General features: G+C 65.7%; 34 protein-coding genes and 1 pseudogene (2 of these 35 running past the window's edge). 13 read left to right on the top strand and 22 right to left on the bottom strand.

Annotation, left to right across the window (positions count from 1 at the left end; all coding sequences use genetic code 11):
- From G6N44_RS29975 to G6N44_RS21150, 3 genes and pseudogenes are all read right to left on the bottom strand, one after another.
- Window positions 1-1689 (bottom strand): annotated as a pseudogene (locus G6N44_RS29975) (non-ribosomal peptide synthetase) (its annotated part extends 96 nt beyond the left edge of the window); the annotation flags it as partial.
- A 29-nt stretch (window positions 1690-1718) separates the two neighbouring features.
- Window positions 1719-24506 (bottom strand): non-ribosomal peptide synthase/polyketide synthase, encoded by a 22788-nt coding sequence (locus G6N44_RS29785; RefSeq protein WP_163667210.1) that lies wholly within the window; start codon window positions 24504-24506, stop codon window positions 1719-1721.
- A gap of 47 nt (window positions 24507-24553) precedes the next feature.
- On the bottom strand, window positions 24554-24784 hold the full coding sequence (locus tag G6N44_RS21150) for an MbtH family protein (protein WP_163667206.1): 231 nt from the start codon (window positions 24782-24784) through the stop codon (window positions 24554-24556).
- A gap of 204 nt (window positions 24785-24988) precedes the next feature.
- Between G6N44_RS21150 and G6N44_RS21145 the strand changes: the two genes are divergently transcribed.
- Entirely contained in the window at window positions 24989-25492 is a 504-nt protein-coding gene (locus tag G6N44_RS21145) for a DUF2505 domain-containing protein (RefSeq protein WP_163667204.1), read from the top strand.
- Window positions 25493-25928: 436 nt separating this feature from the next.
- Here the strand turns inward: G6N44_RS21145 and G6N44_RS21140 are convergent, their stop codons facing one another.
- The 4 genes from G6N44_RS21140 to G6N44_RS21125 form a co-directional block, all read right to left on the bottom strand.
- Entirely contained in the window at window positions 25929-28004 is a 2076-nt protein-coding gene (locus G6N44_RS21140) for a RecQ family ATP-dependent DNA helicase (protein WP_163667202.1), read from the bottom strand.
- Window positions 28005-28128: 124 nt separating this feature from the next.
- Window positions 28129-29181 (bottom strand): 4-hydroxy-2-oxovalerate aldolase, encoded by a 1053-nt coding sequence (gene dmpG, locus G6N44_RS21135; RefSeq protein ID WP_163667199.1) that lies wholly within the window; start codon window positions 29179-29181, stop codon window positions 28129-28131.
- Complete coding sequence (locus G6N44_RS21130; RefSeq protein ID WP_163667196.1) at window positions 29178-30095, bottom strand: acetaldehyde dehydrogenase (acetylating); 918 nt, start codon at window positions 30093-30095, stop codon at window positions 29178-29180. Before G6N44_RS21130 ends, dmpG begins: the two co-directional genes overlap by 4 nt.
- 11 nt (window positions 30096-30106) lie before the next feature.
- Window positions 30107-30892 (bottom strand): 2-keto-4-pentenoate hydratase, encoded by a 786-nt coding sequence (locus G6N44_RS21125; protein ID WP_163667193.1) that lies wholly within the window; start codon window positions 30890-30892, stop codon window positions 30107-30109.
- A gap of 73 nt (window positions 30893-30965) precedes the next feature.
- Between G6N44_RS21125 and kstD the strand changes: the two genes are divergently transcribed.
- From kstD to G6N44_RS21110, 3 genes are all read left to right on the top strand, one after another.
- A complete protein-coding gene (gene kstD, locus G6N44_RS21120) occupies window positions 30966-32651 on the top strand; it encodes a 3-oxosteroid 1-dehydrogenase (RefSeq protein WP_163667191.1) in 1686 nt (561 codons plus the stop codon).
- 1 nt (window position 32652) lies between these two features.
- Window positions 32653-33513 (top strand): enoyl-CoA hydratase ChsH3, encoded by an 861-nt coding sequence (locus G6N44_RS21115; protein ID WP_163667188.1) that lies wholly within the window; start codon window positions 32653-32655, stop codon window positions 33511-33513.
- A gap of 337 nt (window positions 33514-33850) precedes the next feature.
- The gene (locus tag G6N44_RS21110) at window positions 33851-34693 is read left to right on the top strand and encodes a hypothetical protein (RefSeq protein ID WP_163667186.1); all 843 of its coding nucleotides are present in this window, start codon (window positions 33851-33853) and stop codon (window positions 34691-34693) included.
- Between the two features lie 221 nt (window positions 34694-34914).
- On the opposite strand, the gene G6N44_RS21105 is transcribed toward G6N44_RS21110, so the two are convergent.
- The 8 genes from G6N44_RS21105 to G6N44_RS21070 form a co-directional block, all read right to left on the bottom strand.
- Window positions 34915-35712, bottom strand: coding sequence for a hypothetical protein (locus G6N44_RS21105; protein WP_163667183.1), 798 nt, complete (start codon window positions 35710-35712; stop codon window positions 34915-34917).
- A gap of 27 nt (window positions 35713-35739) precedes the next feature.
- Window positions 35740-36849: a hypothetical protein gene (locus tag G6N44_RS21100; RefSeq protein ID WP_163667180.1), complete on the bottom strand. Its 1110-nt coding sequence runs from the start codon at window positions 36847-36849 to the stop codon at window positions 35740-35742.
- A gap of 76 nt (window positions 36850-36925) precedes the next feature.
- Window positions 36926-38080 (bottom strand): 17-hydroxy-3-oxo-4-pregnene-20-carboxyl-CoA lyase, encoded by a 1155-nt coding sequence (locus tag G6N44_RS21095; RefSeq protein ID WP_179964596.1) that lies wholly within the window; start codon window positions 38078-38080, stop codon window positions 36926-36928.
- A gap of 2 nt (window positions 38081-38082) precedes the next feature.
- Window positions 38083-38493, bottom strand: a complete 411-nt coding sequence (locus G6N44_RS21090) for a MaoC family dehydratase (RefSeq protein ID WP_235682830.1) — start codon at window positions 38491-38493, stop codon at window positions 38083-38085.
- Window positions 38490-39458, bottom strand: a complete 969-nt coding sequence (locus tag G6N44_RS21085; RefSeq protein WP_179964425.1) for a bifunctional MaoC family dehydratase N-terminal/OB-fold nucleic acid binding domain-containing protein — start codon at window positions 39456-39458, stop codon at window positions 38490-38492. The genes G6N44_RS21090 and G6N44_RS21085 overlap by 4 nt, the downstream gene beginning before the upstream one ends.
- 85 nt (window positions 39459-39543) lie before the next feature.
- Window positions 39544-40707: an acyl-CoA dehydrogenase FadE29 gene (fadE29, locus tag G6N44_RS21080; protein ID WP_163667168.1), complete on the bottom strand. Its 1164-nt coding sequence runs from the start codon at window positions 40705-40707 to the stop codon at window positions 39544-39546.
- Window positions 40707-41711, bottom strand: coding sequence for an acyl-CoA dehydrogenase family protein (locus G6N44_RS21075; protein ID WP_163667165.1), 1005 nt, complete (start codon window positions 41709-41711; stop codon window positions 40707-40709). The genes fadE29 and G6N44_RS21075 overlap by 1 nt, the downstream gene beginning before the upstream one ends.
- A 36-nt stretch (window positions 41712-41747) precedes the next feature.
- Window positions 41748-43022: a cytochrome P450 gene (locus G6N44_RS21070; protein WP_163667162.1), complete on the bottom strand. Its 1275-nt coding sequence runs from the start codon at window positions 43020-43022 to the stop codon at window positions 41748-41750.
- A 166-nt stretch (window positions 43023-43188) separates the two neighbouring features.
- Between G6N44_RS21070 and G6N44_RS21065 the strand changes: the two genes are divergently transcribed.
- The 5 genes from G6N44_RS21065 to G6N44_RS21045 all read left to right on the top strand — a co-directional run bounded on the left by G6N44_RS21065 (window position 43189) and on the right by G6N44_RS21045 (window position 48539).
- A complete protein-coding gene (locus tag G6N44_RS21065; RefSeq protein WP_163667158.1) occupies window positions 43189-44340 on the top strand; it encodes a steroid 3-ketoacyl-CoA thiolase in 1152 nt (383 codons plus the stop codon).
- Window positions 44340-44714, top strand: a complete 375-nt coding sequence (locus tag G6N44_RS21060; protein ID WP_163667155.1) for a DUF8021 domain-containing protein — start codon at window positions 44340-44342, stop codon at window positions 44712-44714. The genes G6N44_RS21065 and G6N44_RS21060 overlap by 1 nt, the downstream gene beginning before the upstream one ends.
- Window positions 44715-44724: 10 nt before the next feature.
- Window positions 44725-45204, top strand: coding sequence for a nitroreductase family deazaflavin-dependent oxidoreductase (locus G6N44_RS21055; protein WP_163667152.1), 480 nt, complete (start codon window positions 44725-44727; stop codon window positions 45202-45204).
- Window positions 45205-45405: 201 nt separating this feature from the next.
- Window positions 45406-46812, top strand: a complete 1407-nt coding sequence (locus G6N44_RS21050) for a histidine phosphatase family protein (RefSeq protein WP_163667149.1) — start codon at window positions 45406-45408, stop codon at window positions 46810-46812.
- Window positions 46813-47144: 332 nt separating this feature from the next.
- Window positions 47145-48539: a histidine phosphatase family protein gene (locus tag G6N44_RS21045; protein ID WP_235682829.1), complete on the top strand. Its 1395-nt coding sequence runs from the start codon at window positions 47145-47147 to the stop codon at window positions 48537-48539.
- Window positions 48540-48612: 73 nt separating this feature from the next.
- Here the strand turns inward: G6N44_RS21045 and G6N44_RS21040 are convergent, their stop codons facing one another.
- The gene (locus G6N44_RS21040) at window positions 48613-49518 is read right to left on the bottom strand and encodes an SDR family oxidoreductase (RefSeq protein WP_163667143.1); all 906 of its coding nucleotides are present in this window, start codon (window positions 49516-49518) and stop codon (window positions 48613-48615) included.
- An 11-nt stretch (window positions 49519-49529) separates the two neighbouring features.
- A complete protein-coding gene (locus G6N44_RS21035) occupies window positions 49530-50309 on the bottom strand; it encodes an SDR family oxidoreductase (protein WP_163667140.1) in 780 nt (259 codons plus the stop codon).
- Between the two features lie 59 nt (window positions 50310-50368).
- On the opposite strand from G6N44_RS21035, the gene echA20 reads away from it, so the two are divergent.
- Genes echA20 through ipdC form a run of 4 tightly spaced genes read left to right on the top strand, consistent with a single transcriptional unit; the run spans window position 50369 to window position 53831 of the window.
- Window positions 50369-51127: a (7aS)-7a-methyl-1,5-dioxo-2,3,5,6,7,7a-hexahydro-1H-indene-carboxyl-CoA hydrolase gene (gene echA20, locus G6N44_RS21030; RefSeq protein ID WP_163667137.1), complete on the top strand. Its 759-nt coding sequence runs from the start codon at window positions 50369-50371 to the stop codon at window positions 51125-51127.
- The gene (gene ipdA, locus G6N44_RS21025) at window positions 51124-52011 is read left to right on the top strand and encodes a cholesterol ring-cleaving hydrolase subunit IpdA (RefSeq protein ID WP_163667134.1); all 888 of its coding nucleotides are present in this window, start codon (window positions 51124-51126) and stop codon (window positions 52009-52011) included. The genes echA20 and ipdA overlap by 4 nt, the downstream gene beginning before the upstream one ends.
- Window positions 52008-52757 carry a cholesterol ring-cleaving hydrolase subunit IpdB gene (gene ipdB, locus G6N44_RS21020; protein ID WP_163667131.1) on the top strand — a complete coding sequence of 250 codons (750 nt, stop codon included), beginning with the start codon at window positions 52008-52010 and terminating at the stop codon, window positions 52755-52757. Before ipdA ends, ipdB begins: the two co-directional genes overlap by 4 nt.
- A 3-nt stretch (window positions 52758-52760) precedes the next feature.
- Window positions 52761-53831: a (3aS,4S,5R,7aS)-5-hydroxy-7a-methyl-1-oxo-octahydro-1H-indene-4-carboxyl-CoA dehydrogenase gene (gene ipdC / locus G6N44_RS21015; RefSeq protein ID WP_163667129.1), complete on the top strand. Its 1071-nt coding sequence runs from the start codon at window positions 52761-52763 to the stop codon at window positions 53829-53831.
- A 79-nt stretch (window positions 53832-53910) separates the two neighbouring features.
- Here ipdC and fadA6 read toward each other — a convergent pair whose 3' ends face one another.
- The 5 genes from fadA6 to G6N44_RS20990 form a co-directional block, all read right to left on the bottom strand.
- Window positions 53911-55059 carry a steroid 3-ketoacyl-CoA thiolase FadA6 gene (gene fadA6, locus G6N44_RS21010; RefSeq protein ID WP_163667126.1) on the bottom strand — a complete coding sequence of 383 codons (1149 nt, stop codon included), beginning with the start codon at window positions 55057-55059 and terminating at the stop codon, window positions 53911-53913.
- Window positions 55059-55682, bottom strand: coding sequence for a TetR family transcriptional regulator KstR2 (kstR2, locus tag G6N44_RS21005; RefSeq protein ID WP_163667123.1), 624 nt, complete (start codon window positions 55680-55682; stop codon window positions 55059-55061). Before kstR2 ends, fadA6 begins: the two co-directional genes overlap by 1 nt.
- A gap of 52 nt (window positions 55683-55734) precedes the next feature.
- Window positions 55735-56406 (bottom strand): AmiS/UreI family transporter, encoded by a 672-nt coding sequence (locus G6N44_RS21000; protein WP_163667120.1) that lies wholly within the window; start codon window positions 56404-56406, stop codon window positions 55735-55737.
- The gene (locus G6N44_RS20995; protein WP_163667117.1) at window positions 56406-57164 is read right to left on the bottom strand and encodes a cysteine hydrolase family protein; all 759 of its coding nucleotides are present in this window, start codon (window positions 57162-57164) and stop codon (window positions 56406-56408) included. The genes G6N44_RS21000 and G6N44_RS20995 overlap by 1 nt, the downstream gene beginning before the upstream one ends.
- A 65-nt stretch (window positions 57165-57229) precedes the next feature.
- A protein-coding gene (locus tag G6N44_RS20990) for a DUF4153 domain-containing protein (protein WP_163667114.1) crosses the window boundary here: on the bottom strand, window positions 57230-57671 show its 3' end. It continues 1088 nt past the right edge of the window; only the last 442 of its 1530 coding nucleotides appear in the window; its start codon lies off the right edge, out of view; its stop codon occupies window positions 57230-57232.

Genomic DNA, 57671 nt, shown 5'->3' with positions numbered 1-57671 from the left:
GCCCAATACCTGGGCGTAGATCCCGGCCAGGATCTCCTCGGTAGGGCTGGACGGGGCCCGGTACCGGTCACCATCGGTGTATTCCGGTGCCGGCAGCGCCCGCTTGTCGAGCTTGCCATTCACCGTGAGCGGCAACGCCTCGAGCACTACCACGGCCGCGGGGATCATGTAGCCCGGCAGCCGATCGGCCAGCGCGGTCCGGGCTGCGGCCGGATCGACTGCCCCAGTGGATAATTCGGTGACATAACCGACCAGACGTTTGTCACCGGGCCGGTCCTCACGGGCGATCACCACCGCCTGCTCCACCCCGGCCACCTCGGACAGCGCCACCCGCACCTCACCGAGTTCGATGCGGTATCCGCGGATCTTGACCTGCTCGTCGGCGCGTCCGGCGTATCGCAGCTCGCCGTCGGTACCCCAGGACGCCAGGTCTCCGGTGCGGTACATCCGTTGCCCTGACGAACCGTTGTCGACGAACGGGCAGGCCACGAACCGCGATGCGCTCAGGCCGGGCCGACGCCAGTACCCGATGCCCTGGCCGGTGCCTGCCACATACAACTCCCCCACCACCCCGACCGGCGGCGGGCGCAGCCACTTGTCCAGCACAAAGAAACTGAGGTGGGTCAGCGGCACCCCGACCGGACTGAGCGTGCTGGCTGTGTCAGCCTCGACGATCTCCCGGAACGAGGCGTGCACCGTCGTCTCGGTGGTTCCGTACAGGTTCAGCAGGCGCGGCGACCCCGCAGGGTGGTTTATCACCCATGACTCCAGGCGCTGAGGTTCGAGCGCCTCACCGGCGAACACCACGGTCTTGAGCGTGAGCTTCCGGCCCAGATCGGGCTGCTGGGCCTCGGCTGCCTGCAGCGCATAGAACGCCGAGGGGGTCTGGCTGAGCACGGTGACCTGCTCGGTCACCAACAGCGCAAGCAGGTCCGGCGCCGAACGGGTCACCTCCTCGGGAACCACCACCAGCCGGCCACCGGCCAGCAGCGGACCCCAGATCTCGAACACCGAAACGTCGAAAGCGTAGGAATGCCACTGCGACCACACGCCCGCGCGCTCGACGTCGGCATCCAGCGACTCGAGCAGTTCGGTCACATTGTGATGCGTGATCGCCACGCCCTTCGGCACCCCGGTCGTACCCGAGGTGTAGATCAGATAGGCGATGTCATCGGAGGACGGCGTCGGCACCGGCGTCGCGGGGTAGGTCTCGATGCGGGCATCGTCAACACCGATAACAGGCACACCCCGCCCGTGCAGACGCTCCGCCAGACCGGCCGAGGCGATCGCCACGATCGGCGCGGCATCGGTGAGCATGAACTCGACCCGCGCATCCGGATGCATCGGATCGATCGGCAGATACGCCGCACCAGACTTGAGCACCGCCAGAATCGACACAATCGCCTCAACCGACCGGTTCACCAACAACGCCACACACCGACCCGGACCAGCACCAGAAGAAACCAACAAGTGCGCCAACCGATTCGACGCCTCATCCAACTCCCGATACGACACCGAACGACCCGCAAACGACACCGCCACCGCATCCGGAACCCGCTCCACCTGTACCGCAAACAACACCGGAATCGACACAGAACCCGACACCGACCGGGCGGCCGGCCGGTTCAGTGCCGCACGGTTGCTCCAGTCATCGAGCTGAGAGTGCTCGCCCTCGTCGAGCAGGTCCATCGACGACAAGCGCCGGGTGAGATCTGCGGTCATGACTGTCCCCCTGGTTCAGCGGTCAGCACCATGAGCACTCTCCTTAACCGCTCGACGAGCTTGTCGATGCTGGCAGCGTCGAAGACATCGGTTCTGAACTCCACCCCGCCACCGATACCGGCGGGCTCACCGTCGGGCGTCCACCGCTCGGACAGGGAGAACACCAAATCCATCCGCGCCGCGTGGGTTTCGGCGGACAGCGGCGTGATCTGCACATCCCCCAGCACGGCATCAACCGCGGGGTCGCCGGCGAAGTTCTGCCAGGCAAGGAGCACCTGCACCAGCGGATGGCGTGCCAGTGACCGGGCCGGGTTGAGGCGCTCCACCAGCGCGTCGAACGGCACATCCTGGTGATCGAACGCCGCCAGACTGCGCTGACGTACCTGACCCAACAGTTCGTCGATGGTCGGATCTCCCGCCAGGTCCACCCGCAGCACCAACGTGTTGACGAAGAAACCCACCAACTCATCGAGCTGGGGCTCGCCGCGGCCGGCTATCGCGATCCCCACCGCCACATCGGAACTGGCGCTCAGCTGCGACAGCAGCACCGCAAGTGCGGCCTGCACCACCATGAAGCTGGTCGCGTTGTGCTCCCGGGCGGTCCGGATTACCTGCTGGTGCAACTCCGCCGGCCAGTCGACGGTCACACTTGACCCGCGGTAGTCCGCCACCGGCGGATAAGGCCGATCCGTCGGCAACTCCAAGCACTCGGGCATACCGGCCAGTGCCTCCTGCCAGTACGCCAGCTGTCCGGAGATCACGCTGTCGGGATCCTCGTCGGATCCAAGCCAATCCTGCTGCCAGAGCGTGTAATCGATGTACTGCACCGGTAGCGGTGCCCAGTCCGGGGTCTGACCGGCGGATCGGCTGGCATACGCCACCCCGAGGTCGGACACCAGCGGGGTGACCGACCAGCCATCAGCGGCAATATGGTGTGCGACCGCCACCAGCACGTGATCATCCGGTCCCATGCGGAAAAGTGTTGCCCGCAGCGGGATCTCAACGGCCAGATCGAAGGTGTGACACACCGCCGCGTGGACGGCCTCCGACAGCTGCTCCGCCGTCCAACCGGCCGCGTCGACAACCTGCCAACCGAAGTCGGCCTGCTCGGCCGGCACGACCACCTGCCGGGGGATTCCCTCGACCGCCGGGAACAAGGTGCGCAGGCCTTCCTGGCGGCCCACCACATCGACCAGCGCCGTCCCCAGCGCCTCCACGTCCAGGGCCCCGCTGATCCGCAACGCGGTCGGCATGTTGTAGACCGGGGACGGCCCCTGCAACTGGTTGAAGAACCACAACCGTTGCTGCGCGTAGGACAGCGGCACCACCTCGGGCCGTTGCTGCGCGGCCAACGGGGTGCGGTGCCCCGACCCCGCACCGACCCGAGGCGCCAGTTCGGATATCGACGGGGCGTCGAACACCGCGCGCACCGCGAGGTCGGCATCCAGACTCGTGTTGACCGCGGAGATCAGCCGCATGGCCGACAGCGAGTCGCCACCCAGATCGAAGAACGAATCATCGATTCCGACCCGCTCCAGCCCCAGCACCTGTGCATAGATCACGGCGAGGATCTCCTCGACCGCATTGGACGGGGCGCGGTATCCGTCGCTGGTGTCGGCGTAGTCCGGTGCCGGCAGGGCGCGCTTGTCGAGTTTGCCGTTCACTGTCAGCGGTAGCTGCTCGAGTGCGACGATCGCCGCGGGCACCATGTAGCCGGGCAGCCGCTGCGCCAGCGCCGCGCGCACCTGCACCGCATCCGCGGCACCCGTGATGTAACCCACCAGACGCTTGTCACCGGGACGGTCCTCGCGGGCGATCACCACCGCCTGCTCCACCCCGTCCAGATCCGCCAAAGCGGTTTGGATCTCACCCAACTCGATGCGGTATCCGCGGATCTTGACCTGCTCGTCGGCGCGTCCGGCGTATCGCAGCTCGCCGTCGGTACCCCAGGACGCCAGGTCTCCGGTGCGGTACATCCGTTGCCCTGACGAACCGTTGCCGGCGAACGGGCAGGCCACGAACCGCGATGCGCTCAAACCACCGCGGCGTACATAGCCGACGGCCAAACCTGTTCCTGCCACATACAATTCACCCACCACACCGGTAGGTACCGGACGCAGCCACTTGTCCAGCACGAAGAACCCGAGATGCGTCAGCGGCACCCCGATGGGACTGACGGCGCTGCCGGTGTCACCGTCGTGGATCTCCCGGAACGAGGCGTGCACGGTCGTCTCGGTGATCCCGTACATGTTGATCATCCGCGGCGTCCCGGCGGGATGGTGGGACAGCCACGGCTCGAGCCGCTGAGGTTCGAGCGCCTCACCACCGAACACCACGGTCTTGAGCGTGAGCTTCCGGCCCAGATCGGGCTGCTGGGCCTCGGCTGCCTGCAGCGCATAGAACGCCGAGGGGGTCTGGCTGAGCACGGTGACCTGCTCGGTCACCAACAGCGCAAGCAGGTCCGGCGCCGAACGGGTCACCTCCTCGGGAACCACCACCAGCCGGCCACCGGCCAGCAGCGGACCCCAGAGCTCCCACACCGAGTAGTCGAAGGCATAGGAGTGGCACTGGGTCCACACGCCCGCGCGCTCGACGTCGGCATCCAGCGACTCGAGCAGTTCGGTCACATTGTGATGCGTGATCGCCACGCCCTTCGGCACCCCGGTCGTACCCGAGGTGTAGATCAGATAGGCGATGTCATCGGAGGACGGCGTCGGCACCGGCGTCGCGGGGTAGGTCTCGATGCGGGCATCGTCAACACCGATAACAGGCACACCCCGCCCGTGCAGACGCTCCGCCAGACCGGCCGAGGCGATCGCCACGATCGGCGCGGCATCGGTGAGCATGAACTCGACCCGCGCATCCGGATGCATCGGATCGATCGGCAGATACGCCGCACCAGACTTGAGCACCGCCAGAATCGACACAATCGCCTCAACCGACCGGTTCACCAACAACGCCACACACCGACCCGGACCAGCACCAGAAGAAACCAACAAGTGCGCCAACCGATTCGACGCCTCATCCAACTCCCGATACGACACCGAACGACCCGCAAACGACACCGCCACCGCATCCGGAACCCGCTCCACCTGTACCGCAAACAACACCGGAATCGACACAGAACCCGACACCGACCGGGCCAACACTGCACGGTTGCCCAACTCCTCGAGTCGCGACCGTTCTCCCTCGGCGAGCAGGTCCACCGAGGACACCGTGCGGTCCGGATCGGCGGTCACCGCGGCCACCACCCGCTGCAATCGATCGACCAGGATATGGATGCCGGCGGTGTCGAACACATCGGTGCGGAACTCCACCATCCCGGAGATCCCCGCATGCTCACCGTCGGACGTCCAGCGTTCGGAGAGCGACAACGCCAAATCCATCCTGGCCGTGTGTGTCTCCGCGGCGATCGGGCTGACCTGCACATCGCCCAATGTCAGGCCTGCGGCCGGATCGCTGTGCTGCCACGGCAGGTTCTGCCAGGCCAGCATGACCTGTACCAGGGGGTGATGGGTGAGGCTGCGAGTCGGATTGACCCGGTCGACCAACACCTCGAAGGGCACATCCTGATGCTCATAGGCCCCCAGTGCGCGCCGGCGCACCTGCGTCAACAGGTCGGCCACCGTGGGATCCCCGGCCAGGTCGACGCGTAGCACCAGCGTATTGACGAAGAAGCCGACCAGTTCATCGAGTTCGGGTTCGCCGCGGCCGGCGGTGGTAATCCCCACGGCCACATCGGAACTGGCGCTCAGTTGGGACAGCAGGATGGCCAACGCGGTCTGGACCACCATGAAGCTGGTGACGTTGTGTTCGCGGGCAACCCGGGCGATCTGCTGCTGTAGCTGCGCCGGCCAGTCCACCAGCACGCTGGCCCCGCGGTAGTCCGCCACCGGTGGGTAGGGCCGGTCGGTCGGCAGCTCAAGGCGCTCGGGCATACCGGCGAGCTCCTGCTCCCAGTACGCGAGCTGCTCGGTGATCCGACTGTCGGTGTCCTCCAGATCGCCCAGCTGTGCCCGCTGCCACAGCGTGTAGTCGACGTACTGCACGGGCAGCGGCAGCCAGTCGGGGGCCCGTCCCGAACTTCGACTGGCGTAGGCAGCCCCCAGATCTGCCACCAACGGCGCCACCGACCAGCCGTCGGCAGCGATGTGATGCACCACTGCCACCAGCACATGCTCGTCCGCACGGGTGCGGAACAGTGTGGCCCGCAACGGAATTTCATGCCCGAGGTCGAAACTGCGACCGGCCGCCGCGCCGATGGCGTCATCCAACTCATCCGGGGACCATCCACTGGCGTCGACGATCTGCCAACCGAAATCAGCCTGCTCGGCAGGCACCACGACCTGCCGGGAAATTCCATCGACCGACTGGAACACCGTGCGCAGGCCCTCCTGACGGCCCACCACATCGGCCAGCGCCGCTCCGAGTGCATCGGCATCCAGGTGCCCGTTCAGTCGCAACCCCACCGCCATGTTGTAGATCGGTGACGGACCCTGCAGTTGTTCCAGGAACCACAGGCGTTGTTGGGCGTAGGACAGCGGAATGTGTGGCGGGCGGGTCAGCACCTGAATCGGTGGGCGAGCCGCCCTCCCCTGGTTGCGGTCGAGGTAGTCGGCCAGGCGTCCGACGGCGGGGGCATCGAAGAGGTACCGCACCGGAACATCCCGGCCGAGTGCCGATTGCAACCGTGCGCACACCCGGGTCGCGATCAACGAGTCACCGCCGAGGGCGAAGAAGTCGTCATCGAGGCCGACCCGATCCAGGCCGAGCACTTCGGTGAACACTTCGGCGACGGTTTTCTCGGTCGGACTCTGCGGAGCCCGGAATGCCGTGGCGGCAAACACCGGCTCCGGCAGGCCTTTACGGTCGATCTTGCCCGACGTGGTCAGCGGGAACTCCTCGAGAACCACGATCTGGGTCGGCACCATGTACTCGGGCAACCGCGCACCCAACCACTGCCGCACCGCGCTGACTTTGCTGTTGGTGTCGGGGTCGTTGGCGTGCGTGCTGCGCTGCCTGGACTCGACGGCAGGCAGGTAGAGATCGGTCAGCACCGCGCGGTGTCCCCGTCCGGTGGTGTCGATGAAGACCGCGTCGACGGTGCCGGGTTCTGCACCCCACGTCACCGCGACCCGATAACCGTTGTCCTCACCGAGCCGATACAACTGTTCCGGGGTTACCGTGCCGTCGGGGGTGGGGAGAGCGTCACCCACCGACCGGCCTGCGGCCAGGGCCTGTTCGATCGCCACATCGGCGATCACCCCGCCGCGCGGAATCGCGGCAACCCGCACGACCGCCGGGCGTTGCGTCGTCAGCTCGGTGTGCAACCCGCTCAGGCCCGCACAGTGCTCCCACATCCACACCGGTGCACCGGCGAGCGAGCACACGACGGTCGGTGTCTTGTGGATGACGACGTCGTAGCGGTAACGGCTCAGCTCGTTGTCGGCCGTGCCGCGCTTGACCTCGATGCATACTCCGGCCGTCGCACCGTTGCCGGCCGCCCAGCTCGTGAAGAACTCTGGGGCCAAGAGCAATTCGGGCTCACCCAGCACAGCGCGCTGCACCTTCTGGCGGATCTCGTCGGTGTCGGCATCCGGGGCGCTGCGGGCCAGTGCGATTCCGGTCTGGAATGCACCCTGCAGACTGTGGTTTCGCACGTCGCCGATGAACAGGGCGCCGCCTGGCGCCAACAGTTCGACGGCCTTGTCGATGACCTCGGTCAGATATCCGGCGTTGGGGAAGTACTGGATGACGGAGTTGATGATGATCGTGTCGAAGTGCCCCAGCGGCAACCCATCGATCACGTCGGCCGGCTGTGCCTGCAACCGCACTCGATCGCCCCACGGCTGCCCGGCTACCGCGGCTTGTAGCTTCGCGATGGTCGGTGCGGAAAAGTCTGTGCCCCAGTACTCGACAGATTCGGGGGCCACCTTCGCCAGCATCAGGCCCGAGCCGACGCCGATCTCGAGCACCCGCCGCGGATTCAGACCGAGGATGCGATCCACGGCCGTCGACCGCCACTCGCCCATTTCCGGCAGCGGGATAGGCTGCCCGGTGTAGCTGCTGTTCCATCCCCGGAAGTCACTGCCGAACTCCACCACCTCGAGATCGGCGTCATACAGCTCGTCATAGATCTGCTGCCACTGATCGACGACTTCGGCCTCGTGATCGGCAGTGCTCGTGTGCTCGAGGCTGACGTAGGCAACAAGATGATCCGCCGACTCGCTGTGGAAGACGGTGGCCGCCGCCCGGGCCACCTGCGGGCAGGCGAGCAGGGTGTTCTCGATCTCCCCCAGCTCCAGTCGCTGGCCGCGCAGTTTGATCTGCGCATCGGCGCGGCCGAGGTACTCGAGGCTTCCCGCCGGGGTCCAGCGCACCAGATCCCCGGTGCGATACATGCGTGTTCCCGGGGCCCCAAACGGGTTGGCCACGAACCGGTCTGCGGTCAGATCGGGCCGACCCACATACCCCCGAGCCACCCCCGGACCGGCCAGATACAACTCACCGACCACTCCGACCGGCGCGGGGTGCATCCGCGCATCGAGTACCTGCGCGCACACGCCCGGAATCGGGGCGCCGATCCGCACCGGTTCGCCGGATGTGAGCGCACTCCAGATCGACCAGATGGTGACCTCGGTCGGTCCGTAGGCGTTGAACATCGCCCGACCGGGTGCCCACGCCGCCACCAGCTCCGCCGGGCACGCCTCACCACCGGTGACCAGGGTGGTCAATCCGTCCAGCCGGGTCCGGTCCAGCGTCGCCACCACCGTCGGGGTGATCAACGCAGCATCAACGCGCTGATCCTCGATCACGGCGGTCAATGCCTCACCGGCATAGGAATCCGGCGCTGCCACCACCAACGCGGCGCCGGAGGACACTGCCCACAACCACTCGAACACCGAGGCATCGAACGTCGGTGCAGCCACCATGAGAATCCGGGCGCCGCACGGTACGCCCCACAATTCGCGATGTGCCGCGGCTTCTCCCAGCAGACCCGCATGACTGATCGCCACACCCTTGGGTGTCCCGGTGGAACCGGACGTGAAGATCACGTAGGCGGCATCGTCGATATCCAACGGCGCCAACCGATCCACGTCGGTGATCGGCTCGGACGACCAGCCCGACAGATCGATATCATCGGTCCGCAGCACGGGTCGCGTCCCGGCACCGGACAGCGTGTCGGTGTCGCGAGTCAGCACACACACGGCGTCGACGGTGTCGAACACCGCGGCGATCCGCTCGGCCGGATGCGACCGATCCACCGGCACATACACCCCACCCGCCTTGAGCACCGCCCACCACGCCACCACCAACTCAGCACAGCGGCCCATCGCCACGCCCACCGCACGCTCGGGACCCACCCCCGCATCGATCAACACCCGAGCCAGCCGATTCGACACCTCATCCAGCTCCCGATACGACAACACCCGCTGCCCATCGACAACCGCCACACCATCCGGATCCGCAGCCACCGCCGCAACCAACAACTCCGAACCCAACCCCACCGGAGCACCAACCCCGACACCAGACCAGTTCTGCAGCAACAGATCCCGCTCATCAGCGCCCAGCAGACCCACCTCGCCCACCACCACCGACGAGTCCGCCACCACAACCTCAAGCACCCGACCGAACCAACCCACCAACCGCTCGATACTGGACCGGTCATACAGATCCGTCGCATAGGTGACCATCCCGGCAGCCCCTTCGCCGGGCACATCCCGCAGATCGATATCCAGATCCCATTTGGCGGTGTGGGTTTCGGCCACCAGTGCCTCGACCTCGGCGCCGGCCAGGGCGACTTCGGGGCGCACGTTGTTCTGGAACACCATCGCGACCTGGAACAACGGATGGTGCGACGTGGAACGCGTCGGGTTGAGCCGCTCCACGAGCCGCTCGAAAGGCACGTCCTGGTTGCTGTAGGCGTCCAACGCCTTCTGGCGCACCTGCTCCACCACATCGCTGAAGCGCAGCCCCGAACCAACCCTCACCCGCAGCACCCAGGTGTTGACGAAGAAACCGACCAACTCATCGAGCGCGGCGTCGGTCCGTCCGGCGATCGGGGTGCCCAGCGCCACGTCCTCGCCGACACCGGCCCGCTGCAGCACTACCGCCATCGCGGCCTGCAGCACCATCGACACCGTCGCGTTGTGCGCCGCGGCGACCGCCTTGACCCCGGCCCACAGTTCCTCGTCGATCTGGATCGGCACCCGGTCGCCGTGATAGCTGGGCACCGGCGGACGTGGCCGGTCGGCCGGCAACGACACCACCTCGGGCAGGTCGGCCAGCTCCCGGCGCCAGTACCCCAGCTGTGCAGCGATCACACTGTCGGGATCGGACTCCGAACCCAGCCAATCCTGCTGCCACAAGGTGTAATCGGCATACTGCACCGGCAACGGCGTCCACTCGGGAGCATGTCCGGCGCACCGGCTGGCGTAGGCCACCCCGACATCCCGCACCATCGGGGCCATCGACCAACCGTCAAACACGATGTGATGCAGGACGATCGCCAAGAGGTACTGCTCGTGACCCACCTGATAGATCTGGGCCCGGATCGGAATCTCGGCCGACAGATCAAAGCGGTACCCCGCCAACGACACCAATTCGGCGATTGCATCGGCCTCCGACACCGACACCATCGCCGGACCACCACGGCACCACATTCCCGCCTCGGCGGGCAACACCTTCTGGAAGGCGACCCCGTCACTGTCGGGGAATACGGTACGCAGCGACTCGTGCCGGGCGATCACGTCGTCGAGGGCTGTACCGAGTGCCTCCACATCCAGCACACCGTTGATCCGGAAGGCGGTCGGCATGTTGTAGGTCGCGGCCCCGTCCTCGAACCGGTTGAGGAACCACAACCGGCTCTGTGCGAACGACAACGGGACGACCGCGGGGCGCTCACCGGCCACCAGGGCTTTGCGGGTGTTGGAACCCTCCCCGATCCGGGGTGCCAACTCAGCCACTGTGGGTGCATCGAACAACGTCCGCACCGTCAGCCCGGAATCCAGACTGGTGTTGATCGCCGCGATCACCCGCATCGCCAGCAGTGAGTCACCACCGAGGTCGAAGAACGAATCGTCGACCCCGACCCGTTCCAGCCCGAGCACCTGGGCATAGATCCCGGCCAGAATCTCTTCGGTGGGGCCGGACGGGCCGCGGTACAGGGTGACGCCCTGGTAGTCGGGGATCGGCAGGGCCCGCGCATCCAACTTGCCGCTGACGGTCAACGGCAGTGCGTCGAGCACCACCACTGCCGCCGGCACCATATAGCTCGGCAACCGCTGCGCCAACGCGGCCCGCACCTGCGCCGGATCTGCCGTACCGGTGATGTAGGCGACGAGGCGCTTGTCGCCGGGGCGGTCCTCACGCGCGAGGACCACCGCCTGCTGCACCCCGGCCGCTCCAGCCAGAGCGGCGCGCACTTCACCGAGTTCGATGCGGTATCCGCGGATCTTCACCTGCTCATCGGCACGGCCCAGGTACCGCAACTGCCCATCGGGACCCCAGGACACCAGATCTCCGGTGCGATACATGCGGGTTCCGGCCCCGCCGAAGGGACACGCGAGGAATCGGGTGCCGGTCAACCCGGGACGACGTACATAGCCCACGCCCACACCGCGGCCGGCTACATACAGCTCACCGATCACACCGGGAGGAACCGGGCACAACCGATGATCCAGCACGAACAACGCGGCCGTCGATACAGGCGCACCGATGGGTACGACGTTGGGTCCGCCTTCTCGCACCGTCTTCAAGGGCGCACTCATCGACGCGTAGATCGTGGCCTCGGTCGGACCGTAGGCGTTGATCACCACGCGGCCCGGGGCCCACTGGTCCACCACGTCCGCCGGGCAGTCCTCGCCACCGAGCAGCAACGCCACCGAGTCCAGACCCTGCGGCGTGAGCGCGGCCACCGCCGACGGGGTCTGAGTCAGCACATTGACCCGTTCGGCCACCAGCAGGGCATGGAAATCGTTCGGCGACGTAGTCACCGCTTCGGGCACGACCACCAACCGACCGCCGGTCAGCAGCGCAGCCCAGATCTCCCACACCGAGAAGTCGAACGCGTACGAGTGGCACTGCGTCCATACCTGGTCCACCGGCAGGGAGGTGGGCATCGAGTCGGCGACATGTGCCAGGTTGCGGTGCGTGATCGCCACGCCCTTCGGGGTACCGGTGGTCCCCGAGGTGTAGATGAGATAGGCGAGGTCATCAGGAGTCGGCAACTCCGGCAACGACCCCGACGGGTCGGGGCCGGCGGATACTCGGGGGTCATCGATATCGAGGGTCGGCACGTCAGATCCGTGCAGCCGCTTCGCCAATTCGCCCGCGGTAAGCACCAGGACCGGGGCCGCATCGGCCAGCATGAACTGCATCCGCTCGTCGGGCACCACCGGATCGATCGCCAGGTACGCGGCCCCGGCCTTGAGGACCGCCAGCATCGCCACGACCGCTCGCCCTGAACGGTCGAGCAACAGCGCCACCGGGTCACCGGGACCCACCGCTGCACCGACCAGCGCATGCGCCAACCGATTTGAGGCTTCGTCGAGCTGCCGGTAGGTCATCGAGCAGCCTTCGAAACTCACTGCCACCGCATCCGGGGCCCGTAGCACCTGGGCGGCGAACAACGCCGGTATCGACAGTGCGGCATCCGCCTGGTTCAGTGCAGCCTGATTACCGGCCTGATCAAGTCGGGAATGCTCATTCCCGTCGAGCACATCGACCGACGAGACCGTCCGCGCCGGGTCAGCCGTGAACGCCACCAGTACCCGCTGCAGGCGTTCGACCAGAGTTTCTACGCTGGCGGCATCGAAGACATCGGTACGGAACTCCACTGTCCCGGAGATGCCGGCCGGCTCGCCTTCGGGGGTCCACTGTTCCGCCAGTGAGAACGCCAGATCCATACGAGCAGTGTTTGTTTGGGCTGACAACGGCGTGATTCGCACGTCACCCAAGGCCAGGTCAGCCGCCGGATCCCCACCGAAGTTCTGCCAGGCGAGCATCACCTGGATCAGCGGGTGGTGGGTCAGGCTGCGCGTCGGGTTGAGCCGGTCCACCAGCGCCTCGAAGGGCACATCCTGATGCTCGTAGGCACCCAGCGCCCGCTGACGCACCTGCGCCAGCAGGTCCGCCACGGTGGGATCTCCGGCAATGTCCACCCGAAGGACCAAGGTGTTGACGAAGAAACCGACCAACTCGTTGAGCGCCGAGTCACCACGGCCGGCGATCGGGAATCCCACGGCCACATCAGAGCTGGAGCTGTGCTTCGACAACAGCACCGCCAATGCCGCCTGCATCACCATGAAGCTGGTGACGTTGTGCTCGCGCGCCACCCGGGCAACCTGCTGTTGCAACTGCGCCGGCCAGTCCACCACCACACTGGAACCGCGGTAATCCGCGGTCGGCGGGTACGGTCGGTCCGTCGGCAACTCCAAGCGTTCGGGAAGTCCCGCCAACTCCTGCTCCCAATACGCGAGCTGACCGGCGATCACGCTGTCGGGATCGGATTCCGAACCCAACCAATCCTGTTGCCACAATGTGTAGTCGGCGTACTGCACCGGCAGCGGCATCCAGTCGGGGACCTCCCCGGCAGCGCGACTGGCATAGGCCATGCCCAGGTCCGCCACCAACGGTGTCACCGACCAGCCGTCGGCAGCGATATGGTGCACCACCGTCACCAGCACATGTTCATCCTCGGAAATACGGAAGAGTGTTGCCCGCAAAGGGATCTCGGTGGACAGGTCGAAGCTGTGGCGTACCAGCACGCTGACGGCATCCTCCAGCCGGCCTGCCGGCCAATCTCCGGCGTCGACGACCTGCCAACCGAAATCGGCCTGCTCCGGCGGTACCACCACCTGCCGCGGCACACCTTCGACCCCGACGATCAGCGTCCGCAGACTCTCCTGACGGGCGATCACATCCGCCAGAGACGCGCCCAAGGCCTCCGCATCCAGACTTCCCGTCAACCGCAGACCCACCGCCATGTTGTAGATCGGCGACGGCCCCTGCAACTGATCGAGGAACCACATGCGCTTCTGTGCAAACGACAGCGGAATGGCTTCGGGGCGTTCACCGGCGACCAAGGGTGCACGCCGGTCGGCACCCTCGCCGATACGCGGCGCCAACTGGGCCACCGTCGGTGCATCGAAGAGCGTGCGCACGGCAAGCCCGGCATCAAGGCTGCTGTTGACCGCGGCGATAAGGCGCATCGCCGACAGGGAATCTCCGCCGAGGTCGAAGAACGAGTCGTCCACCCCGACCCGGTCCAAGCCCAGCACCTGAGCGAAGGCCCCGGCCAGGATTTCCTGGGTGGGTGTACCCGGCGCCCGGTAATGATCGCCATCGGCATATTCGGGTGTGGGGAGGGCCCGCTTGTCGAGCTTGCCGTTGACCGTCAACGGCAACTGCTCGAGTGCCACCACCGCCACGGGCACCATGTAGCTCGGCAACCGCTCCGCCAACGCAGTCCGCACCTGCACCGGGTCCGCGACACCCGTGAAGTAACCCACCAGACGCTTGTCACCCGGACGATCCTCACGGGCGATCACCACTGCCTGATCCACCCCATCAAGGCCGGCCAAAGTCGTTCGGATCTCGCCCAACTCGATCCGGTATCCACGGATCTTGACTTGCTCATCGGCTCGCCCGGCATACCGCAGCTGCCCATCGGGGCCCCACGACACCAGATCCCCGGTCCGATACATCCGCTGCCCCGAAGACCCGTTGCCGGCAAACGGACACGCCACAAACCGGGACGCACTCAACCCGGGCCGGCGCACATAACCCACACCCACGCCCCGGCCCGCCACATACAACTCACCCACCACACCAGGCGGTACCGGGCGCAACCATCGATCCAACACGAACAACGCGGCACCCGGCACCGGGAAACCAATCGGAACGGCAGTCGGACCCGCCGCTCCAGCCTTACCCAAGGGCGCACTGACCGTGGCATACACCGTCGTCTCCGTCGGCCCATACCCGTTGATCATCACCCGACCCGGCGCCCACCGATCCACCACATCAGCCGGGCAGGCCTCGGCAGCCACCATCAGCGTGGACACCGACTCCAACCCCTCTGGCGTCAACATCCCTACCGCAGATGGCGTTTGACTCAACACCGTCACCCGCTGCTCAACCAGCAGCGCATGCAGATCCTCGGCCGAACGCGTCACCCGATCGGGAACCACCACCAGGCGGCCACCGTGCAACAACGCCCCCCAGATCTCCCACACCGAATAGTCGAACGCCAACGACGAGCACGCGGCCCACACCTGCTGCGGACCCAACACCACACCCACGTCAAGACCATCAAAAAGCCGCGTCACATTCCGATGCGCAACCGCTACACCCTTCGGAACACCCGTCGTGCCCGACGTATAGATCACGTGCGCAACATCATCGGCATCCGGCAACGGCAACGCAGTGTCGGCCTGAGAAGCAATGCGCGGATCCTCCACGTCGACAACCGCCACACCGCACCCACGAACCCGCTCAGCCAACGCCGCCGTGGTCAACACCGCCACGGGCCGAGCGTCACCCAACATGAACTCGACCCGTGCATCCGGCACCACCGGATCAACCGGTAGATACGCCGCCCCCGATTTCAGGACACCCAAAATCCCTACGACGGCCAATGCCGACCGCTCCAACAACAACGCCACACACTCACCTGGGCCGGCGCCCTCGGAAACCAGCAAGTGCGCCAACCGATTCGACGCCTCGTCCAGCTCCCGGTACGACACCGAATGCCCGCCGAAGCTGATCGCCACCGCGTCGGGGGCCTGCGCCACCTGCGCCGCGAACAATCCCGGAATCGAGTGCTCGGCCACCGGCCGCGCCAAGACGGCCCGGCGCCCCAACTCGTCCAGTCGCACCCGCTCGGCGACAACCAGCAGATCGACAGCCGACAACGGCTGCGTGGTATCGGCCGTGATCGCCACCAGCACCCGCTGCAACCGGTCGATCAGAGTCTGAATGCCGGCCTCGTCGAACACATCGGTGCGGAACTCCACCATCCCGGAGATCCCGGTGGGTGCACCCGTACTGTTGTAGTGCTCAGCCAGTGAGAACACGAGATCTGTTCTAGCGGTTTGTGTTTCAACCTCCAACGGAGTGGCCTCGACGTCGCCCAAGGTCAGTCCGGCGGCTGGATCGCTGTGCTGCCACGGCAGGTTCTGCCAGGTCAGCAGAACCTGCACCAGGGGATGGTGGGTGAGGCTGCGGGTCGGATTGAGCCGGTCCACCAACACTTCGAAGGGCACATCCTGATGCTCGTAGGCGTCCAGTGCGCGTTGACGCACCTGGCTCAACAGGTCGGCCACGGTGGGGTCTCCGGCCAAGTCGACGCGTAGTACCAACGTGTTGACGAAGAATCCCACCAACTCGTCCAAGGCCGACTCGCCACGACCGGCCGTGGCGATACCCACTGCCACATCGGAACTGGAGCCCAGTTGGGACAACAGCACAGCCAGCGCGGCCTGCACCACCATGAAGCTGGTCGCATTGTTCTCGCGAGCCACCCGGGCGATCTGCTGCTGCAACTCGGCAGACCAGTTGACCGCCACGCTGGAACCCCGGTAGTCCGCGACGGGCGGGTATGGCCGGTCCGTCGGCAACTCCAGGCGCTCGGGAAGGCCCGCCAGTGCATCCACCCAATAGGCCACCTGCGCCGAGATCACACTGTCGGGATCAGAGTCCGAGCCGAGCCAGTCCTGCTGCCACAACGTGTAGTCCGCGTACTGCACCGGTAGCGGCGCCCAGATCGGTGCCCTGCCCCCGCACCGGCCGGCATAGGCCACGCTCAGATCCGCCACCAGCGGAGCCACCGACCAGCCGTCGGCCGCGATGTGGTGGACGACGGCCGCCATCACGTGCTCGTCTGCACTGATCCGAAACAGCTTGGCCTGCAGGGGGATTTCGTTTGTCAGGTCGAAGCTGTATCGCGCCGTCGCAGCGATCGCTTCATCCAGCCGATCGCCCGACCACGCAGTGGCGTCGACCACTTTCCAGCCGAAGTCCACCTGCTCTACCGGAAGCACCATCTGTCGGGGGACACCGTCGACCGCGGTGAACAGTGTCCGCAGGCTTTCCTGACGAGCGATGACATCGGCGAAGGCCGAACCGAGTGCGTCGACGTCCAGAGTCCCCCGAAGTCGCAGTGCGACAGCCATGTTGTAGATCGGGGACGGACCCTGCAACTGCTCGAGGAACCACAACCGTTGCTGGGCATACGACAGCGGCAGGACTTCGGGACGCTGCTGCACGCTCAGCGGTGGGCGATCTGCGCTGTCCCGATGCCGGTCCAGGAAGTCGGCAAGGCCTCCGACGGTGGGCTCGTCGAACAGGTACCGCACCGGCACCTCCCAACCGAGCGACGCCTGCAGCCTCGCGCTGACCCGAATGGCGATCAACGAATCGCCGCCGAGGGCGAAGAAATCATCGTCGAGACCGGCCCGGGCGAGCCCCAGCACGTCGCTGAACACCTCCGCGACGATCTTCTCCGTGTGGGTCTGCGGGGCCCGGAAGGAGGTGGCAGTGAACGTCGGTTCGGGCAACGCCTTTCGGTCGATCTTGCCTGAGGAGGTCAGCGGGAACTGTTCGAGAACCACGATCTGGGTCGGCACCATGTATTCGGGCAGCTGGTCGACCAACCACTGGCGGACGTCACCGACCTTGGCATTGGTGCGGGGATCGTTGGCATATCCGCCGTGCTTACGGGCATCGGTGGCGGGCTGGTAGAGATCGGTGAGCGCCGGCATCGGCTCGCCGTCGACCGCCAGAATGAATACGGCGTCCAGCGTGCCGGGCTGCGTACCCCAGGTGACCCCGACGTGATATCCGGCGGCCTCCCCGAGCCGGTACAGCTGTTCAGGTGTGACGACATCCTCAGCAGTGGCAATCGCGTTGGCATGGACGAGCGCCTCGGCGAGCGGAAGCCCGGAAGCGAGGGCCTGTTCGATCGCGACATCGGCGATCACCCCGGCCCGGGGAATCGAACTGACCCGCGCCGTCGACGGATGTCGGGCCGTCAACTCGGCGTGCAACCCACTCAGACCCGCACATTCCGCCCAAGCCCAGTCGGGCGCACCGGCCAGCGAGCACACCTGGGCAGGCGTCTTGTGAACGACGACGTCGTAGCGGTACCGGGTCAGCTCATTGTCCGCTTCGCCCCGTTTGACCTGGATACCCACACCGCCCACCGCAGGATGCTCTGCGGCCCAGCCGGTGAAGAACTCTGGGGCCAACAGCAACTCGTGCTCGCCCACCGATGCGCGTTGTACGCGCTGACGGATATCGTCGGTGTCGGTTCCGGTACCGCTGCGCGCCAGTGCGATTCCGGTCTGGAATGCACCCTGCAGACTGTGGTTGCGCACGTCTCCGACGAACAGGGCGCCACCTGGCGCCAACAGTTCGACGGCCTTGTCGATGACCTCGGCCAGATATCCGGCGCTCGGGAAGTACTGGACCACAGAGTTGATGAGCACGACATCGAAGTACTCCTGCGGGAGCGCCTCGGTGACGTGCGCGGGACGGGTCGACAGTTCGACCCGTTCTCCCCACGACTGCCCGGCGACCTCGGCCTGCAGTTTGGCGATGGTCGGTGCGGAAAAGTCTGTGCCCCAATACTCCACACATCTAGGGGCAATCTGCGACAGCATCAGACCCGAGCCGACGCCGATCTCGAGCACCCGCCGCGGTTGCAATGCCAGGATCCGCTCTACCGTCGTCGAACGCCATTCGGCCATTTCCGGCAACGGAATCGGATCGTCGGTGTAGCTGCTGTTCCATCCCCGGAAATCGTTGCCGAACTCCACCACCTGGAGATCGGCGTCATACAGTTCGTCGTAGATGTTCTGCCACTGGTCGACAACCTCTGCGTCGTTACCGGCGGTGCTGGCCTGTTCGAGGCCGATGTAACCGACGAGGTGATCGACGCCGGTACTGCTGCGATGTATCGTCGCTGCCGCCTGGGTGACGTGTGGGCAGGCGAGCAGGGTGTTCTCGATCTCCCCCAGCTCCAGTCGCTGGCCGCGCAGCTTGATCTGCGCATCGGCGCGGCCGAGGTACTCGAGGCTTCCCGCCGGCGTCCAGCGCACCAGATCCCCACTGCGATACATGCGCGATCCGGAGGCCCCAAACGGGTTGGCCACGAACCGGTCTGCGGTCAGATCGGGCCGGCCCACATACCCCCGAGCCACTGTCGGACCGGCCAGGTACAACTCGCCGATCACGCCGACCGGGACCGGATTCAACCGGGTGTCGAGCACCAGCGCAGACGTGCCCGGAACCGGGGCGCCGATCCGCACCGGTTCGCCACTCGCGAGCGCACTCCAGGTCGACCAGATGGTGACCTCGGTCGGTCCGTAGGCGTTGAACATCGCCCGACCGGGTGCCCACGCCGCCACCAGCTCCGCCGGGCACGCCTCGCCACCGGTGACCAACGTGTCCAGTCCATCGACGCGGGCCGGGTCCAGCGTCGCCAGTACCGTCGGGGTGATCAACGCGGCATCAACACGCTGGTGCTGCAAAACCTTGTGCAGGGCTTCGCCGGCATAGGAATCCGGCGGCGCCACCACCAACGCGGCGCCGGAGGATACCGCCCACAACCACTCGAACACCGAGGCATCGAACGTCGGTGCCGCCACCATCAGCACCCGCGCGCCGGGGCGGACCCCGAGTTGCTCGCGATGCGCGGCGGCCACCCCCAGCACACCCGCATGGCTGATCGCCACGCCCTTGGGTGTCCCGGTGGAACCGGACGTGAAGATCACGTAGGCGGCATCGTCGATCGCCAACGGCGCCAACCGGTCTGCATCGGTGATCGGCTTGGACGACTGCTCCGCGAGGTCCAACACCCCCATGTCCAACACCGGACGCACGCCGGCCCCGGCCACATCGTCAGCACCGACGGTCAGTACGCAGACCGCCTCCACGGTGTCGAGTACGGTGGCGATCCGCTCGGCCGGATGCGACCGATCCACCGGCACATACACCCCACCCGCCTTGAGCACCGCCCACCACGCCACCACCAACTCAGCACAGCGGCCCATCGCCACGCCCACCGCACGCTCGGGACCCACCCCCGCATCGATCAACACCCGAGCCAGCCGATTCGACACCTCATCCAGCTCCCGATACGACAACACCCGCTGCCCATCGACAACCGCCACACCATCCGGATCCGCAGCCACCGCCGCAGCCAACAACTCCGAACCCAACCCCACCGGAGCACCAACACCGACACCAGACCAGTTCTGCAGCAACAGATCCCGCTCATCAGCATCCAGCAGACCCACCTCGCCCACCACCACCGACGAGTCCGCCACCACAACCTCAAGCACCCGACCGAACCAACCCACCAACCGCTCGATACTGGACCGGTCATACAGATCCGTCGCGTACGCGACCGTGCCGGCCGCCATCAGCTCACCACGATTCTCGCCGGGCGTCGCCTTCAGATCGAAGAGTGCACTGGCGTGCCCGCTGTGCAGCTCACGTAGATCGAATTCGAGGTCGAACCGGGCGGTACGAATGTCGGCTGTCAACGGTTCGACGCTGAGCTCCTCCAGCGCGATCTCGGGGCGGACATTGTTCTGGAAGGCCAGGGCCACCTGGAACAACGGATGGTGCGAGGTGGAACGCGTCGGGTTGAGCCGCTCCACGAGCAACTCGAACGGAACATCCTGATTGGCATAGGCATCCAGCGCCTTCTGGCGTACCCGCTCCACCACGTCGCTGAACCGCAGTGCCGGCTCAACAGCCACCCTCAGCACCCAGGTGTTGACGAAGAAACCGACCAACTCATCGAGCGCCTGATCGTTGCGTCCGGCGATCGGGGTGCCCAGCGCCACGTCCTCGCCGACACCGGCCCGCTGCAGCACCACCGCCATCGCGGCCTGCAGCACCATCGACACCGTCGCGTTGTGCGCCGCGGCGACCGCCTTGACCCCCGCCCATACCGGCGGGGCGATGCTCATTTCGACCGCGTCTCCGCGGTAGCTCGGTACCGCCGGCCGGGAACGATCCCCCGGCGGAGACACCACCTCGGGCAGGTCGGCCAGCTCCCGACGCCAGTACCCCAGCTGTGCAGCGATCACGCTGTCGGGATCGAACTCCGAACCCAGCCAATCCTGCTGCCACAGAGTGTAATCGGCATACTGCACCGGCAACGGTGCCCAATCCGGACCCCGGCCGTGGAGCCGAGCCCGATATGCCACGCCCACATCCCGAGCCATCGGCGCCATCGACCAACCGTCAAAGGCAATGTGATGCAGCACAATTCCGAGCACATACTGCTCGGGGCCCAGCTCGTAGATCTGGATCCTGATCGGGATCTCGGCGGCCAGATCAAACCGGTAGGCCGCCAAAGCCATCAATTCGTCGGCCAGATCGGACTCCGGCACCCGTACCACCGCGGGCCCGCTGCGCCGCCACAATCCCGCTTCGGCAGGCAGCACCTTCTGGAAGGCCAGGCCGTCGACTTGCGGAAACACCGTGCGCAGTGACTCGTGCCGGGCGATCACATCATCGAGCGCCGATGCGAGTGCTTCCACATCGAGGGCGCCGTTGATCCGGAAGGCGGTCGGCATGTTGTAGGTCGCGGCCCCGTCCTCGAACCGGTTCAGGAACCACAACCGGCCCTGTGCAAACGACAGTGGAATGGCTTCGGGGCGTTCACGGGCGATCAAAGGTGCACGCCGGTCGGCACTCTCACCGACGCGAGGCGCCAACTGGGCCACCGTCGGTGCGTCGAAGAGCGTGCGCACGGCAAGCCCGGCATCCACACTGGTGTTGATCGCGGCCACCGCACGCATCGCCAGAATGCTGTCGCCACCGAGGTCGAAGAACGAGTCATCCACCCCGACCCGCTCCAATCCCAGCACCTCGGCGAAAATGCCGGCCAGGATCTCCTCGGTGGGCGTGCTCGGCGCCCGGTAATGGTCACCATCGGCATACTCGGGGGCAGGCAGCGCGCGCTTGTCGAGCTTGCCGTTGACCGTCAACGGCAACGCATCGAGCACCACCACTGCCGCCGGCACCATGTAGCTCGGCAACCGTTGCGCCAACGCGGCCCGCACCTGCGCCGGCTCGGCGGTACCGGTGATGTAACCGACGAGGCGCTTGTCGCCGGGGCGGTCCTCACGAGCGATCGCCACGGCCTGTTCGACGCCGTCCAGATCAGCCAAAGCTGTTTGGATCTCGCCGAGTTCGATGCGATATCCGTGAATCTTGACCTGCTCATCAGCCCGCCCGGCATACCGTAACTGCCCGTCGGCGGCCCACGACACCAGATCCCCGGTCCGATACATCCGTGAACCGTCACCGCCGAACGGGCACGGGACGAACCGTGAGGCAGTCAACCCCGGGCGGTGCACATAGCCCACACTCACGCCTCGACCGGCGACATACAGTTCGCCCACCACGCCCGGAGTCACCGGGCGTAGCCACTGATCGAGCACAAACAGCGCAGCGCCCGGTACCGGCACGCCAACCGGGACGGAACTCGAACCGGGAACCAGCGGAGTGCTGATCGTGGCGTACACCGTCGTCTCGGTCGGCCCATACCCGTTGATCATCACCCGGCCCGGCGCCCACCGATCCGCCACGTCCGGTTGGCATGCCTCAGCAGCCACCATCAACGCCGCTACCGAATTCAACTGTTCAGGATCCAGAACACCTACAGCAGAGGGAGTCTGGCTCAGCACCGTGACCCGCTCCTCGACCAGGAGCGCCTGCAGCGCCTCGGGCGACCGGGTGGTCTGCTCGGGCACCACGACCAGGCGTCCGCCATGCAGCAGCGCTCCCCAGATCTCCCACACCGAATAATCGAACGCCAACGACGAGCACTGAGCCCACACCTGACCCGGACCCATCTCGACACCTACATCGAGGCCATCGAAGAGCCGAGTCACGTTCTGATGAGTGACTGCAACGCCTTTCGGTGTTCCCGTCGTCCCCGATGTGTAGATGATGTGTGCCATGTCATCAGCAGACGGGACTGCCAGGGCCGTCGTCGGTTGCACGGCGACCCGCGGATCAGCCACATCGATGACTGCCACGGCACAACCGTCCAGTCGCTCAACCAACGCGGTTGTGGTCAGCACTGCCACCGGCGCGGCGTCTGTCACCATGAATTCGATTCGGGCATCCGGCACCGCCGGATCAATCGGCAGATATGCCGCTCCCGACTTCAATATCCCCAAGATCGCAACAACCGCGTCAGCCGAGCGCCCCGAAAGCAGGCCCACACAGGTACCCGGGCCGGCACCCTGACTGATCAACAAGTGTGCCAACCGATTCGATGCCTCATCCAGCTCCCGATACGACATCGAGAGACCGTCGAAGCTGACCGCCAACGAGTCTGGGGCCTTAGCCACCTGCGCCGCGAACAATCCCGGAATCGACTCTTCGACCACCGACTGCCTCAAGACCGCCCAATGACCGACCGTTCCGAGTCGCGAGCACTCATCGCGATCCAAGACACCCACCGACGACAGCGCCCGCAACGGATCCGCCGTCATCGCCCTCAGCACCCGCTCCAACCGGGCGGCCAGTTCAGCGACCTCGAAATCCGAGAACGGCTGTCCGGACCCCATGGCGCTGAGGAACAGTTGATCGTCGGCGCCTGAGAAGATCAGTCCGAATCCCCCTACGACACCGGCGTTGGTCAATGTCGCCGAAGCCTCCACCCCAGCGAAATCCAGCGTGAACGTCGAAGGAAGGAAATTCACACTGACCCGACTGGACAGCTTGCCCGCTCCTCGCGGGTTGACCTTGCGCTCAAGCACATGCTCAGGGAATCGTTGATGCTGCAATGCTTCTCGGATTCGATTGTCCACATGCTGGCAGAAGTCCGCGATCGACGTCCGTGGCGAGGTGTGGATCACCAACGGCACCACCCCGGCCACCATCCCGGGAAACGTCTTCGACTCAGGGGTCACTCGCCGGCTGACCGGGAAATCCAGCACCACATCTGAGTTCTGTTGCCCCCATGCCCGCACCAGGAGTGCACTCGCCGCGGTGAGGATCGAGGATCGAGGGATGTTCCTCAGCTCGGCGAACTGCTCGACCCGACGAAGGATGTCGGGATCCAGTTGTACCGGCGATGCGGCCCAGTCCGGCTCACGGAGATCGGCCGACTGCGGGGTCGAAAACTGCGACTCGCTGTCGGCCGGGAGGTTGCCGGTCCAGTAAGACTCATCTATGCGGTACTGATCGGACGCTTCGTACTCCGATTCGGAAGCGACCAGGTCGGACAGTGAACCGAACAACGTGGAAGATACGGGCTCGCCGTTGACGGTCGCGGAGTAGACGGACGCAACGCGATGGCCGATCAGCGCGATGCCGGTGCCGTCCACGACGATGTGGTGACAGCACGCGATCAGGAAGTGTTCATCTGTACGTGTCTGGAATAGTGCGAACCTGAACAGGGGCCCGGTCAACGGCATCGGGGTGTGTTGGATTGCCGCCGCCAGGTCGTGCGCCTCCTGAACAGGGTCGTCCGTGTCGCGGATGTCATAGAAGTCCAGCGCGACGTCCGAGTAGTCGACCACTCTCTGGAAAACCTGACCGTCCACTTCGAAGAACCTGGCGCGCACGGGTTCGGCCTCACGGATCACCCGACGGATCGCCCATTCAAGGACGTCACGTTCGACCGCGCCTGCGATTCTCACGAACAGGCCGAGTTGCCACTCCGTACCGGAGTGCGCCATGCCCTGCGCCAGCCAGATGTCAAGCTGGGCGCGTGTTACCGGCAGCCATTGCTGATCCTGCTGCATCGGATTCTCCCACCGCGAGATGTAATGCGAGTCCCCCCCGGGCCCGTCTACCTGTCAGAGGCCTGACCTTGCGCCAGCCTCTCGCGCAAGGTCTTCGGCCGGATGTCCGGCCAGTTCTGTTCGATGTAGTCCAGACACGCGGTGCGATCCGCTTCGCCGTAGGCCACCCTCCAGCCGGCGGGAACGTCGGCGAAGGTCGGCCACAGGCTGTGTTGCTCCTCGTCGTTGATCAGGACGAGAAAGCTGCCGTTGTCATCGTCAAAAGGGTTGATGCTCATCCGGTCCTCCCCACCATCGAGTAGACCAGGAAAAGCGTTGCAACGAACCGGTGGCAGGACTGCATTACCCCACACCTGCGCCCGGCGCTGTCTTTTGTTTCTTTGGCCCACTCCAGCTATGACGTACCTAGTTGCAGAGCGCCAGCATATCGACTTCTCTTCACGGGGGTGCAGAAATCAGCGATCCAGGAATATTCTGTTGCTGTGTCCCGGTCATTCGACTTCACCGTTGATTCGTCGGTCAGAGTTGAGCAAATCCACTCAGCCTTCGCCGAACGGGACTACTGGCTGGACCGATTGAGGAAGTTCGGCGGTCTCGGCCGACTCGACACGTTGAATGTCGACACCGATGGCTCCGTGACCGCCGTCGTCGTCCACAACCTGCGCCCAGATGGCCTGCCAGGGCCGTTGTCCAAGTTCTTTCCCAGCGAGTGGCAGATCGTCCAGGAGGAGAACTGGCGGGCGATCGGTGGGGGACGGGTGCGCGGAGAGGTCAGCGTCGTACCCCACGGAGCACCCGGGTCCTGGGTGGGCACGGCACTCCTAACACCCAGGTCGGATGGGTCGCAGTTGCAGTGTGCAGCGACCGCGGAGTTCAAAGTCCCGCTGGTCGGCGGGAAGATCGAGGGCCTGATGGGCCGCATGTTGGTGCAGAACATCTCCGTGATGCAGCACTTCACGGCCGAATGGATCACGAGTCACGCCTGACCCGACCCACCCTGCACGACATCCATGTAGTTCAATCCAGCGAAACCGCGCGCAGACGCCGCTGGCCCGGTGCACCTGCCAGAGCCCGGCAGAGGGCCGCAGATGGGTAGCCGTACAACAATCAGCAAATCTTCCACCAGGGCCGCCACATCGTCTATTCACCGACGCTGCGGCCAGTGGCAGAGCATTCGAGTTAGCCACGATTGCACTGCGGTGCGTGGCACATCACCGGTCAAGATCGCTGGTATCAAAATTTGCGAATGCAAACACGAGCGAACGTGGCTAACAGCACGCTCCCAGGAACATCACACCAATATCGGAATATTCGCGCGCGCGATCCATTGATCGTTGACAAGTGAAATAAATGGCGTCCTACGGAATTCGTCGTGCAATTAATCAGATCTTGATTGGGGCTTCCGGAATCGGTCGGGAACCCTCAGCTGACGCTTGCCAACACCAATGGCAAAACCTCGGGCACTCCAGCGTCGCGCAGCACTCGGGTGGCCATGGTCAGCGTCCATCCGGTGTCGGTCATGTCATCGACCAACAACACCGGCCCCTTCGAATCGAGTTGTGGCCGTTCCCATGCGCCGTCCAGCGCAGCCACCCGATAGGCCGAATTCGCGGCCGTGACGGGCCGGCGTTGCGGGGCATAGGACAGGATTCCCAGATTGGTCAGCCGCCCGATCTGCGCCAACCGCTGCACCGTCGAGGAGATCAGCACCGGATGCGTCGCGGAGTCCAGCCCCATCACCGCAGTCGGCCGCCGATCCCACTCCCACGCCTTGAGCACCTCGATGGCCGCGCCGATCACGTCGTCGGGCACCTCGGCGTCTGGCTCGGCCAGCAGGCGCCGCAGCCGCGTTCCCCAGCCGAGATCGGTGAGCCGGCCGATCGCCCGACCTGGCGCCGCACCTTCGGCGATTCGGCCGGACAGCGGCACACCCAGCGCAGCCAACCCGGACGGCCATTGCTTACGTGGGGCCACCAAGACGCCGGGTCGCGAAAGGCGTTGCGCGGTGTCGGTGAGGATGTCCTGCGCCACCGCTGCCTCGTAACGCCGGCCGCTGCAATTGTCACAACGCCCGCACCGCGCGTCCGGCATCAGCTCGGGGTCGTCGAGTTGGCTGCGCAGAAACACCATCCGGCAACTTCCCGTGGCCTGATAGTCGAGCATCGCCTGCTGCTCCCGGCGGCGCGCCTCGTCCAGCGCCCGGTACCGGGCCTCGTCATAACTCCAGGGCTCTCCGGTACCGATCCAGCCGCCCTTCACCCGGCGGACCGCGCCGTCCACATCGAGCACCTTGAGCACCATCTCCAGGCGAGACCGGTTGAGATCCACCAGCGGCTCCAGCGCCTGGGTGGATTGCGCCCGGTCAGTCTCCAGCGCACCGATGACGTTTCGCACCATGGACTCCGAGGGGAACGCCACCGAGGCGAAGTACCGCCAGACATCCTGATCCTCGGTACCGGGAAGCAGGATCACCTCGGCGCTGTCGGTCGCACGCCCCGCACGCCCCACCTGCTGGTAATAGGCAATCGGGGACGACGGCGCCCCCAGATGCACGACGAACCCCAGGTCGGGTTTGTCGAAACCCATCCCCAGCGCAGACGTCGCCACCAGAGCCTTGACCCGGTTGTCGAGCAGATCGGCTTCCAGTTGTTCACGTTCACCTGTGTCGGTGGACCCGGTGTAGGCGGCCACCTTGTGACCCCGCTCGGCCAGGAGCGCGGCCACATCATGCGCCTGGGCCACCGTCAGCGTGTAGATGATGCCCGAGCCCGGCAGGGAGTCCAGTTGCGCCGCAATCCACGCAGCCCGCTGCGCGGGCGTGCCCACCTGCACCACCGACAGCCGCAACGACTCACGGTCCAGTCCGCCGCGCAGCACCAAAGTATCGGATCCACCCACCCCCAACTGGGCCGCCACATCGGTGACCACCCGATCGTTGGCAGTCGCAGTTGTCGCGAGAACCGGTACCTGCGAACCCAATTCACCGATCAAGGTGCGGATCCGGCGGTAGTCGGGCCGGAAATCGTGCCCCCAGTCCGAAACGCAGTGCGCCTCGTCGACCACCACCAGGCCCGCATCCGCGGCCAGTGCCGGCAGGACGTTGTCACGGAAGTCGGGGTTGTTGAGCCGCTCGGGGCTGACGAGCAGCACATCGAGTTCCCCGTCAGCGACCTGGCGGTGTATCGCGTCCCACTCGGTGACATTGCCGGAGTTGATCGTGGCGGCCCGCACGCCGGCGCGCTCGGCCGCGGCCACCTGGTTGCGCATCAATGCCAGCAGCGGGGAGACGATCACCGTCGGCCCGCGTCCGGAAGCGCGCAGCAGCTTGGCCGCAATGAAGTAGACGGCGGACTTTCCCCAACCTGTGCGTTGGACGACCAGTGCGCGGCGACGCTGGACCACCAGAGCCTCGATGGCGGCCCACTGGTCATCGCGCAGCACCGCCCCGCCCCCGGCCAGTTGTTCGAGGATCGACTGAGCCTGTTCGCGGGTCGTCATGGACCCAATCATGCCGGGCTCGGCTGACAGCGCTGACCGCGCCAGGTGGTCGAGAACCGGACCCACAAAGCACGCTGGGCCCTCCGATCCCGGAAGGCCCAGCGCGGCGGTGTTTCTGACGAAGTCAGGCCTTGGCCGCTGCAGCTTCCTGTTCGCGCTTGATCTCGAGTGCGATGTCGATCAGCTGGTCTTCCTGACCACCGATCAGCTTGCGCTGGCCCACCCGGAGCAACAGCTCGTGGGCGGGCACCCCGTAGCGTTCGCCCTGGCGCACCGCGTGCTTGAGGAAGCTGGAGTACACCCCCGCATACCCCATCACCAGGGCGTTGCGGTCCAGCAGGCACTCCGCCGGCATCGCCGGGGCAACAACCTCTTCGGCGGCGTCGGCGATGTCGAAGAAGTCGATGCCGGTCTTGACGCCGATCTTGTCGAACACCCCGACCAGCGCCTCAACCGGCGCGTTGCCCGCCCCGGCGCCGAACCGGCGGCAGGAGCCGTCGATCTGCTTGGCCCCGGCGCGCACGGCCTCGATCGAGTTGGCGACACCCAGCCCGAGATTCTCGTGGCCGTGGAAGCCCACCTGCGCGTCGTCACCGAGCTCGGCGACCAGCGCCGAAACCCGATCGGCCACTCCCTCGAGCACCAACGCGCCCGCGGAGTCGACGACGTACACGCACTGGCAGCCGGCATCGGCCATGATGCGGGCCTGCTTGGCCAGTTTCTCCGGGGCGATGGTGTGGCTCATCATCAGGAAGCCGACGGTCTCCAGGCCCAGCTCACGGGCCAGCCCGAAGTGCTGGATCGAGACGTCGGCCTCGGTGCAGTGGGTCGCGATGCGGCAAATCGAGCCACCGTTGTTCTGGGCTTCCTTGATGTCTTCCTTGGTACCCACGCCGGGCAGCATCAGGAAGGCGATCTTGGCTTCCTTGGCCGTCTCGGCGGCCAGCTTGATCAGCTCCTGCTCCGGGGTCTTGGAGAACCCGTAGTTGAAGCTCGATCCGCCCAGACCATCACCGTGGGTCACCTCGATGACCGGAACACCGGCGTTGTCCAGCGCGGCGACGATGGCGCCGACCTCGTCCTTGGTGAACTGGTGCCGCTTGTGGTGCGACCCGTCACGCAACGACGTGTCGGTCATCCGGACGTCCCACACCGGGTTGAAGAAAATGTCACTCATGCTTGCGCACCTCCCGAGACCGCCAGCGACTCTTTCGCGATTTCCTCGCCGACCTTGGTGGCGGCCGCGGTCATGATGTCCAGATTTCCAGCGTAGGGCGGCAGGTAGTCACCCGCACCCTCCACCTCCACGAAGATCGTGACCAGGTGTTGTCCGCCGTTGACCACCGACGGCTCGTCGAACTGCGGTTCGTTGAGCAGGCGGTAGCCCGGCACATAGGTCTGCACCTCGGCCACCACCTCCTTGATCGAGGCGGTGATGGCCGCGTGGTCGGCATCCTCCGGGATGGCGCAGAAGATCGTGTCGCGCATGATCATCGGCGGCTCGGCCGGGTTGAGGATGATGATCGCCTTGCCGTCGCGGGCCCCACCGATGTCGCGCACACCGGCGCTGGTGGTCTTGGTGAACTCGTCGATGTTGGCGCGAGTGCCCGGACCGGCCGAAGCCGACGACACCGAAGCCACGATCTCGGCGTAGGGCACGTCCACCACGCGGCTCACCGCGTACACCATCGGGATGGTGGCCTGGCCACCGCAGGTGACCATGTTGACGTTGGGGGCGTCGAGGTGCGCGCGCAGGTTGGCCGGCGGGATCACGCCGGGGCCGACGGCGGCCGGGGTCAGGTCGATCGCCCGGATGCCGGCCTCGACGTAGCGCGGCGCAGCGTCCCGGTGCACGTAGGCACTGGTGGCCTCGAACACCATGTCCGGCTTCTCGTCCAGGGCGAGCAGCCAGTCCACACCCTCATGGCTGGTCTCCAAACCCAGCTTGCGGGCGCGGGCCAGACCCTCGGACTCTGGATCGATGCCGATCATCCAGCGCGGCTCGAGCCACTCCGAACGCAGCAACTTGTACAGCAGGTCGGTGCTGATGTTGCCCGACCCGACGATGGCAACTGATGCTTTATCAGCCATAGCGCGGCTCCTTATTCGAAACTCAGTCTTACTGAACCTAACCCGGCGAACTCAGCGACGAAATCGCTGCCCGGAGGTGCATCTATCGCACGCATGAACGCCCCCGGCAACACGATGTCACCGGCCTCCAACCGCACCCCGAAGCTCTCCACCTTGCGGGCCAGCCAGGCCACCGCGGTGACCGGATTGCCCAGCACCGCCTCACTGTTCCCCTGGGCTACGAACTCACCCCGGTTGGTCAACACTGCGTCGATATTGCTGACCTCGATGTCCTTGGGCGAGACCCGCGCCTCCCCGAGCACCCATCCGGCACTGCTGGCGTTGTCGGCGATCGTGTCGCACAACTTGATCTGCCAGTTGGTGATGCGGGTGTCGATCAACTCGATCGCCGGCGCGAGGGCGGCCGTGGCGGCGAGCACGTCTTCCTCGGTGCAACCCGCTCCCGGCAGGTCGTGGGCCAGAATGAACGCGAGCTCCACCTCAACACGCGGGTACAGGTAGTTCGACGACTTGACCGGCTTGTCCTCGTGGATCTGCATCTCGTCGAGGAGGTGGCCGTAGTCCGGCTCGTCGACACCCATCATGTCCTGCATCGCCTTGCTGGACAGTCCGACCTTGTGGCCGACGATGCGGGCGCCCTCGGCGACCCGCTGACGGATGTTGATCAGCTGGATCTCATAGGCATCAACCACATCGATGTCGGGATTGCCGTCGGTCAACGGGGTCATCGGTACCCGGCTGCGCTCGGCCTCGGCCAGGTCGGCGGCCAACTGGGCTCGTACCACGTCACTAAGCATTCTGGTGAATTCCCCTCACTTCTTTGACCGGGGCGGTTGTTGGATTGCCGGTCAATTCTATAACGTGTTCTACATGACTGGACAGGAGTACGACGTTGTCGTGGTCGGCAGCGGCGCTGCCGGCATGGTCGCCGCCCTCACCGCAGCCCATAACGGCCTCTCGACAGTAGTCGTCGAGAAGGCGCCGCACTATGGAGGTTCCACTGCGCGGTCAGGTGGTGGGGTGTGGATCCCGAACAACGAGATTCTCAAGCGTGACGGCGTCAAAGACACTCCCGAGGCCGCCCGCACCTACCTGCACAAAATCATCGGCGACGTGGTGCCCGCAGAGAAGATCGACACCTACCTCGACCGCTCGCCGGAGATGCTGTCGTTCGTCCTGAAGAACTCTCCACTCAAGCTGTGCTGGGTACCCGGGTACTCCGACTACTACCCCGAGACGCCGGGCGGCAAGCCCACCGGCCGCTCGGTGGAGCCCAAGCCGTTCAACGCCAAGAAGCTCGGTGTTGACGAGAAGGGGCTGGAGCCGCCCTACGGCAAGGTGCCGATGAACATGGTGGTCATGCAGCAGGACTATGTCCGGCTCAACCAGCTCAAGCGTCATCCCCGCGGCGTGCTGCGCAGCCTCAAGGTCGGCGTCCGCTCCGTCTGGGCCAACGCCACCGGCAAGAACCTGGTCGGCATGGGCCGTGCGCTGATCGCCCCGCTGCGCATCGGCCTGCAGCAGGCCGGCGTCCCGGTCGAGTTGAACACCGCGCTGACCGATCTCTACGTCGAGGACGGCGTCGTCCGCGGCGTCTACGTCGTCGATCCCCGCGACCCTTCCGCTGAACCGCAACTGATCCGGGCGCGCCGCGGCGTGATCCTGGGCTCGGGCGGATTCGAGCACAACGAGCAGATGCGGGTGAAGTACCAGCGCGCACCGATCACCACCGAGTGGACAGTGGGCGCGGTGGCCAACACCGGCGACGGCATCCTGGCTGCCGAAAAGCAGGGCGCTGCACTCGAATTCATGGAGGATTCGTGGTGGGGCCCGACGGTCCCACTGGTTGATTCACCGTGGTTCGCCCTGTCCGAGCGCAACTCTCCCGGCTCGATCATCGTCAACATGGCCGGCAAGCGGTTCATGAACGAGTCGATGCCCTATGTCGAGGCCTGCCACCACATGTACGGCGGCGAATACGGCCAGGGCGCGGGCCCCGGCGAGAACATCCCGGCCTGGCTCATCTTCGACCAGCAGTACCGCGACCGCTTCATCTTCGCGGGTCTGCAACCTGGACAGCGCATTCCGAAGAAGTGGCTGGAATCCGGCGTCATCGTCAAGGCCGACACCCTCGAGGAGCTGGCCGCCAAGACCGGGCTGCCCGTCGACGCGTTCGGCGCGACCATCGACCGGTTCAACGGCTTCGCCCGTTCGGGGGTGGATGAGGACTTCCACCGCGGCGAGAGCGCCTACGACCGCTACTACGGCGATCCGACGAACAAGCCCAACCCCAACCTCGGTGAGATCAAGCACGGCCCGTTCTACGCGGCCAAGATGGTGCCGGGTGACCTGGGTACCAAGGGCGGTGTCCGCACCGACCTCGTCGGCCGGGTGCTGCGCGACGACGACTCCGTGATCGAGGGTCTCTATGCCGCAGGTAACGTCAGCTCACCGGTGATGGGTCACACCTACCCCGGCCCGGGCGGCACCATTGGTCCCGCCATGACCTTCGGATACCTCGCGGCGCTCGATATCGCTGCGGCTGGAAAGGGCTGATATGCCAATCGATGTCGAAAAGGCACTCGCCGCTGACCTGGAGCCCATCGAATTCTCCTGGACCAGTAGCGACATCCAGCTGTACCACCTCGGCCTGGGTGCCGGCGCCGATCCGATGGATGAGCGCGAACTGCGCTACCTGACCGACAACACTCCCCAGGTGCTCCCGACCTTCGGCAACGTCGGCGTCAGCTTCCACATGACCGAGGCGCCGACGGTGCAGTTCCCCGGCATCGACATCGAGCTGTCCAAGGTCCTGCACGCCAGTGAAGCGGTCAGCGTGCCCGGCCCGATCCCGACGAGTGGCACTGCGTCGTCCAAGCAGCGCTTCACCGAGATCTGGGACAAGGGCAAGGCCGCCGTCATCGTCAGCGAAACCACGGTGACCGATGAATCCGGCAAAGTCCTGTGGACCACCAAGCGGTCGATCTTCGCCCGTGGCGAAGGCGGTTTCGGCGGCGAGCGCGGCCCGGCCACCTCGTCCGAACTGCCCGATCGCGCCCCCGACATCGAGATCTCGTTGCCGACGCTGCCGCAGCAGGCGCTGCTGTACCGACTGTGCGGAGACCGCAACCCGCTGCACTCCGACCCAGCCTTCGCCAAGGCCGCCGGTTTCGACCGGCCGATCCTGCACGGGCTGTGCACCTACGGCATCGGCTGCAAGGCCATCGTCGACAACCTGCTCGACGGCGACGTCTCCCAGGTGGCTTCCTACGGCGCCCGGTTCGCCGGCGTGGTGTTCCCCGGTGAGACGCTGCAGGCCAACATCTGGAAGGAAGACGGCAAGTTCATCGGCGTGCTCACGGCACCGAGCCGCGACAACGCCGTCGTGCTGTCCGGGGTGGAGCTAGTCCCGGCCTGACCTACTTCTGCACCCGCTCTACCTGCTTTTCACCACCCGCTTTGTCACGCTGGAGTGGCTGTCGACCTCGACGGCCACTCCAGCGTTGCATTGGGGGGCTATTGGGCGGCAATTGCTTTGGCGGCTCCTGGCTTTGTCACGCCAGAGTGGCTTCCGACGTCGACGGCCACTCTGGCGTGACGAAGTGAGTGCCTGGCGGTTGGCACCAACGCCGATAGCACAGACCCTGCGCGCCGTCATCTTTCACCGCAGCGTGGCTGTGGACAACGAGTGTCACGCCAGCGCCTGTGGATAACCGACGTGACGGATATGGCATTGCGCTGCAGACTTTCTCGCCATGGGGGATCCATTCGTCGGCAGTGCAGCCGTGGCCAACGGCGAACTACGCAAGAGCGCACTCCGCACCAGATACACGAGGGTATTCCGGGACGTGTACGTAAGCCCGGGCACCGAACTCACACCGCTTGTGCGAGCCAAGGCCGGCTGGTTGTGGTCTCGACGCCGCGGGATCGTGGCCGGAAACTCGGCAGCAGCTGTTCACGGCGCGCAATGGGTTGACGCCGAAGCCCCGCTGGAAATGATCCATTCCAACCGCAATCCTCTTGCGGGCCTGCATGTTCGGACCGAAGAGATCTCAGACGACGAGATCATCTGGGTCGACGAGATTCCGGTCACCTCCGTCGCCCGCACCGCGCTAGATATCGGTAGTTGGTATCCGCGCGACGACGCAGTGTCTGCGCTTGCGCTGGCCCGCGCAACCGACGTCAAAGCTGCCGACGTAGAGCTGTTGATACAGCGATACGCCCGGCGTCGAGGAATTCAGCGCGCCCGCACAGCCTTGGATTTGATGGACGGCGGTGGGCAATCACCCCAGGAAACGTGGCTGCGGCTGATACTCATCGATGGCGGCCTGCCTCGACCGCAGACCCAGATCCCGGTTTACGACGGCCCAGGCGATCCATTTGCGTATCTCGACATGGGCTGGGAGGACATCAAAGTCGCCGCCGAGTACGACGGCGAAGAGCACCGAGCGAGCAGCTGGAGGTACAACTGGGATCTGCGGCGGGCAGAGCGCATCCAGCGGCAGGGCTGGATCAACGTGCGGATCGCCGCCGGTCAACGCAAAGCCGACATCCTGCGCCGCGTCAATGCCGCGCGCGCCTGCCGAGTGTCCCACTAGCGTGGCTGGCGCGCTCGGCGGCCACTCTGGCGTGACATTGGATGCCCGCCGCTAGAGGCGACCAAGCCCCGTGTCACTCTGGCGTGACTGTCGGGCTCGGCAGCCACTCTGGCGTGACATTGGATGCCGGAGCGTGGCGCGGACGGGACCGGGCACGACCCCCCGAGAACGCGCAGCGGGCGCCGGTTCACACCGACGGGCGTTCTTCGTGCGCAATACAGCTACATCCGCTTCCACAGATCGTCCCCGCCGGAATGGCGCGGGGCCTCCGGTGCCACCGGAACCGGGCCGGGAGCCGGCTGACTCGGGGCGGGTGCAGCGGCAGGCGGTGCGGACGAAGCGGGCGGTGCCGAGTGCTGCACCGGAGGCGACGAATGCGGAGCCGCCGACGCCGCCCCACCCGATGGGGCGCTCATCTGCGACTCCCGCGCATCCAGGCCGGCTTCACGGTGATCCTGCGCAGCGTCGCGATCGTTCTGCGCCGTCTCGCGATCGTCCTGCTGCTTGTCCCGATCGTTGAGCTCGGCCTCGCGTTCGGCCTGCTGCTGCTGCGGATTCGGGCCACCGGGACCACCCGGACCACCGGCCTGACCGGCACCTGGCCCGCCGCCGTTCTCCGAGCCGCCGCCCTTGGCGCCCTCCATGGCTTTCATCAGCGGCTCCATCAAGGAACCGAACTGTCCGCCCATCTGCCCCATGGCCTGGGTGGGCGCACTGGCCATCTGGCCCATCTGCCCAAGTTGGCCCATCATCTGGCTGAGCTGACCGACACCCTGACCACCGGACTCGTCGGCCTTCTCGTAAGCGCCCTGGGCATCCGAAAGCTTGGCGTTGAACATGTTTTCCTTGGCCGACAACGCCGTCACATTCGTGCTCAGCGAGGCCGCCAGGGTAGGCACGATCCCGGCGATGGTCATGCTCATCGCATCCTCACCGGGCTGAATCGACGGCATGTCGGGGAGGGTCAACGACGCGGGATCCCAGTTGAGCATCCCGCCCATCGACATCGGTGAATTCACCGGTTACCCCCTTCTCGTCGAGACCGATCACCAATCGTCATAGTCATCGTCACCATCCCCCGTGTCGTGTTCCAAAGGAGCCGGGACCGCCAGCCCGGTCGCGGTGCCTCCGCCGCCACCGCCCCGTTGGCCGCCGCCCATCATGCCCATGCCGCCGCCCATGCCGCCGCCCGCCGCATTGGCCGCTGCCACCGGAGCGACACCGCCGACCACGGCGGCGCTGGCACCGGGATCGACCGAGACCGGTGCGGTACTGCCACCGCCCACCATCTTGGCCAGCAACGGCGTCTGCGGGCTGCCGCCACCCGAGCCCCCTGGCAGACCCGCGGCCTTGACCATGCCTGCACCACCGCTGGGACCGGAGCCGCCGGCTGCCGGATGGTTCGAGAACGCCGAGAACGGACTGGCCCCACCACCCGTGCCCTTGCCGCCCGAACCCAACATCGAGGTCAGCTGCTGCAGGGGCTGCGACAACTGCTGTAGCGGTTGGGAGAGCTGCTGCGGGATCTGGCCGGCCATCTGCGGGATCTGGCCGAGCATCTGTGGCAGCTGGCTGATCAGCTGCATCATCGAATCGGCACCCTTTTCGGCAGCCTGCTGCGCCTGGGCCGTCGGCGGGGTGCCGACCTGCGGAAGGTTGGCAATCGTGCTCAGGCTGTCCGCCATCTGCGCGGAGGCAGCCGAGACCGTCGCGGTGTTCTGCGCCAACCCCGCCTTGACCCGGCTCTCGATCAGTTGCTGCGCGTTTCCGAAGAACGCCCCCGCTGCTTGGATGATCTCCACTTCGTGCTGAACCTCTTGGGCGGCCGCATTCACGATCGTCTTGGTCTCCGCCACGGTCGCAGCCATTTTCATCAACGCCGTGGAGATGGCCTGCGCCTGTAGGCCATTGGCCTCGTGACCACCGATCATCGTGGTCGCCTCACCCGAGGCAGCCAACGATGCGCCACCTTCCCACGTACCCTGCAGCTTCGAAAGCTGGCTGGTCTGTTGCGGAACGACGGTGCCACTGATCTTGGCGGCGATCTTCTGATACGACGTCGCTGCCGCAGTCAACTGCTCCTCGTCGACACTCGGCCAACCCGGTCCGAGCAATGTCTGCGACCCGTACGGGCTACTGTCGCGTTCCACACCCATGCCGCGGCCCCCCTTCTACGCGTGATGCACATCCGGAGCGAACATTACCGTGTCGCGCAGGGGGGTCGATGCACCTTTATCCGAGGATCAATCCGGAGGTCGGTACGCCGGTGCCCGCGGTGATCAACACGTGCTCGACGCCGTCGACCTGGTTGACCGAGGTACCCCGCAATTGACGCACGCCCTCGGCGATTCCGTTCATCCCGTGGATATAGGCCTCACCGAGCTGACCACCGTGAGTGTTGATCGGGAGCCGGCCACCGAGCTCGATGGCACCGTTGGCAACGAAGTCCTTGGCCTCACCCTTGCCGCAGAAGCCGAGCTCCTCTAGCTGGATCAGCGTGTACGGGGTGAAGTGGTCGTAGAGGATCGCGGTCTGGATGTCGTCGGGCGACAGGCCGCTCTGCTGCCAGAGCTGGCGGCCGACCAGACCCATCTCGGGAAGACCGAGCTCGTCGCGGTAATACGAGTACATCGTGAACTGGTCGGTGCCTGCCCCCTGGGCGGCGGCCTCGATGACCGCCGGCCGGTGCTTGAGATCCTTGGCCCGCTCGGGCGTGGTGACCACGATGGCCACGCCGCCGTCGCTCTCCTGGCAGCAGTCCAGCAACCGCAGCGGCTCGGCGATCCACCGCGAGTTCTGGTGATCCTCGATGGTGATGGGCTTGCCGTAGAAGAATGCCTTCGGGTTGGTCGCGGCGTGCTTGCGGTCGGCCACCGAGACGGCGCCGAAATCGGCACTCGTGGCGCCGTATTCGTGCATGTAGCGCTGAGCGATCATGGCCACCGACGCGGCCGGGGTGCTCAACCCGTGCGGGTAGGACCAGCTGTACTCGACGCCGCGCGAGTCGGCGTTGACGGTCAGGCCGGTCATCACCTGGCCGAACCGGAACTCCGAGCGCTCGTTGAAAGCCCGGTAAGCCACAACGACTTCCGCGACACCGGTAGCGACGGCGAGAGCCGCCTGCTGGACGGTCGCAGCGGCGGCACCGCCGCCGTAGCCGATCTGGCTGAAGAACTTCAGGTCCCCGATCCCGGTCGACCGCGCCACGGCGGTCTCCAGGTTGGAGTCCATCGTGAACGTCACCAGACCGTCGACGTCAGACGGCTTGAGGCCCGCGTCGTCGAGTGCGTCGAGCACGGCCTCGGCGGCCAGCCTCAGCTCACTGCGGCCGGAGTTCTTGGAGAAGTCGGTGGCGCCGATGCCGGCGATCGCGGCTTTACCGGACAGGCTCACTGTGCGCCTCCCAACGTGAGGGTGGACGTGGCGATGACGTGGTTACCGAGGCTGTTGCTGCCCACCACTTTCAGGCTCACCAGGTCGCCCTCGATCTCGGTGACCTCACCGGTGAAGGTGATCGTGTCGTAGGCGTACCAGGGCACTCCGAGGCGGAGCTTGATCGATTTGATGATGGCGTTGGGACCCGCCCAGTCGGTCACGTACCGGCCGACCAGTCCGGTGTCGGTGAGGATGTTGACGAAGATGTCCTTGGAACCCTTGGCCTGGGCCAGGTCCCGGTCGTGGTGCACATCCTGGTAGTCGCGCGTCGCGATGGCGGTGGAGACGATGAACGTCGGGTCGCCGTAGATCTTGAGTTCGGGGAGTGCCGTGCCCACTCGGACGTCGGAAACAGTCACGCTCATGCTTGCGGCTCCCATGCGTACAGCGTCCAAGCCGGACTGATCTCACTGTCCGGGAAGTCGATATAGGTTGCGGTGACCGGCATTCCGATCTTCACCTGATCGGCGTCGATACCCCGCAACTCGCCGAGCATCCGGACGCCTTCCTCGAGTTCCACGAGGGCGATCACGAACGGCAGGCTGCGACCGGGCACCTTCGGCGCATGGTGCACGACATAGCTGAACACAGTGCCCTTGCCCGAGGCGACGAGATAGTCGGCAGGTGCCTCTTTGTCGGCCCACACCGCGGGCACCGGTGGGTGCTGCAACGTGCCGTCGGGGCGACGCTGGATTCGAAGTTCGTGGGCGTTGACGCCGTCCCAGAAGAACTTGGTATCCCGCGACGAGGACGGCCGCATCAGCTTGTCCGGATCGAGATCCTCTGGGATGACTGCGGTTTCGGCAGAGCTCTGCTCAGCCTGCTTGCCGGCCGGGAGGAACTTCATGATGCGCCAGTCCATCTCGGCGACTTCTTCGTCCCCGACATGCCAAGTGATCTTCTGATTGATGAAGTAGCCCTCACCCAGCGCAGTCTGCTTGGGTCCGACGATGCCGACGATCTCAGCGGTCATCACCACCTGCTCGCCGGGCTCGAGGTAGCGGTGATAAGTCTGGTCGCAGTTGGTGGCCACGACGCCCACATACCCGGCGTCGTCGAACAACTTCATCGCACGGCCCAGCGGATCGTCGTCGGACCGGGTGCGGCCCAGGCCCATCATCGTCCACACCTGGATCATCGCCGGCGGCGCCACGATGCCGGGATGTCCTGCAGCTCTTGCCGCCTCCGCGTCGACATAGATCGGGTTCTTGTCGCCGATCGCATCGGTCCAGTGGTGAATCATCGGCTGATTCACCGGATCCCGGGCCACCGTCGGTTCGCTCGTCCCGGACGCGATGATCTGGTCGATCCCGGCCTGCAGATCGCTCACCTGCACCCTCCTCGTCGAAAGTGAAGTTGTTCGCGAGATTCAGTCAATTCTTCGCCATCGAGTTCACACTCGGCGATACCCACAATCACCGAGGCACCCTGGGCACTTTCAGACCCGACGCGGCGATCATCTCGCGCATCACCTCGTTGACTCCACCGCCGAAGGTGATCACCAGGTTGCGCTTGGCCATCTTGTCCAGCCAGACCAGCAGGTCGGCGGTCTCCGGGTCGGCCGGGTTGCCGTACTTGCCGACGATCTCCTCGGCCAGGCGACTGACTTCCTGGATTCGCTCTGTGGAGAAGACCTTGGTGGCAGCCGCGTCGGCCACGGCGATGGTCTCGCCGGATGCCGCGACCTGCCAGTTGAGCAGCTCGTTGATCCGCCAGATCGACTTGATCTGCCCCAGAAGGCGTTTCACGTCGTCCTGCTCGATCGGCGTGACACCGTCCGAACCGGGCTTGGACGCCCAGGCGTGCACCTGGTCGTAGATGCCCGCGACACGACCGGCCGGACCGAGGCCGACACGTTCGTGGTTGAGCTGGGTGGTGATGAGCTTCCAGCCACCGTTCTCCTCACCGACGAGCATGTCGGCAGGCACGTGCACATCGTTGTAGTACGACGCATTGGTGTGATGTGCCCCGTCGGACAGGATGATCGGGGTCCAGGAGTAGCCGGGATCCTTGGTGTCGACGATCAGGATCGAGATGCCCTTGTGCTTGGCAGCTTCGGGATCGGTGCGACAGGCCAGCCAGATGTAGTCGGCGTCATGCGCACCGGTGGTCCACATCTTCTGACCGTTCACGATGTATTCGTCACCATGCCGGACGGCGGTGGTGCGCAGCGAGGCCAGGTCGGTGCCCGCTTCGGGCTCCGAGTAGCCGATCGCGAAATGTACTTCACCGGCGAGGATTCCGGGAAGGAACTTCTTCTTCTGTTCCGCGGTGCCGAGTGCCTGCAGGGTCGGGCCCACGGTCTGCAACGTGACCATCGGCAACGGGATGTCGGCGCGGTTGGCCTCGTTGATGAAGATCTGCTGTTCGACCGGACCGAAGCCCAGGCCGCCGTACTCCTTGGGCCAGCCCACACCGAGCTTGCCGTCACTGCCCATCCGCTTGATCACCGTGCGGTAGGCCTCGTTGTGCCGGTCAGACTCCATCGCCTCGGCCTCTTCGGGCGTGATGAGGGTCGAGAAGTATTCCCGCAGTTCGGCTTGCAGCGAGCGCTGCTCAGCTGTCAGGTCGATGAACATTACGCTCCCACCAAATCGAGGCGATGCGACGGACCACCCAGCAAGCGGGTCAGATCCTTGATCGAGGAGTAGTAGCGGTCCATCGGGTAGGTGATGTCCATACCCATACCGCCGTGCAGGTGATGGCAGAGCCGCATGGCCGGTGCGGCCTGCGAGGTGAGCCAGTAGCCCAGGATGCCCAGGTCCTCATCGGCGTCGAGGCCCTCCGACAGCCGCCACAGGACCGACGTGGACAGCAAAGAGATCGTCCGCGAAGCGATGTAGACCTCGGACAGCTGTGCGGCCACCGTCTGGAAGGTCGAGAGCGGACGGCCGAACTGCTCACGGGTGGCCACATAGTCGGCGGTCAGCCGCAGTGCGCCGGCCACCAGGCCGGCCGCGAACGCCCCGGTGGCGGCCAGTGCCAGCTGGTTGACGCGGTGCGCGGTCGCGCCGTCGAGCACATCGGCGGCGTCGACCGTGACGTCGGCGAACGTGACCACGTACTCATCGGAAGCATTGGAGGTCGGAGTCTTGGTGACGGTCACACCGTCGGCTGCAGGCGAGACCACCAGCACCGCGTTGTCGGCGGTCACCACCAACCACTGCGCGGCCTCGGCGTAGGGCACGCCGATCTTGGTGCCGTTGAGCTTGCCGTCGGCATAGTTGACTGCGGGCCGCTCGGGGAGCGACTGCCCGGGCTCGTTGAGTGCCGCCGAAAGCACCGCACCCGTGGCGACACCGGACAGGTACCGATCCTGCTGGGCGTCGGTGGCCAGGTCGAGCAGCGACACCAGGCCGAGGCCCACCGTGGCCAATGCCGGGCCGGTCGTGCCGTGCCGGCCGATCTCGGTCAGCGCGGTGGACAGCTCGGGCAGTCCCAGACCGTCACCGCCGAGTCGCTCCGGCACTCCCAGCGCCGCGACGCCACCGGAAACCAGTGCGTCCCAAGTGTTGTCACGCTCCAACACAGACGTCACCACGTCGGCGACAGCCTGCTGCTCCGGGTTCGGTGTGAAATCCACCCGAATCCTCCTTGATTCGTTAGGTGATCAGCGGACTCAGGCCTGATTTGCCGGCTCGCCGGCGTGAGCAACCGGGCATTCGCCGGTGAAGTCCACCGGCCAGTGCTTGATGCCGTTGAGCCAGCCCGACTTCAGCCGCTCGGGCTCCCCGATCGGCTTGAGGTCGGGCATGTGATCGGCGATCGCGTTGAAGATCAGGTTGATCGTCAGGCGGGCCAGGTTGGCACCGATGCAATAGTGCGCCCCGGTGCCGCCGAAGCCGACATGCGGGTTGGGATCGCGAAGGATGTCGAAGGTAAACGGATCGTCGAACACGGTCTCGTCGAAGTTCGCCGAGCGGTAGGACATCACCACTCGCTCGCCGGCCTTGATCTTCACACCGGCGATCTCGGTGTCCTCGCTGGCGGTGCGCTGGAAGGCCGACACCGGGGTGGCCCACCGGATGATCTCGTCGACAGCGGTCTTGGGCCGCTCCTTCTTGAACAGCTCCCATTGCTCAGGGTTCTGGGAGAAGGCGATCATGCCGTGGGTGATCGAGTTGCGGCTGGTCTCGTTGCCCGCCACGGCCAGCATGATGACGAAGAAGCCGAACTCGTCGTCGGACAGCTTCTCGCCGTCGATGTCGGCCTCGATCAGCTTGGTGACGATGTCGTCGGTCGGGTTCTTGCCCCGCTCCTCGGCCATCTTCATGGCATACGAGATGAGTTCGAACGAGGACATCGCCGGATCGATATCGGCGTACTCGGGATCGTCGCCGGCGGTCATCTCGTTGGACCAGCGGAACAGCTTGTCGCGGTCGTCCTGGGGCACGCCGAGCAGTTCGGCGATGGCCTGCAGCGGCAGCTCACAGGACACCTGCTCGACGAAGTCGCCGGTGTCCATCGCCGCGGCGGCCTTGGCGATCGCCTGGGCACGCGAATTCAGCTCGTCCTCAAGCCGCGAGAGTGCGCGCGGGGTGAAACCACGGGAGATGATCTTGCGCAGCCGGGTGTGGTGCGGTGCGTCCATGTTGAGCAGGACGGCGCGCTGCAGGTCGACGGCCTCGCGGGTCATCTCCTGGGGCCAGACCGGGATCGCGCCGTTCATCGAGCTGGAGAACACGTCGCTGCGCAGCGAGACGTCCTTGACATCCTCGTGACGGGTGACGAGCCAGTAGCCCTTGTCACCGAAGCCTCCGGTGCCACCGGGCACATCGACCCAGCGGACCGGCTCGGCCTTACGGAGCTCGGCGAGTTCCTTGATCGGCAGGCCCTTGAGGTTGCGCTCGGAATCGAGGAAGTCGAAATCATTGGGGATGTTCGGGCAGCCCATGTGTCTACTCCTAGTGTCTGTAGCACGCTGTACACGTGGCCAGCAGTGCTTGAAACAACGTGGTCTAGTACCAATTGAGACCATTGAAACACGGCTTGACCGCAGATCAAAGGCAGTGTTATATCCGCGCTTGTCAGAGTAATGAAACGTGTTCTAGCCTGACTTCATGGGTAACCCTGTCATCGTCGAAGCCACCCGCAGCCCCATCGGCAAACGCAACGGCTGGTTGTCCGGCCTGCACGCCACCGAGCTCCTCGGGGCCGTCCAGAAGGCCCTCATCGAGAAGGCCGGGATCGACGCCGGAAGCGTCGAGCAACTCATCGGCGGCTGCGTCACCCAGTTCGGCGAGCAGGGCAACAATGTCACGCGGCAGTCCTGGCTGGTTGCCGGACTGCCCGAACACGTCGGCGCCACCACCGTCGACTGCCAGTGCGGCAGCGCCCAGCAGGCCAACCATCTGATTGCCGGGCTGATCGCCACCGGTGCCATCGACATCGGCATCGCCTGCGGCATCGAGGCGATGAGCCGGGTCGGGCTGGGCGCCAACGGCGGCGGCGCCCGCGCCGCGTCCTGGGACATCGACCTGCCCAACCAGTTCGAGGCCGCCGAGCGCATCGCCAAGCGCCGTGGCATCACCCGCGCTGACGTCGACGCGCTCGGCTTCGCTTCGCAGGCCAAGGCCAAGCAGGCCTGGGCCGAAGGCCGTTTCGACCGGGAGATCTCGCCGATCGACGCGCCGGTCATCGACGAGAACAAGCAGCCGACCGCCGACTGGAACACGGTCAGCCGCGACCAGGGCCTGCGCGATACCACCGTCGAGGGCCTGGCCTCGCTGAAGCCCGTCATCGAAGGGGGTATCCACACCGCCGGTACGTCCTCGCAGATCTCCGACGGCGCCGCCGCGGTGCTGTGGATGGACGAGGATAAGGCGAAGGCGCTCGGCCTCAAGCCGCGCGCCCGGATCATCAGCCAGGCCAACGTCGGCGCCGAGACCTACTACCACCTCGACGGCCCGGTGCAGTCCACCGCGAAGGTCCTCGAGAAGGCCGGGATGAAGATGGGCGACATCGACCTGGTCGAGATCAACGAGGCGTTCGCCTCGGTGGTGCTGTCCTGGGCCCAGGTGCACGGTGCCGACATGGACAAGGTGAACGTCAACGGCGGCGCCATCGCCCTGGGCCACCCGGTCGGATCGACCGGCGCCCGGCTGATCACCACGGCGTTGCACGAGTTGGAGCGCAGCGATAAGAGCACGGCACTGATCACCATGTGCGCCGGCGGCGCGCTGTCGACCGGCACGATCATCGAGCGCATCTAGTGCCGGTCTCGGACGCGGACCGGATCGCTGCCGCACAGTCCTACATCGATGCGCTGGTCACCCACCAGGCCGACGACGTGCCGTTCACCCCGGACTGCATCCGTATCGAGATGGGGCTGAAGACCGGTCGTTCCGGAGATCACCTGCGCCGCAGCCTGAACAACGGCCCGCAGTTCAAGTTGATCGAGAAGACGACGGAGCCGGAGTTCAGCGTCGACGGCGACAACATCCGCGCCAAGTTCGACGTGCTGACCAAGCCACGGCTGTTCGGATGGCGGGTCTGCTCGCACGTCGACGAGACGTTCCTGATCCCCGCGTCGGACGGAAAGATCCATCACATCCGCGCGTCGCTGACCCCGTTCCTCAGCCGTTAAGGTCCATCGCATGGCCAACACCCCTCGCCCGCTCAACGCCAAACAGGTCGAACGGCTCAACGCGAAATCGACCGGCACTGCAATCAAGTGGATGTCACGCGCCCAGACCTGGATCTTCAAGAAGACGGGCGGGCGGTTCGGTGACAAGTTCCTGCGCGGCGCCGAGGTCGGCATCTTGACCACGATCGGGCGCAAGTCGGGCGAGGAACGCGACAGCCCGCTGCTTTTCCTGCAGGAGGACGAGCGCATCGTGCTGGTCGCCTCGCAGGGCGGGCGGGCCACCAATCCGATGTGGTACCTGAACCTGGTGGCCAATCCCCGGGTGAGGTTCCAGACCAAGCGTCAGACGCTGGAGCTCACCGCACGCGACGCCACCGACGCCGAGCGCGACGTGTACTGGCCCAAGCTGGACGCCATGTATGCCGACTTCGTGAACTACCGGTCCTACACCGACCGCAAGATCCCGATCGTGATCTGCGACCCGGCCTGAGCACCCCCTGACCGCAGACTGCGCCCCCCGACATTGTCCGGGGGCGCTGTCTGTTGTGCGGATATGCGGGAAACACCAGTTACGCAACTCGCGGTAGCAGAATTGACGAGTGAACAGATTCTGAATTATGTTCTGTGAGCCCGCACACAGTGAATGTTAGGTGAGCGGCAAGCCACACACTCGTGAACCGATGGAGACCCGATGCAACGACCCACGCGACGCCGGGCTGCTGGTGCCGCCGCAACCACCCTGACGGCGTGTTCTTTGTTCGCCGCAGCCACCCTGCCTGCCGCCGCGATGACCGTGACGTTCATCCGGCACGCCGAGTCGCAGGGCAATGCGTCCGGTTACATCGACACCAGTACCCCGGGACCGCACCTGACCAATGACCAGGTGAACCAGAACGGCGGCGTGACCGGCCAACAGCAGGCGCTGGACTGGGCCAATGCTCAGTGCCCGACCGCGCAGTGCACCAAGTACGACGCGCTCTACGCCTCGACCATGATTCGCACCCAGGAGACCGCGGCGCCGTTCGCCGCCAAGCGCGGGTTGCCGGTCACGATCCTGGGTGCGTTCGACCCGGACAACCCGCAGCGGAACTCCGGCGTGCAGGAGATCAGTGCCGGCATCTTCGAGGGCGTCCCCGAAGGTGACGGCATCGGCCGCATCGGCTACATCCTCGCGCCGTTGGCGTGGACCATGGGCCTGCAGTTCGTCTCGGTCCCCGGCGGTGAGAACGGCCTGGAGTTCAACGAGCGCGTGACGAATGCACTCGCCGACGTGGAGTCAGGCACCACGGACACCAATGGTGACGGCGAGGTCGACGCCGCGGTGTTCTCTCACGGCGCCACCATCATGATGTGGACGATGATGAACGTCGACAACCCGAACCTGATGCTGTTCGCGCAGCATCAGTTGAACAACACCGACACGGTCGTCGTGGAGAAGAATGCCGACGGCAGTTGGACCCTCAAGGAATGGGCCGGCGAAGAGGTCGGAGCAGCCAACTACCCCACCCAGATGTTCGTCAACGTCCGAGATCTGATCGTCGCGCCGCAGAAGGCCGTCTACAACATGCGCATCCCGGTCTTGTCGCTCGACGCCGAGGGCATCGTCACCACCGGGGCGCAGGGTGTCCAGGATGTCGCGCAGGCCGGGGTCAAGTTCGTCACGGACTCGGTGACCGACACCGTCAACGCGATCACCGGCATCCCCGGTTCGATCGGCCAGTCGACGTCGCAGGTATCGAAGCTCAGCACCCAGAAGACCGTCAACGCGAGCAGCGCCCCGGCAGTGGCCGAACTCGCCGACGACACCAAGGCGGAGGTCGAGACGACCGCCGATTCGGTCAAGGCCACGATCACCACGGCCCGCACGACAAACGGCGCCACCAAGTTGACCGATGGCAACAAGGCCGAGCCGGGTAAGGCTGTCTCCGCGGTTCGCGACCGGGTTAACCGTGCCGCGAACGACGTGCGGGGCGAGGTCGAGTCCTCAGCCAGGCAAGCCCGCGAGACCGTCAAGAAGCTCACCAGCGCCGCCAAGGCCGGCAAGGCGGACAAGTCCGACGACAGCAAGCCCAAGCAGAAGGCCAAGGACGCCGCGTGAAATAGGTAGTAGCGCAACGTAATACCAACCGGGTCGGTCCCCCTCCTCGCCCGAGGAGGGGGACTGACCCGTATCTGCACTCCATCGATCCGGCGGGTAGCAGAGGCAGGACTCCTGTCAAATTCCTTCCCGCACGATGGGATAACTGCTCGCCTTAACAGCGAACAGTCAGACAATTCATCTGGCCGGTCAGCGAACCCTCACCGGCAGGTCGCGTGAAATCCGTACATCCACGATGGAGGAAGCACATGAATCGCCGCGGGGATGGCGCGCCGGCGTCACGATATCGAAGCCTTCTAGGGGGTGTCGCCCTGGCATTCCTCGCGTTTTGCATGGCGATGCCCGTCGCCCATGCCGCCGAGGTCATGCGCGTGACGTTCATCCGTCACGGCGAGTCGGCGGGCAACGCCTCCGGCCTGATCGACACGACGACACCCGGTCCGGTGCTCACCGAGAAGGGCCAGCAGCAGGCCCGTGACATCGCCGCCAAGCTGGGCGACAACAACTACGATGGCATCTATGCGTCGACGATGGTGCGGACCCAGCTGACCGCGGCGCCCATGTCGCAGTACCTGGGCATGCCGATCCAGGTGCTACCCGGCATCCAGGAGATCCCGGCCGGCGTCTTCGAGGGCACGCCGGAGTCCGGGGCTCAGAGCGGATACGGGCTGTACCCGATCGGGTGGACCTTCCCGGGTGTCATCCCCCAGATTCCGGTGGAGTATTTCAACAAGGGCACCTTCATGCCGGGCACCACCGAGAACGGGTACTCGTTCGACGCGAGGGTCGACGGTGCGCTGCAGACCATTTACGACAACGGCGATCGAAATGCCGTGGTGTTCTCGCACGGCGGCACCATCATGTTCTGGACGATGATGAACGTTAAAAACCTCACCGTGATGGAGAAGCTCCAGCTGCTGCAGTCCGCTCAGTTGGATAACACCGATTACGTGGTCATCGAGGGCAACAACGAGGACGGCTGGACCCTGGTGAACTGGAACGGCCAGCAGTTCAGCCCTGAACCGACCTTCGAGCACGAGGTAGGCCTTCAGCTTCGGACGTTGTCGCGCCAGTTGACTGCCGCCTCTGATCAGGTCAAGGCGGCCTTCCAGACCGGCGACATCACGAAGATCGCGACCGCGATCAGCCACAGTGTGGCCGACGCATCCTTCTCGGTGATCAAGTTCAACCGGGCGATCAACGCACAGATCATCAAGCGGGTCCTCCCCCCGGCGCAGACCGCCACCGACCAACTGCAGGAGAAGGTCTCCACCGAGGTGGAGAACATGAAGACCGCGGTTGACACCAACGTGGTCTCGCGTCGTCTCGCGTCGGCACCGGAGGCATCGGCTCCGGAGGCATCTCCGGCGTCCGCACCTGCGGGATCGAACGAAAAGGTCTCAGCCGCAGAGGAACCGGCGGCCGCTGCGTCGGTCGCCGACAGCGGAGCGAAGGCGAAGCTCAAGGCCGCTGTCGACAACATCGTCAAGCCTCGTGGTGCGACCAATCTGTCCGACGGCAACAAGGCTGTACCGGGCGTCACGAAGTCGCTCAGCCGAAACGGCGAACGGGTCAAGACCGCGGTCGAGGATGCCCAGGACCAGGTGTCGTCGTCGATCAAGAAGTTCGGCGATGCCGTCAAGAAGGCCACCGGCCAGCCGAGCAAGTCGGCCGGTGACAAGGGCGATGCCGGCAGCGACACCGCCAGCAACAAGGACGCCGCCTAAACCGTCAGAAAACGCTCAGGCCCCCGAAATCCATGGATTTCGGGGGCCTTTGCGCGTCCTCGTGGGAAAAAGGTCAGGCGCCGTAGACCGGAACCGCGGGGCGGGCCTTGGCCAGCAGGTCGGTGACGACCGGGCCCAGCTCGGCGGGATCCCACTTGGCGCCCTTGTCGATCTGCGGTCCGTGCGCCCAACCCTCGGCGACGCGGATCTTGCCGCCCTCGATCTCGAACGTCTTGCCGGTGACGTCACGCGACTCGACGCTGCCCAGCCACACCACCAGCGGGGAGATGTTCTCGGCGGCCATGGCGTCGAAGGCATCGTCCTGGGTGGCCATCATGTCGGCGAACACCGTCTCGGTCATCCGGGTCCGGGCCGAGGGCGCAATGGCATTCGCGGTGACGCCGTAGCGGCCCATCTCGGCGGCGGCCACCAGGGTCAGCGCGGCGATACCGGCCTTGGAGGCGCTGTAGGTGGCCTGGCCGACGCTGCCCTGCAGACCGGCGCCGGAGCTGGTGTTGATGATGCGCGCATCAACGGTCTCGCCGGCCTTGGACTTGGCCCGCCAGTACGCGGCGGCATGCTTCATGGTGGCGAAGTGCCCCTTGAGGTGCACGGCGGTGACGGCGTCGAATTCTTCTTCGGTGGCGTTGGCGAACATCCGGTCGCGCACGATGCCGGCATTGTTGACGAGAACGTGAAGGTCGCCAAAACTATCTATGGCGTTCTGGATCAGCGCTTCGGCCTGCGCCCAGTCCGCGACGTTGGAACCGTTGGCGACGGCTTCGCCTCCCGCGGCGACGATCTCGTCGACCACGTTCTGCGCCGCGCTGCCGCCGCCGGCGGGCGAACCATCCAAGCCGACCCCGATGTCGTTGACCACGACGCGGGCCCCTTCGGCGGCGAACGCGAGCGCGTGCTCACGTCCGATACCGCCACCGGCACCCGTCACGATGACCACCCGGCCGTCGAGCAATCCCATAGCTGTTCTCCTTATTTGTTGGCGCTTGAGGCGTCGAGGTAGTTCGGCGGTTCGCCACCGCCATGCACCTGCAGCGCCGCCCCACTGATGTAGGACGCGGCGCCAGAGGCCAAAAATGCTGCGGCCCAACCGATATCGGCAGGTTTGGCCAGCCGGCCCAGCGGAACGGTGGCGGCCACCGCGGCCACCGACTCGGCGTCGCCGTAGAACAGCTCGGACTGCTCGGTCTCGACCATGCCGACCACCACGGAGTTCACCCGAACCCTGGGCGCCCATTCGACGGCCAGTGTGGTGGTCAGGTTGTCGATACCGGCCTTGGCCGCGCCATAGGCCGCGGTGCCCGGAGTCGGGCGGTGTCCGCTCACGCTGGAGATGTTGACGATCGCGCCGCCGGTGTCCTGCTTCTGCATCACCGCATTGGCATGGGTGGACACCGACAGCGCGCCCAGCAGGTTGAGCTCGATGATCTTGGTGCTGAACTTCGCCGACGCATCCGCGGCGAGCACGTAGGGAGAGCCGCCCGCGTTGTTCACCACGACATCCAGCCGGCCGTGCTTGGCGACGACCGCGTCGATCATGGCAGCCACCGAGTCGTCATCGCGGATATCGCAGCTGTGGAATTCGTAGGGCAGTCCCTCGACCGGACGGCGTGCGCAGGTCACCACGGTGGCGCCCTGACCGGCGAAAACCGCGCTGATTCCAGCGCCGACTCCGCGCACCCCGCCGGTCACCAGGACCACCTTGCCGGTCAAACCCAAATTGATGGCACCAGCTTCTGGCGTATCGGTCACTGTGCTAGCGTACCAAGCAAGTGCTTGCTTAGGTAGCGACCCCTTCAGGAAGTGGATTGATGACGATCACCACCAAGACAGTCGAGCCGGGCATCGTCTCGGTCACCGTCAACTACCCGCCCGTCAACGCCATCCCGTCGGCCGGCTGGTTCGAACTCGGCGATGCGATCACCGCGGCCGGGCGCGACAAGAGCACCCATGTGGTGATCCTGCGTGCCGAGGGACGCGGCTTCAACGCCGGCGTGGACATCAAGGAGATGCAGAACACCGAGGGCTTCGGCGCGCTGATCGACGCCAACCGCGGCTGCTACCACGCGTTCAAATCCGTGTACGAGTGCGAGGTTCCCGTCGTCGCAGCCGTCAACGGCTTCTGCGTCGGCGGCGGGATCGGCCTGGTCGGCAACGCCGATGTGATCGTTGCCTCCGATGACGCCAAGTTCGGCCTCCCAGAGGTCGAGCGCGGCGCACTCGGTGCCGCCACCCACTTGTCCCGCCTGGTCCCCCAGCACCTGATGCGCCGGCTGTTCTTCACCGCCGCAACCGTTCCCGCCGAGACGCTGCACCACTTCGGTTCGGTGCACGAGGTCGTTCCGCGTGAGGATCTCGACGAGTCGGCACTGCGGGTGGCCCGCGATATCGCCAGCAAGGACACCCGGGTGATCCGCGCCGCCAAGGAGGCGCTGAACTTCATCGACGTGCAGCCCGTCAACGCGCGGTACCGCATGGAGCAGGGTTTCACCTTCGAACTCAACTTGTCCGGTGTGTCCGACGAACACCGCGACGCGTTCGCCGGAACCGAGAAGGGATCCAAGGCATGACAGATAAAAGGACAACGCTCGACGAGGCGGTCGCCTCGATCGAAAGCGGTATGACGATCGGCCTCGGCGGCTGGGGCTCTCGGCGCAAGCCGATGGCCTTCGTCCGCGCCCTGCTGCGCACCGACGTCAAGGACCTGACCGTGGTCACCTACGGCGGTCCCGATCTGGGCCTGCTGTGCTCGGCCGGCAAGGTCAAGCGCGCCTACTACGGCTTCGTGTCGCTGGACTCGCCGCCGTTCTACGACCCGTGGTTCGCCAAGGCCCGCACCACCGGTGCGATCGAGGCCCGTGAGATGGACGAGGGCATGCTGCGCTGCGGCCTGCAGGCTGCCGCCCAGCGGCTGCCATTCCTGCCGATCCGGGCCGGTCTCGGTACCGACGTCCGCACATTCTGGGGCGACGAGCTCAAGACCGTGAAGTCCCCATACCCCACCGACGGTGCCTACGAAGAACTCGTCGCGATGCCTGCGCTGAACCTCGACGCGGCGTTCGTGCACATGAATCTCGGTGACGCCAAGGGTAATGCGGCCTACACCGGCATCGACCCGTACTTCGATGACCTGTTCCTCATGTCGGCACAGCGCCGCTTCCTGTCCGTGGAGCGCGTGGTGTCCACCGAGGAGCTGGTCAAAGCCGTTCCGACGCAGGCCCTGCTGATCAACCGGATGATGGTTGATTCCGTGGTCGAGGCTCCGGGCGGTGCGCACTTCACCACCAACGAGCCCGATTACCGGCGCGACGAGAAGTTCCAGCGCCACTACGCCGAGGCCGCCGGTTCCGACGAGACCTGGGCCGAGTTCGTCAAGACGTACCTGTCCGGTAGCGAAGCCGATTACCAGGCCGCGGTCCGTGCGTTCAAGACTGCTCAGGAGGAAAACAAGTGATTGCCGTGACCCGTGCCGAGGTGTGCGCCGTCGCCTGCGCCGAGCTGTTCCGCGACGCCGGCGAGATCATGGCCAGCCCGATGACCACCGTGGTCCAGATCGGTGCCCGACTGGCCCGGCTGACCTTCTCCCCCGACATCGTGCTGACCGACGGTGAGGCCCGCATCATGGCCGACACTCCGGCCATGGGCGCGCCGTTCGCCGTCGAGGGCTGGATGCCGTTCAACCGGGTCTTCGAGACCCTGGCCTGGGGCAAGCGCCATGTGGTGATGGGCGCCAACCAGATCGACCGCTACGGCAACCAGAACCTGTCGGCCTTCGGCCCTATCCAGCACCCGACCCGGCAGATGTTCGGGGTCCGCGGCGCGCCCGGAAACAGCATCAACCACGCCACGAGCTACTTCGTCGGCAACCACACCAAGCGGGTGTTCTGCGACTCGGTGGACATCGTCTCCGGAATCGGTTGGGACAAGATCGATCCGGAGAACCCGGCCTACCGGTTCGCCAACGTCTACCGCGTGGTGTCCAACCTGGGCGTGTTCGACTTCAACGGCCCCGACCACCAGATGCGTGCGCTGTCGCTGCACCCCGGCGTCGAAGCCGGCCAGGTCGCCGAGAACACCTCCTTCGAGGTGCACGGCCTTGAGCAGGCCGAGACCACCCGGCTGGCCACCGACGAGGAGCTCAGGCTCCTGCGCAAGGTCATCGATCCGAAGTCGCTGCGCGACAAAGAGGTCAAGGGCTAGAAGATGGGCAAGCTCAAGACTCCGCTGACCGAACTGGTCGGCATCGAGCATCCCGTCGTGCAGACCGGGATGGGCTGGGTGGCCGGTGCCCGACTGGTCGCCGCAACCTCCAACGCCGGCGGGCTCGGCATCCTGGCGTCGGCGACCATGACGCTCGAGGAACTGCAGACCGCCGTCACCAAGGTCAAGGCCGCCACCGACAAACCCTTCGGCATCAACATGCGTGCCGACGCGGGCGATGCCGGTGATCGTGTCGACCTCCTGATCCGCGAAGGAGTCAAAGTCGCCTCCTTCGCTCTAGCTCCCAAGCCCGAGCTGATCGCCAAGCTGAAAGATGCCGGCGTCGTGGTGATCCCATCGGTGGGTGCGGCCAAGCACGCCAAGAAGGTGGCCGGCTGGGGTGCCGACGCGGTGATCGTGCAGGGCGGGGAGGGCGGTGGCCACACCGGTCCGGTCGCCACCACGCTGCTGTTGCCCTCGGTGCTCGATGCGGTCAAGGACACCGGCATGCCGGTGATCGCCGCCGGCGGCTTCTTCGACGGCCGTGGTCTGGCCGCCGCGCTGTCGTACGGCGCCGCTGGAGTGGCCATGGGGACCCGGTTCCTGCTCACATCCGACTCGACCGTGCCCGACGCCGTCAAGCAGCGCTACCTGCACGCCGCGCTGGACGGCACCGTGGTATCCACCCGGGTCGACGGCATGCCGCACCGGGTGCTACGCACCGGGCTGGTGGAGAAGCTGGAAAGCGGTTCGCGGGCACGCGGATTCGCCGCTGCGATCGGCAACGCCCAGAAGTTCAAGAAGCTTTCGGGGATGAGCTGGCCCTCGATGATCAAGGACGGCCTGGCCATGCGGCACGGCAAGGAACTCACCTGGTCACAGGTCGTTATGGCGGCCAACACCCCGATGCTGCTCAAAGCCGGTCTGGTGGAAGGTAATACCGACGCCGGCGTGCTGGCCTCGGGACAGGTTGCGGGCATCATCGACGATCTGCCGTCGTGCGCCGAACTGGTGCAGAAGATCGTCGACGACGCCGTCGCACATCTGCAGTCGGCGTCGGCCTACATCCAGTAGCCTCGCTCCGCCGCGCAGACGCAAAATCGCCCTTTTCGCATCGGAAAAGGGCGATTTTTGCGTCTGGGCGTGGGTGGAACTACAGGCGCTCGATGATGGTGACGTTGGCGGTGCCGCCACCCTCACACATGGTCTGCAGACCGTAGCGGCCGCCGGTGCGCTCGAGGGTGTTGAGCATGGTGGTGAACAGCTTGGCGCCGGTGGCGCCCAGGGGGTGGCCCAGCGCGATGGCACCGCCACTCGGGTTGACCTTCGCCGGATCGGCCTTGGTCTCCTTGAGCCAGGCCAGTACGACCGGCGCGAAGGCCTCGTTGATCTCGACGGTGTCAATGTCGTCGATCGACAGGCCGGTCTTCTCCAGGGCGTACTGGGTGGCCGGGATCGGGCCGGTCAGCATCATCACCGGATCATCACCACGGGCGCTGATGTGGTGGATGCGGGCGCGGGGCTTCAGGTTGTACTTGTTGACGGCTTCTTCCGAAGCCAGCAGCACCGCGGCGGCGCCGTCGGAGATCTGGCTGGCCAGCGCGGCAGTCAGCCGGCCGCCTTCGACCAGGGGCTTGAGCGAGGCCAGCTTCTCCAGCGTCGACTCACGCGGTCCCTCGTCGACGCCGAAGTCGCCGACCGGGATGATCTCGTTGTCGAAGTGCCCGGCCCGGATCGCGGCGAACGCACGCTGGTGGCTGTTGTAGGCGAACTCCTCCATCTCCTCGCGGGAGATGTCCCACTTCTCGGCGATCATCTCCGAGCCGCGGAACTGCGAGATCTCCTGATCGCCGTAGCGGTGCAGCCAGCTCTTGGATTCGTTTGTGGGCGAGGTGAATCCGAACTCCTTGCCGAGGACCATGGCCGAGGAGATCGGGATCCAGCTCATGTTCTGCATGCCGCCGGCCAGGATGAGGTCCGCGGTGCCGGACATGATGGCCTGGGCGCCGAAGGAAATGGCCTGCTGGCTGGAACCGCACTGCCGGTCGACGGTGACGCCGGGGACGGCTTCGGGGTAGCCGGCGGCCAGCCAGGTTAGGCGGCCGATGTTGCCGGCCTGCCCGCCGATGGCGTCGACGCAACCGACGATGACGTCGTCAACCGCACCCGGGTCGACGTCGACGCGGTCGAAGATGGCGCGGAACGCGTGCACGCCGAGGTCGATCGGGTGCACCTGCGCCAGCGAGCCGTTCTTCTTTCCGACCGGCGTACGCACGGCGTCGACAATGTATGCCTCAGGCATTACTGGTCTCCTTTGACAGTGGCGTTCCCGGCGGTGATTCCGCCGAGGACGATGGCGAGGTATTGCCGGCCGACCTCTTCGGCCGAAAGCGGTCCGCCCGGTTGATACCAGCGGACCGAAACCCAGGTGGTGTCACGGATGAACCGGTACACCAGGTCGACGTCGATGTCCTGACGGAACGAGCCGTCGGCGATGCCCTGCTGCAGGATGTCCACCCACATCTTGCGCTGTTCCCGGTTGCGCTCGTCGACGAAACCGAACTGTGGGATGTCGGAAAGCCGCTTGGCCTCATCCTGGTAGATGACCACCTGCGCATGCCGGTGCTCGATCGCCTCGAACGAGGCCATGAACAGACCGGTGAGCCGACCCAACGGGCTGGTCTCCTGGTCGAGGATCTCCAGGTACCGCGCGAACAGCCAGTCAAGGAAATCGCGGAGGACTTCCTCGACCATCTGCTCTTTGGACTTGAAGTGGTGGTAGAGACTGCCCGACAGGATTCCTGCGGAGTCGGCGATATCGCGGACCGTCGTCGCCTTCAGTCCGCGTTCGGCAAACATCGTCGCGGCAAGGTCCAGCAGCTCGTCGCGTCTGCTCGCCGGCTGGGCGGGGGTATCCGGCTCCATCGACCCAGCATAGCAACCAAGCGCTTGCTAGGTCACGTTCGGTGGCGATTGGTCACGCCGGTTGCGGCACACTCCCGACCGCCGAGGGTTCGAGGCCGGATGACGCGGGAAGTACGTCCTCGCGGCCGGCACTGCGGCGCGCCAACACCAGGGACAGCGCAGTGGCCGCCAGCAGCACCAGCAGCGCGACCACACCCGCCAGAGGCGATGTCGGCCAGATTCCGTTCAACAGCAGGATCGCCGAGACTGTGCAGGTCGGAATGCCGAGCAGGATCAGGAACCAGCCGGTGAAGTGCCCCAGATCGATCCGGCCGGCCTTGGCGATCCCAAGTCCCAAGAGCACGAAGAACAGCGTCCACATGATCGCCCAGGTCGCCCAGATCACGGCGAAAACCGGGTCGGTGCCGAGACTCTTGAGCGCGTAGTACGCCGCGATTGCCGCGACAAAGGTGCTGTACCAACCGAATCCGCGCGGATCGATGTCGAAGATCTGAATGAAGCCGAACCACAGATAGGTGAAGCCGAACAGGTAACTCGGCCAGGTCGCGTTGATGATGCCGGGATCGCCGTCCGACTGCACGAGAACCAGCGTCGGCAGCACCACCTGGGCCGCACCGACAAACAGATTGATCGGGGCGGCGCCGCGCCCGCTGACCAGACCGACCGAGACGAGTCCGTTGACGAACAGCGCCACGCCCACCAGAAGTAGCCCGACGTTTCCCATCAGCGGCTGACCCACTCCACGAGCTGGTCCGACGTGATGACCGGCGCGAAGAAGTTGTTGATCCGCTCGAAGGCGGCGCGCTCCTGGTCGGGGTGGGCAGTACCTGTCGCATCGCCGATCACGATGGGCAGCAGGCCGTGGTCACGCGCTGCCCGCGCATTGCCTTCGACGCACCAGTCGAGGTGGATGCCGGTGAGCACCACCACCTCGACCCGTTGCCGGTTCAGCGCACCGGGTAGGTCGGTGCCGACGAACGCCGTCTGCAGCGCCTTCTCGTATAGCTCGTTGTCACCGGGTTCGACGAGCTCGCGCAGTTCCCCCACCAGCTCGTTGTCCCAGGCGATCTGCTCCGGGGTCGCGTCGATGTGGCCGGTCCACCCGTCGTACTGTGCCTTGTCGAAATCGGTCTTCGGGTACTCGTCACGGAACACCGAGAACCCGATCCAGTTGAACGACACGAAATTCGGCGCCGACCGTGCGGCCTTTACCGCTTTCACGGTCGCCTCGAGGCTGCCACGGAAGGCATGGCCCTCCGCGTACTGAACCCCGCCCGGCTTGTACAGGGAGTTGGATTGGCTGATCGACAGGAAAGCCGCCGGCCGCGAGAGGATCTCACGGAAATCGAGCTGCTCCCACTGCTTGGCCAGCGGCGGAATCGACGCCCGGTTATGGGGCGGGTAGCCCAGCGCTTCGGGATCGAGCGCAACCGGCGCAAGCGGGGTGATTCGAGACAAGCTGTCGAGGGCGAGTGCGGTCACACGCGATACCTTCCGCCGCCGACGCCGATGTCGACAGCCTTTGGATCGGCGCGATTCTGGGATTCCTACCGGTAGGTCGGATACGACCAGTACGACGAGCAATACTCCGGCAGATCGGCATTCTCCGGACGGTCGGCGCTCCACCGCGACAGATTGAACTGGTACCACGGATCCGACTGAGCGCGGTGAGACTGCACGCATGAGCGGACATGCTCGGGCAACCGGGCCAGTGCCGGATCGATGTCGGACGACAGCCCGGACAAATATTCGGCGTCGAGCGCCCCCGTCTGCTCGAAGCGTTCGATGTTGCGGTCGACGATCAATCGTTCCGGGTTCAACGCGGCGAGGCCGAGCAGGGCCAGGACACCGGCCACCAGCACCGCCCGCGGCAGCCACCGACCGGTCATCCGGATCCCGGCGATCGCGACGAGTACGAACACCACGCCCAGCCATACCTCGGTGGTGATGACTATCAGCCGCTCGGTGCTGAAGCCGTACGCCTGCTGG

The sequence above is a fragment of the Mycolicibacterium alvei genome (assembly GCF_010727325.1).
Classification (GTDB): Bacteria; Actinomycetota; Actinomycetes; order Mycobacteriales; family Mycobacteriaceae; genus Mycobacterium; species Mycobacterium alvei.
Note: the sequence above shows the minus strand (reverse complement) of the source record. Positions and strands in the feature narration are given on the sequence as shown.

Bases quoted from the DNA above. Each gene is read 5' to 3' on its own strand.
- G6N44_RS29785 (WP_163667210.1), bottom strand. From the start codon at position 24,506: ATGCAGCAGGATCAGCAATGGCTGCCGGTAACACGCGCCCAGCTTGAC.
- G6N44_RS21000 (WP_163667120.1), bottom strand. From the start codon at position 56,406: ATGGGAAACGTCGGGCTACTTCTGGTGGGCGTGGCGCTGTTCGTCAAC.
- G6N44_RS21115 (WP_163667188.1), top strand. From the start codon at position 32,653: ATGCCAATCGATGTCGAAAAGGCACTCGCCGCTGACCTGGAGCCCATC.
- G6N44_RS21050 (WP_163667149.1), top strand. From the start codon at position 45,406: ATGCAACGACCCACGCGACGCCGGGCTGCTGGTGCCGCCGCAACCACC.
- G6N44_RS21045 (WP_235682829.1), top strand. From the start codon at position 47,145: ATGGCGATGCCCGTCGCCCATGCCGCCGAGGTCATGCGCGTGACGTTC.
- dmpG (WP_163667199.1), bottom strand. From the start codon at position 29,181: ATGAGTGACATTTTCTTCAACCCGGTGTGGGACGTCCGGATGACCGAC.
- kstD (WP_163667191.1), top strand. From the start codon at position 30,966: ATGACTGGACAGGAGTACGACGTTGTCGTGGTCGGCAGCGGCGCTGCC.
- G6N44_RS21100 (WP_163667180.1), bottom strand. From the start codon at position 36,849: ATGGGTGTGGAACGCGACAGTAGCCCGTACGGGTCGCAGACATTGCTC.
- G6N44_RS21090 (WP_235682830.1), bottom strand. From the start codon at position 38,493: ATGAGCGTGACTGTTTCCGACGTCCGAGTGGGCACGGCACTCCCCGAA.
- G6N44_RS21150 (WP_163667206.1), bottom strand. From the start codon at position 24,784: ATGAGCATCAACCCTTTTGACGATGACAACGGCAGCTTTCTCGTCCTG.
- G6N44_RS21065 (WP_163667158.1), top strand. From the start codon at position 43,189: ATGGGTAACCCTGTCATCGTCGAAGCCACCCGCAGCCCCATCGGCAAA.
- G6N44_RS21110 (WP_163667186.1), top strand. From the start codon at position 33,851: ATGGGGGATCCATTCGTCGGCAGTGCAGCCGTGGCCAACGGCGAACTA.
- G6N44_RS21055 (WP_163667152.1), top strand. From the start codon at position 44,725: ATGGCCAACACCCCTCGCCCGCTCAACGCCAAACAGGTCGAACGGCTC.
- ipdA (WP_163667134.1), top strand. From the start codon at position 51,124: ATGACAGATAAAAGGACAACGCTCGACGAGGCGGTCGCCTCGATCGAA.
- G6N44_RS21125 (WP_163667193.1), bottom strand. From the start codon at position 30,892: ATGCTTAGTGACGTGGTACGAGCCCAGTTGGCCGCCGACCTGGCCGAG.
- G6N44_RS21140 (WP_163667202.1), bottom strand. From the start codon at position 28,004: ATGACGACCCGCGAACAGGCTCAGTCGATCCTCGAACAACTGGCCGGG.
- echA20 (WP_163667137.1), top strand. From the start codon at position 50,369: ATGACGATCACCACCAAGACAGTCGAGCCGGGCATCGTCTCGGTCACC.
- kstR2 (WP_163667123.1), bottom strand. From the start codon at position 55,682: ATGGAGCCGGATACCCCCGCCCAGCCGGCGAGCAGACGCGACGAGCTG.
- fadE29 (WP_163667168.1), bottom strand. From the start codon at position 40,707: ATGTTCATCGACCTGACAGCTGAGCAGCGCTCGCTGCAAGCCGAACTG.
- ipdC (WP_163667129.1), top strand. From the start codon at position 52,761: ATGGGCAAGCTCAAGACTCCGCTGACCGAACTGGTCGGCATCGAGCAT.
- G6N44_RS21130 (WP_163667196.1), bottom strand. From the start codon at position 30,095: ATGGCTGATAAAGCATCAGTTGCCATCGTCGGGTCGGGCAACATCAGC.
- G6N44_RS21070 (WP_163667162.1), bottom strand. From the start codon at position 43,022: ATGGGCTGCCCGAACATCCCCAATGATTTCGACTTCCTCGATTCCGAG.
- fadA6 (WP_163667126.1), bottom strand. From the start codon at position 55,059: ATGCCTGAGGCATACATTGTCGACGCCGTGCGTACGCCGGTCGGAAAG.
- G6N44_RS21040 (WP_163667143.1), bottom strand. From the start codon at position 49,518: ATGGGATTGCTCGACGGCCGGGTGGTCATCGTGACGGGTGCCGGTGGC.